The 45,555-nt window shown below is 65.3% G+C and carries 39 protein-coding genes, 1 other RNA gene and 1 pseudogene; 15 read left to right on the top strand and 26 right to left on the bottom strand.

Annotation, left to right across the window (positions count from 1 at the left end; translation table 11 throughout):
- Nucleotides 1–248: 248 nt before the first annotated feature.
- From HMPREF2924_RS26685 to puuE, 5 genes are read right to left on the bottom strand one after another with little or no spacing between them, the layout of a single operon-like run.
- Nucleotides 249–1,526: a urate hydroxylase PuuD gene (locus tag HMPREF2924_RS26685; protein WP_003083321.1), complete on the bottom strand. Its 1,278-nt coding sequence runs from the start codon at nt 1,524–1,526 to the stop codon at nt 249–251.
- Between the two features lie 48 nt (nt 1,527–1,574).
- Nucleotides 1,575–2,084: an ureidoglycolate lyase gene (locus HMPREF2924_RS26680; RefSeq protein WP_003083329.1), complete on the bottom strand. Its 510-nt coding sequence runs from the start codon at nt 2,082–2,084 to the stop codon at nt 1,575–1,577.
- A gap of 54 nt (nt 2,085–2,138) precedes the next feature.
- Nucleotides 2,139–3,137: an allantoicase gene (gene alc / locus HMPREF2924_RS26675; protein ID WP_003087203.1), complete on the bottom strand. Its 999-nt coding sequence runs from the start codon at nt 3,135–3,137 to the stop codon at nt 2,139–2,141.
- 17 nt (nt 3,138–3,154) lie between these two features.
- Entirely contained in the window at nt 3,155–3,670 is a 516-nt protein-coding gene (gene uraD / locus HMPREF2924_RS26670; RefSeq protein WP_003087205.1) for a 2-oxo-4-hydroxy-4-carboxy-5-ureidoimidazoline decarboxylase, read from the bottom strand.
- A complete protein-coding gene (gene puuE / locus HMPREF2924_RS26665) occupies nt 3,667–4,593 on the bottom strand; it encodes an allantoinase PuuE (RefSeq protein ID WP_003083336.1) in 927 nt (308 codons plus the stop codon). The genes uraD and puuE overlap by 4 nt, the downstream gene beginning before the upstream one ends.
- 372 nt (nt 4,594–4,965) lie before the next feature.
- Between puuE and uraH the strand changes: the two genes are divergently transcribed.
- The gene (gene uraH, locus HMPREF2924_RS26660) at nt 4,966–5,346 is read left to right on the top strand and encodes a hydroxyisourate hydrolase (protein WP_003133029.1); all 381 of its coding nucleotides are present in this window, start codon (nt 4,966–4,968) and stop codon (nt 5,344–5,346) included.
- A 239-nt stretch (nt 5,347–5,585) separates the two neighbouring features.
- On the opposite strand, the gene HMPREF2924_RS26655 is transcribed toward uraH, so the two are convergent.
- Nucleotides 5,586–6,935, bottom strand: coding sequence for an NCS2 family permease (locus tag HMPREF2924_RS26655; protein ID WP_003087209.1), 1,350 nt, complete (start codon nt 6,933–6,935; stop codon nt 5,586–5,588).
- A gap of 374 nt (nt 6,936–7,309) precedes the next feature.
- On the opposite strand from HMPREF2924_RS26655, the gene HMPREF2924_RS26650 reads away from it, so the two are divergent.
- Complete coding sequence (locus tag HMPREF2924_RS26650) at nt 7,310–8,089, top strand: GntR family transcriptional regulator (protein WP_003083340.1); 780 nt, start codon at nt 7,310–7,312, stop codon at nt 8,087–8,089.
- Nucleotides 8,090–8,142: 53 nt separating this feature from the next.
- On the opposite strand, the gene guaD is transcribed toward HMPREF2924_RS26650, so the two are convergent.
- From guaD to alkB2, 5 genes are all read right to left on the bottom strand, one after another.
- Nucleotides 8,143–9,447 carry a guanine deaminase gene (gene guaD / locus HMPREF2924_RS26645; protein WP_003083342.1) on the bottom strand — a complete coding sequence of 435 codons (1,305 nt, stop codon included), beginning with the start codon at nt 9,445–9,447 and terminating at the stop codon, nt 8,143–8,145.
- 69 nt (nt 9,448–9,516) lie between these two features.
- A complete protein-coding gene (xdhC, locus tag HMPREF2924_RS26640) occupies nt 9,517–10,356 on the bottom strand; it encodes a xanthine dehydrogenase accessory protein XdhC (RefSeq protein WP_003117774.1) in 840 nt (279 codons plus the stop codon).
- A gap of 26 nt (nt 10,357–10,382) precedes the next feature.
- Nucleotides 10,383–12,782, bottom strand: a complete 2,400-nt coding sequence (xdhB, locus tag HMPREF2924_RS26635) for a xanthine dehydrogenase molybdopterin binding subunit (RefSeq protein ID WP_003133024.1) — start codon at nt 12,780–12,782, stop codon at nt 10,383–10,385.
- On the bottom strand, nt 12,775–14,229 hold the full coding sequence (gene xdhA / locus HMPREF2924_RS26630; RefSeq protein WP_003133023.1) for a xanthine dehydrogenase small subunit: 1,455 nt from the start codon (nt 14,227–14,229) through the stop codon (nt 12,775–12,777). The genes xdhB and xdhA overlap by 8 nt, the downstream gene beginning before the upstream one ends.
- 219 nt (nt 14,230–14,448) lie before the next feature.
- Entirely contained in the window at nt 14,449–15,582 is a 1,134-nt protein-coding gene (gene alkB2 / locus HMPREF2924_RS26625) for an alkane 1-monooxygenase AlkB2 (RefSeq protein WP_003083349.1), read from the bottom strand.
- Between the two features lie 180 nt (nt 15,583–15,762).
- Here alkB2 and HMPREF2924_RS26620 point away from each other — a divergent pair, with 180 nt between their 5' ends.
- The 7 genes from HMPREF2924_RS26620 to HMPREF2924_RS26590 all read left to right on the top strand — a co-directional run bounded on the left by HMPREF2924_RS26620 (nt 15,763) and on the right by HMPREF2924_RS26590 (nt 25,453).
- Nucleotides 15,763–16,422 (top strand): GntR family transcriptional regulator, encoded by a 660-nt coding sequence (locus tag HMPREF2924_RS26620; protein WP_003087224.1) that lies wholly within the window; start codon nt 15,763–15,765, stop codon nt 16,420–16,422.
- Between the two features lie 25 nt (nt 16,423–16,447).
- A complete protein-coding gene (smc, locus tag HMPREF2924_RS26615) occupies nt 16,448–19,936 on the top strand; it encodes a chromosome segregation protein SMC (protein WP_003133020.1) in 3,489 nt (1,162 codons plus the stop codon).
- Nucleotides 19,937–20,100: 164 nt separating this feature from the next.
- Nucleotides 20,101–20,970, top strand: coding sequence for a cell division protein ZipA (gene zipA, locus HMPREF2924_RS26610; RefSeq protein ID WP_003087228.1), 870 nt, complete (start codon nt 20,101–20,103; stop codon nt 20,968–20,970).
- Between the two features lie 92 nt (nt 20,971–21,062).
- On the top strand, nt 21,063–23,447 hold the full coding sequence (gene ligA / locus HMPREF2924_RS26605) for an NAD-dependent DNA ligase LigA (protein WP_003133018.1): 2,385 nt from the start codon (nt 21,063–21,065) through the stop codon (nt 23,445–23,447).
- A gap of 45 nt (nt 23,448–23,492) precedes the next feature.
- Nucleotides 23,493–23,870, top strand: coding sequence for a hypothetical protein (locus HMPREF2924_RS26600; protein ID WP_003083354.1), 378 nt, complete (start codon nt 23,493–23,495; stop codon nt 23,868–23,870).
- Nucleotides 23,871–23,980: 110 nt separating this feature from the next.
- An RNA gene (gene ffs / locus HMPREF2924_RS26595) (signal recognition particle sRNA small type) lies at nt 23,981–24,077 on the top strand.
- 293 nt (nt 24,078–24,370) lie between these two features.
- On the top strand, nt 24,371–25,453 hold the full coding sequence (locus HMPREF2924_RS26590) for a type I restriction endonuclease (RefSeq protein WP_003133016.1): 1,083 nt from the start codon (nt 24,371–24,373) through the stop codon (nt 25,451–25,453).
- A gap of 178 nt (nt 25,454–25,631) precedes the next feature.
- Here HMPREF2924_RS26590 and HMPREF2924_RS26585 read toward each other — a convergent pair whose 3' ends face one another.
- Nucleotides 25,632–26,498, bottom strand: a complete 867-nt coding sequence (locus tag HMPREF2924_RS26585) for a substrate-binding periplasmic protein (RefSeq protein WP_003133014.1) — start codon at nt 26,496–26,498, stop codon at nt 25,632–25,634.
- A gap of 36 nt (nt 26,499–26,534) precedes the next feature.
- Between HMPREF2924_RS26585 and dnaX the strand changes: the two genes are divergently transcribed.
- From dnaX to HMPREF2924_RS26565, 4 genes are all read left to right on the top strand, one after another.
- Nucleotides 26,535–28,586 (top strand): DNA polymerase III subunit gamma/tau, encoded by a 2,052-nt coding sequence (dnaX, locus tag HMPREF2924_RS26580; protein WP_070700738.1) that lies wholly within the window; start codon nt 26,535–26,537, stop codon nt 28,584–28,586.
- Between the two features lie 45 nt (nt 28,587–28,631).
- Nucleotides 28,632–28,958 carry a YbaB/EbfC family nucleoid-associated protein gene (locus HMPREF2924_RS26575; protein WP_003087236.1) on the top strand — a complete coding sequence of 109 codons (327 nt, stop codon included), beginning with the start codon at nt 28,632–28,634 and terminating at the stop codon, nt 28,956–28,958.
- 78 nt (nt 28,959–29,036) lie between these two features.
- A complete protein-coding gene (recR, locus tag HMPREF2924_RS26570) occupies nt 29,037–29,633 on the top strand; it encodes a recombination mediator RecR (RefSeq protein ID WP_003111077.1) in 597 nt (198 codons plus the stop codon).
- A 122-nt stretch (nt 29,634–29,755) separates the two neighbouring features.
- Nucleotides 29,756–30,904 carry an acyl-CoA dehydrogenase family protein gene (locus HMPREF2924_RS26565; protein WP_003111078.1) on the top strand — a complete coding sequence of 383 codons (1,149 nt, stop codon included), beginning with the start codon at nt 29,756–29,758 and terminating at the stop codon, nt 30,902–30,904.
- A 12-nt stretch (nt 30,905–30,916) separates the two neighbouring features.
- Here HMPREF2924_RS26565 and HMPREF2924_RS26560 read toward each other — a convergent pair whose 3' ends face one another.
- The 3 genes from HMPREF2924_RS26560 to HMPREF2924_RS26550 all read right to left on the bottom strand — a co-directional run bounded on the left by HMPREF2924_RS26560 (nt 30,917) and on the right by HMPREF2924_RS26550 (nt 33,997).
- The gene (locus tag HMPREF2924_RS26560) at nt 30,917–31,456 is read right to left on the bottom strand and encodes a CbrC family protein (RefSeq protein ID WP_003133001.1); all 540 of its coding nucleotides are present in this window, start codon (nt 31,454–31,456) and stop codon (nt 30,917–30,919) included.
- A gap of 73 nt (nt 31,457–31,529) precedes the next feature.
- Nucleotides 31,530–32,417 (bottom strand): SDR family NAD(P)-dependent oxidoreductase, encoded by an 888-nt coding sequence (locus HMPREF2924_RS26555; protein ID WP_003132999.1) that lies wholly within the window; start codon nt 32,415–32,417, stop codon nt 31,530–31,532.
- A complete protein-coding gene (locus HMPREF2924_RS26550; protein ID WP_003121915.1) occupies nt 32,414–33,997 on the bottom strand; it encodes a flavin-containing monooxygenase in 1,584 nt (527 codons plus the stop codon). The genes HMPREF2924_RS26555 and HMPREF2924_RS26550 overlap by 4 nt, the downstream gene beginning before the upstream one ends.
- A 113-nt stretch (nt 33,998–34,110) precedes the next feature.
- Between HMPREF2924_RS26550 and HMPREF2924_RS36630 the strand changes: the two are divergent.
- A pseudogene (locus HMPREF2924_RS36630) lies at nt 34,111–34,287 on the top strand (TetR family transcriptional regulator); the annotation flags it as partial.
- 525 nt (nt 34,288–34,812) lie between these two features.
- On the opposite strand, the gene mdtI reads toward HMPREF2924_RS36630, so the two are convergent.
- The 5 genes from mdtI to anr all read right to left on the bottom strand — a co-directional run bounded on the left by mdtI (nt 34,813) and on the right by anr (nt 38,357).
- Nucleotides 34,813–35,142 carry a multidrug/spermidine efflux SMR transporter subunit MdtI gene (mdtI, locus tag HMPREF2924_RS34955; RefSeq protein WP_003103934.1) on the bottom strand — a complete coding sequence of 110 codons (330 nt, stop codon included), beginning with the start codon at nt 35,140–35,142 and terminating at the stop codon, nt 34,813–34,815.
- Nucleotides 35,136–35,504 carry a multidrug/spermidine efflux SMR transporter subunit MdtJ gene (locus HMPREF2924_RS26535; RefSeq protein ID WP_003087256.1) on the bottom strand — a complete coding sequence of 123 codons (369 nt, stop codon included), beginning with the start codon at nt 35,502–35,504 and terminating at the stop codon, nt 35,136–35,138. The genes mdtI and HMPREF2924_RS26535 overlap by 7 nt, the downstream gene beginning before the upstream one ends.
- A gap of 408 nt (nt 35,505–35,912) precedes the next feature.
- The gene (locus HMPREF2924_RS26530; protein WP_003087258.1) at nt 35,913–36,749 is read right to left on the bottom strand and encodes a metal-dependent hydrolase; all 837 of its coding nucleotides are present in this window, start codon (nt 36,747–36,749) and stop codon (nt 35,913–35,915) included.
- A gap of 239 nt (nt 36,750–36,988) precedes the next feature.
- Nucleotides 36,989–37,537: an adenine phosphoribosyltransferase gene (locus tag HMPREF2924_RS26525; RefSeq protein WP_003087259.1), complete on the bottom strand. Its 549-nt coding sequence runs from the start codon at nt 37,535–37,537 to the stop codon at nt 36,989–36,991.
- Nucleotides 37,538–37,622: 85 nt separating this feature from the next.
- Complete coding sequence (gene anr, locus HMPREF2924_RS26520) at nt 37,623–38,357, bottom strand: transcriptional regulator Anr (RefSeq protein WP_003087262.1); 735 nt, start codon at nt 38,355–38,357, stop codon at nt 37,623–37,625.
- 245 nt (nt 38,358–38,602) lie between these two features.
- Between anr and HMPREF2924_RS26515 the strand changes: the two genes are divergently transcribed.
- Nucleotides 38,603–39,070 (top strand): hypothetical protein, encoded by a 468-nt coding sequence (locus tag HMPREF2924_RS26515; protein ID WP_003087264.1) that lies wholly within the window; start codon nt 38,603–38,605, stop codon nt 39,068–39,070.
- 48 nt (nt 39,071–39,118) lie between these two features.
- Here HMPREF2924_RS26515 and hemN read toward each other — a convergent pair whose 3' ends face one another.
- From hemN to ccoG, 6 genes are all read right to left on the bottom strand, one after another.
- Nucleotides 39,119–40,501, bottom strand: coding sequence for an oxygen-independent coproporphyrinogen III oxidase (hemN, locus tag HMPREF2924_RS26510; RefSeq protein ID WP_003087267.1), 1,383 nt, complete (start codon nt 40,499–40,501; stop codon nt 39,119–39,121).
- Nucleotides 40,502–40,628: 127 nt separating this feature from the next.
- Nucleotides 40,629–41,312 carry a sulfite exporter TauE/SafE family protein gene (locus HMPREF2924_RS26505; protein WP_003087270.1) on the bottom strand — a complete coding sequence of 228 codons (684 nt, stop codon included), beginning with the start codon at nt 41,310–41,312 and terminating at the stop codon, nt 40,629–40,631.
- Nucleotides 41,305–41,514 carry a cbb3-type cytochrome oxidase assembly protein CcoS gene (ccoS, locus tag HMPREF2924_RS26500; protein WP_003087273.1) on the bottom strand — a complete coding sequence of 70 codons (210 nt, stop codon included), beginning with the start codon at nt 41,512–41,514 and terminating at the stop codon, nt 41,305–41,307. The genes HMPREF2924_RS26505 and ccoS overlap by 8 nt, the downstream gene beginning before the upstream one ends.
- Nucleotides 41,493–43,928: a heavy metal translocating P-type ATPase gene (locus HMPREF2924_RS26495; RefSeq protein ID WP_023094785.1), complete on the bottom strand. Its 2,436-nt coding sequence runs from the start codon at nt 43,926–43,928 to the stop codon at nt 41,493–41,495. Before HMPREF2924_RS26495 ends, ccoS begins: the two co-directional genes overlap by 22 nt.
- Nucleotides 43,925–44,464, bottom strand: coding sequence for a FixH family protein (locus HMPREF2924_RS26490; RefSeq protein ID WP_003103941.1), 540 nt, complete (start codon nt 44,462–44,464; stop codon nt 43,925–43,927). The genes HMPREF2924_RS26495 and HMPREF2924_RS26490 overlap by 4 nt, the downstream gene beginning before the upstream one ends.
- A gap of 11 nt (nt 44,465–44,475) precedes the next feature.
- Nucleotides 44,476–45,555 (bottom strand): cytochrome c oxidase accessory protein CcoG (ccoG, locus tag HMPREF2924_RS26485; protein ID WP_070700735.1); only part of this gene is annotated, 1,080 nt, incomplete at its 5' end.

Here is a 45,555-nt window from a genome sequence, read left to right as displayed (position 1 = left end):
ATCCACAACGTTATCAACCAAAAAGTTGCACAGTTCTTCATTGGCAAGGTAGGCGAAGATAGCGCCGCACGGTTTCGTTCCATCGGCCCAGGGTGAAGGAAAGTGAGTTATCGGAGAGGTTGGGGGGCTGAAAGATATGGCCAGTTATGGCCAAAAGCCCTCTATGGAGAGGGCTTTTGGGGTAGGGCCAGCAGGGTTGTTCTGCTGCGGGGAACCGGAGGTGCGGTTCTTCGCCTTTCGGCCAAGGCTCAGTTGATCTGTGCGCCCTTGGCGATCCAGCTGCCGATCAGGTTGCGTTCTTCCTGGGTCATCTGCGTGATGTTGCCCAGCGGCATGATCTGCGAGGCCACGGCCTGGGCCTGGATCTTCGGTGCCAGTTGCTGGATCTGCTGCGGGGTGTCGAGCATGATCCCGCCTGGCGCGGTGCTGAACAGCTGGCTGGTCGGTTTCGCCGAGTGGCAGACGGTGCAGCGCTCCTGGATCACGTGATGGACCTTGTCGAAGTCGGCTCCGCTCGCGGCCCCGGCATTGGACGCCTGGGTCGCGGCAGGCGCGGCTGGTGCGTCGCCGCCGGTCGCCGGTTGTGCCGGTGCCGCCGCCGGGGTGCTGGCCAGCGGTGCGGAAGCCTGCTGGTAGTTCGGCGTGGTGACGAAGGCCAGGGCGATCATGCCCAGCGCGCCGGCGGGCAGTGCCCAGGCGAAGCGGTTGCTTTCGTGGCGGGTATTGAAGTAGTGGCGTACCAGTACCGCGAGCACCGCGATGGCGGCCAGGATCAGCCAGTTGTACTGGCTGCCGTAGGTGCTCGGGAAGTGGTTGCTGATCATGATGAACAGCACCGGCAGGGTGAAGTAGTTGTTGTGCCGGGAGCGCAGCAGGCCCTTGGCCGGCAGCACCGGATCGGGCTCGCGGTTTTCTTCGATGGCTTTCACCAGCGCGCGCTGGGCCGGCATGATCACCCTGAACACGTTGCCGACCATGATGGTGCCGATGATCGCGCCGACGTGCAGGTAGGCGCCGCGGCCGCTGAACACCTGGGTCAGGCCGTAGGCGGCGGCGACCAGCAGGACGAACAGGACCAGGCCGAGCAGGGCAGGGGTCTTGCCCAGCGCCGAATCGCAGAGGATGGTGTAGACGAACCAGCCGCAGACCAGCGAACCGATACCGATGGCGATGGCCGCCGCCGGCGCCAGGTCGCTGCCGGGGGCGATCAGGTAGAGGGTCGGGTTCAGGTAGAACACGATGGTCAGCAACACCACCCCGGACATCCAGGTGGAGTAGGCCTCCCATTTGAACCAGTGCAGGTTCTCCGGCATTTTCGGCGGAGCCAGCTTGTACTTCTCCAGGTGGTAGATGCCGCCACCGTGGATTGCCCAGAGGTCTCCGGACAGGCCTTCACGCGGGTTGCTGCGGTTGAGGTTGTTCTCCAGCCAGACGAAATAGAACGAAGCGCCGATCCACGCGATCCCGACGATCATGTGAATCCAGCGCACCAGCAGGTTCAGCCATTCGATGAGATGTGCTTCCACAGTCTTGTACCTCTTGCCCTGGCCGGCGGACCGGCGGCAGGACCTCTCTTATTGGTTTGATTGGGGGTCGAGGAGGAGCTGTTCGTCCTCGGTGAAGAAATGCTCGTCGCAGTTGTTCCCGGAACCGCTGCGATCGACCACCAGGAAGTCATCCCGCTTTTCGATCGTCAGCACCGGATGGTGCCAGACGCCGCGGTGGTAATTGACGCCCTGCCTTCCGTTGGTCAGGAAGGCGCGGACGAGGCCCGGTACAGGTACATCGCCAAGTGGCGCGACCACGACCAGAAAGGGGTTGCCGAGCAGCGGGATGAAGGCCTGGCTGCCCAGCGGATGGCGTTCCAGCATGCGGATGCGCAACGGCATTTCCAGCTTCTCGGCGCTGAAGATGCTGATGATCGCGTTATCTTCCGGCTGCGCGGTCTCGACCGTGGCCAGCTTGTGATAACGGCGGGTGGAGCCGTTGTTGATCATGAAATAGTCGCTGCCGGCGGTTTCGATCACGTCACCGAACGGGGCGAAGGCTTCCTTGGTCAACGGCTCGATCTTGAGAGTGCGCATACTGATCCTGTCGATTCTGTTTGTTGTATTCCGGACGCACGCGGGGCCCGGGTCTCACGGTAATTGTGGCCTGCCGAACAGGCGCAGGCGGCTGACGCCGCCGTCGGGAAAGATGTTCAGGCGTACATGGGTGATCGGGCCGAGGGCGTTGAGGTGCCGCTCGAACCGATGTTCCTGGTGCATTTCCAGCTTCTGCGCTGGCAGCAGCTCGCGCCAGAAGAGGCTCTGTGCCTCGATCCGGGCCTCGTTTCCGCCTTCCACGAAGGCGGCCTGAATGCTGCAGCTTTCCGGATAGTTGCCCTTGAAGTGCAAGGTATCGACGACCGCCGCCTCGATGCTGCCGGGATGGCCGAGGGCGACGATCACCCAGTCGTGGCCCGGCGTGCGGCGGCGGCCGGTTTCCCAGCCGTCGCCCATGTTGATGGCACGTCCGGGGTTGAGCAGGTTGCCCATGCGTCCGAAATGCTGGTCGGAACAGGCCAGCGCCCGGCCGCCGTTGACCGCTGCGGCCAGGTCGAGCGCCGTTCCCGGCGGCAGGCTGCTCCAGTCGCGGTAGGGCACGCCATAGAGGCGCAGGCGGGCGATACCGCCGTCCGGGTAGATGTTCAGACGCAGGTGGGTCCAGGGACGTTCGTCGTCTATCGGGTGGTAGTGATGGCTATCGCCCTGCAGCCCCACCGCCGGCAGCACTTCGCTCCAGGACGTGCTGTCGTCCGGGTCGCCTTCGGTGCAGAAGCAGCCATCCAGGGAAGCCGCCGGCGGATGGTTGCCGGTGAAGAAGCGGGTGTCGATGTCGACGCCCTTCAGCACGCCCGGCACACCCAGGCGGATCACCGCCTGGTCATGGCCCTCGAAGCGCTTGCGGCGGGTTTCCCAGCCGTCCATCCACTTGCCGCTGTCGTCGAACACGCCTTCCTTCCACACCGGTTCGCCGGCCTGCAGCATGCGGCTGGCCGGGGCGAACCATTCGTCGCTGACGGCGACCACCTGGCTGCCCAGGCGCGCGTCGGCGAGGTCGAGGTAGTGGCGGAAGGGCGCGTGTTCGGCGTTCATGCTCGTCTCCGCAGGCCTCAGAGCTGCTGCAGGCGGAACAGGGCGATCTTGTTGATCTCGGCCAGCGCGGTAGCGAACTCCTCGTCGGCGGAGTGCTGGATGCGTTCCTCGAAGGCCGCCAGGATCTGATGGCGGTTGCTGCCCTTCACCGCCTTGATGAAGGGGAAGCCGAACCTGGCCTTGTAGGCGTCGTTGAGTTCGGTGAAGCGGGCGAACTCCTCGGCGCTGCATTCGTGAATCCCGGCGCCGGCCTGCTCGGAGGTGCTGGAGGCGGTCAGTTCGCCACGGATCGCTGCCTTGCCGGCGAGGTCCGGGTGGGCGTTGATCAGCGCCAGCTGGGCCTCGCGGCTTGCCGACAGGAGAATGTCGGCCATGCGCTGGTGCAGGCCCTCGATATCGTTGAGGCTGTCGTCGATACCCAGGTCATAGGCCTTCTCGGCGACCCAGGGGGAGTGTTCGTAGATGTCGGCGAAGGCTTCGACGAAGGCCTCGCGGGACAGCGAGGCGGGGGTCAGGGTCTGGAAACGGCTCATGCCTCGGTCTCCTGGAAAGGATGCTCACGGTGCCAATGGCGGGCGATGTCTTCGCGGCGGGCGAACCAGACCTTGTCGTGGCTCTGCGCGTACTGGATGAAGCGCTCCAGGGCGGCCATCCGCGCCGGGCGACCGATCAACCGGCAATGCAGGCCGATGGAGAGCATCTTCGGCGCCGTCGCGCCTTCTTCGTAGAGCACGTCGAAGGCGTCCTTCAGGTACTGGAAGAACTGCTCGCCATTGTTGAAGCCCTGCACCTGGGTGAAGCGCATGTCGTTGGTGTCCAGGGTATAGGGAATCACCAGGTGCGGTTTCTCCGCGGTGCTGGCCGGGTCCCAGTAGGGCAGGTCGTCGTCGTAGGTGTCGGAGTCATAGAGGAAGCCGCCTTCCTCCATCACCAGGCGCCGGGTGTTCGGGCCGGTGCGTCCGGTGTACCAGCCCACCGGGCGCTGGCCGGTGAGTTCGGTGAGGATGCGGATGGCTTCGAGCATATGCTCGCGCTCCTGGGCCTCGTCCATGTACTGGTAGTCGATCCAGCGGTAGCCGTGGCTGCAGATTTCATGGCCGTCGGCGACCATCGCCCTGATCACCTCAGGGTTGCGCTGCGCCGCCATGGCCACGGCGAACACGGTGAGCGGCACGTTGCGTCGCTTGAACAGCTTGAGCAGGCGCCAGACCCCGGCGCGGCTGCCGTATTCGTAGAGCGATTCCATGCTCATGTGGCGCACGCCCTGCAAGGGCTGGGCAGCCACCATCTCGGAAAGGAACGCCTCGGACTCCTTGTCGCCATGCAGGACGCAGCGCTCGCCACCTTCTTCGTAATTGAGCACGAAGGACAGGGCGATGCGCGCATCGCCGGGCCAGTGAGGGTGGGGAGGGTTGTTGCCGTATCCGATCAGGTCGCGTGGGTAGTCAGCGCTCACAGCAGTGTTCCTTATTGTGGATGGGGCGGCGGGCCGGACGGGCCGGGGATGCCGTGATGGATTTATTGTATACAAGTTTGCCTGCGGTCTGTAAATACAATCCTGCTTGCCGATCCCTGCCATTCATCCAGCAAAAAACCTGCCCGACTGGTCAGTTAGCGAAGAATGAGGCCCTGCGGGGTGGGGCTTGTGGAAGGAATGCTCGATTTCGGGGCGGCTGCCGCATTTTCGGTTGTGGTGGTGTTTTTTGTATACAATTCATCGAAAGATAACTTATATTGCTTCGCAAGCGGCTCCCTGGCGGGCTGCAAGCGAGCGGCGCCGGGCAGGTCCCGGAGCGATCCCCATCGAACGAAGGCAAGAGGAGGAGTGGTGTCCGCCAGCGGGCGCCCGCAACCCATGGGACGTTTGACCACGCATGTACTGGATTCCGCACACGGCTGCCCCGGCCATGGCATCAAGATCGAGCTGTACCGGGTAGAAGGCCAGCAACTGGAACTGATCGCCACCACCCTGACCAACCACGACGGCCGCTGCGACCAGCCGGTGCTGCAAGGCGAGGACTTCCGTCCCGGGGTCTATCAACTGGTGTTCAACGCCGGCGACTACTATCGCGCCCGCGGCGTGCAATTGCCGGAGCCGGCATTCCTCGACCAGGTGGTGCTGCGTTTCGGCATCGCCTCCACCGACGATCACTACCATGTGCCGCTGCTGATCTCGCCCTACAGCTATTCGACCTATCGCGGCAGCTAGGTGCGTGCCACGAAACATTGACTCCCTGAGTCCTTTTCCCTGGCCCGCCGTCGAGCGGGCCTTTTTTCGTTCGCGGGGAAGGCGCCGAGGGTTGCCGGTTATCCGCCATCTGCGGGGGGCAGGACGATGCGGCGCAAGGTGTGAATGGGCGACGGATGAGGCTGTGCGTCGCGAGCCCTGCGGGGCAACGACAGGTTCGAGGCGGATAGCCGCGTGCGGCCATCCGCCATCCGGGCGGGTCAGAGGAAGATGAACTTGGCGACGAAGATCACGAACAAGGCATAGAGGCTGGCCGAGACTTCGCGGTGCTTGCCGGTGAGGACCTTCATCGCGACGTAGGTGATGAAGCCCAGGGCGATACCGTCGGCCACCGAGAAGGTCAGCGGCATCATGATCACCGTGACGATCGCCGGGATGGTTTCGGTGTGCTCGTCCCAGTCGATGTGCGCCATCCCGCCCATCATCAGCATGGCCACGTAGATCAGCGCGCCGGCGGTGGCGAAGGCGGGGATCATCCCGGCCAGCGGGGCAAAGAACATCGCGGCGACGAACAGCACGCCGACCACCACCGCGGTGAGCCCGGTACGTCCGCCGGCGGCCACGCCCGCGGCGCTCTCCACGTAACTGGTCACCGGCGGGACACCGAGCATGCCGCCGAACACGCTGGAGGCGCTGTCGGCCTTCATCGCCTTCGACAGGTTCTCGATGCGCCCGTCCTCCTTCACCAGGTGCGCGCGCTGGGCGACGCCCATGAGAGTGCCGGCGGTATCGAACATGTGCACGAAGAGGAAGGCCAGGATCACGCTGATCATGGTGACGTTGAACGCGCCGGCGATGTCCATCGCCAGGAAGGTCGGCGCCAGGCTCGGCGGCGCCGAGAACACCCCGCCGTACTGCACCAGGCCGAGGGCCCAGCCGACCAGGGTGACGCTGAGGATGCTGATGAGGATGCCGCCGAACACCCGGCGGTACTCGAGCACGGCGATCATCAGGAAGCACAGTGCCGCCAGCAGCGGGCCGGGCGAGGTGAGGTGGCCGAGCTTGATCAGGGTCGCCGGGCTGGCCACCACGATGCCGGCGGTCTTCAGGCCGATCAGGCCGAGGAACAGGCCGACACCCGCGCCCATGGCGAACCTGAGGCTGCGGGGGATGCTGTTGAGCAGCCATTCGCGGACCCGGGAGAAGGTCAGCAGCATGAACATCACCCCGGAGATGAACACCGCGCCGAGGGCGATCTGCCAGCTGTAGCCCATGGTGCCGACCACGGTGTAGGTGAAGAAGGCGTTCAGCCCCATTCCCGGCGCCAGGCCCACCGGCCAGTTGGCGTACAAGCCCATCAGGAAGCAGCCGAGGGCGGCCGCCAGGCACGTGGCGACGAACGCCGCGCCGTGGTCGATGCCGGCGTCGGCCATGATGTTGGGATTGACGAAGATGATGTAGGCCATGGTGATGAAGGTGGTCAGCCCGGCCGCCAGCTCGGTCCTGACCGTCGTACCATGCTGGCGGAGCTTGAACAGGCGTTCGAGCAGGCCGGTGGCGGGCGGTGTCGCAGCGTAGATCCCTTGTTCTTCTTGTTTGGTGCTTTCCACAGCAGGTACTCCTCATCGCTCTTGTTGTTAGGTCCTGCGGGCCGGTTGGTTACCAGGTCCCTGACGCGGCTCGAAGGTGATGTGAGGGCACGATTTTCTGACCTTTGGGTCAAGAACTCGTGCGAGCGATTATGCCTTTGTATACAAAAAGGTCAAAGAATGTTTGAGGGTGTTTCGCCACATTTTTATCAGCTTTCCGTCACGCGTCCTTCCGGGCGGTGCCGCGCGCTCGGAACGAGGGGCGGAAAGGGGTGGTGCGCCGGATGCCGCTGCTTGTGTACACTATTTCGCTATCAGCCGCCGGCGTGCCTCACCCACGCCCGTGAGCGAGGATCAGCCCAGGCCACAAGCCGGACGCACAAGGTTCGAGACCGATGACCGATCAGTTGCAACACATCAGGAAGCCGCCGCGCACCGGCAAGGCTGCCCGCAGCGGTACCCAGGACGAGATCGTCTACGCCCACATCTTCGACGCCATCCTCGAACAACGCCTGGCCCCCGGCACCAAGCTGAGCGAGGAAGCGCTCGGCGAGATATTCGGCGTCAGCCGCACCATCATTCGCCGCGCCCTCTCGCGCCTGGCCCACGAGCAGGTGGTGCTGTTACGGCCGAACCGCGGCGCGGTGGTCGCCAGCCCGAGCATCGACGAGGCCCGGCAGATCCTTTTCGCCCGCCGCACCGTCGAGCGCGCCATCACCGAACTGGCCACCGACAACGCCACCGCCGAGCGCCTGGCCGAGTTGCGCGAGATGGTGGTGCAGGAACAATCCAGCTTCGCCCGTGGCGACCGGGGCGCCGGCATCCGCCTGTCCGGCGAGTTCCACCTGAAGCTCGCCGAGATGGCGCGCAACGCTCCTCTGGTGAGTTTCCAGCGCAGCCTGGTGTCGCAGACCTCGCTGATCATCGCCCAGTACGAAAGCGGCGGTCGCTCGCACTGCTCGTTCGACGAGCACAACGAGATCCTCGACGCCATCGAGAAAGGCGACAAGGAGCGCGCGGTGACCCTGATGATGCACCACATGGAGCATATCGACAGCAAGCTCAACCTGGAGAGCGACAACGCTTCCGGCGACCTGCACGCGGTGTTCTCGCACCTCCTCGGCGGCAAGAAGAAGCCTCGCCGGGCCAAGGCCGACAGCGACTCGGCGGCCTGATCCGAAGCATGAAAAAGCCCCGCGATGCGGGGCTTTTTCGTTTCCGCCGGGAGTCAGTCGCGGCGATGCACCGAGCGACCGGCGGCGAAGGTTTCCTTCACCGTGCGGTCGTCGCCGAGGATGGTCAGCGCGAACAGCCGTTCGGCCAGGCTGCCGGCCTGGCTCAGGCGGTAGGAGAGCAGCGGGGTGGCGTGGTAGTCGAGGACCACGAAGTCCGCCTCGTTGCCGGTGGCGAAGCTGCCGATCCGGTCGTCCAGCTCCAGCGCGCGGGCGCCGCCGAGGGTGGCGAGATAGAGCGACTTGAACGGATCGAGGCGGGCGCCCTGCAACTGCATGACCTTGTACGCCTCGTTCAGGGACTGCAGCTGGGAGAAGCTGGTGCCGGCGCCGACATCGGTGCCGAGGCCGACCTTGACCTTGTAGCGCTCCAGCTTCGGCAGGTCGAACAGACCGCTGCCGAGGAATAGGTTGGAGGTCGGGCAGAACGCCACTGCCGAGCCAGTCTCCGCCAGGCGCTGGCATTCGCCGTCGCACAGGTGCACGCCATGGGCGAACACCGAGCGCGGCCCGAGCAGGCCGTGGTGGTCGTAGACGTCCAGGTAGCCGCTGCGCTCGGGGAACAGCTCCTTCACCCACTCGATTTCCTTGAGGTTCTCCGACAGGTGGGTGTGCAGGTATACGCCGGGATGCTCGCGCAGCAGCCGCGCCGCCATGTCCAGCTGTTCCGCGGTGCTGGTCGGGGCGAAGCGCGGGGTCACTGCGTAGAGCAGACGGCCCTGGCCGTGCCAGCGCTCGATCAGCGCCTTGCTGTCGCGGTAGCTGCTCTCGGCGGTGTCGGTCAGGTAGTCCGGCGCGTTGCGGTCCATCATCACCTTGCCGGCGATCAGGCGCAGGTCCAGGCGCCGGGCGGCCTCGAACAGCGATTCCACCGATTGCCGGTGCACGCTGCCGAAGACCAGCGCGGTGGTGGTGCCGTTGCGCAGCAGTTCCTGCAGGAAGATCTCGGCGACCTGGTCGGCATGGGCCTGGTCACCGAATTGGCGCTCGGTGGGGAAGGTATAGGTGTTCAGCCAGTCCAGCAGTTGTTCGCCGTAGGAGGCGATCATCCCGGTCTGCGGGAAATGGATGTGGGTATCGATGAAGCCGGGGGTGATCAGCGCGTCGCGGTACTCGAAGACCTCGACCTCGCCGATCTCGCCGAGCAGGGTTTCGGCGTCACCGAGGCGAGCGACCTTGCCGTCCTCCACCAGCAACAGGCCGTCCTCGAAGTATTCGTAGGAGCGTTCGACGCCGACCTCCGCGGGGTCGGCGATGCTGTGCAGGATGGCGGCGCGGTAGGCTTTGGCGTTGCGGGTCATGGCAGTCTCGAAAAAAGGTGCGTGGGAGGTCCGCCGCCTGGCGGCGGACGCGGGGGAGCGGGGGGCCGCTCAGGATTCATGGGCGCGGCGCGACTCCGGGGTCAGCCGGGTGACGCTCGACGGCCCCTGCTTGCGTTCCAGGCCGAAGGCGGCGTTGTAGGTGGCGATCACCTCGCCGGCGATGGAGATGGCGATCTCCGCCGGCAGCTTGCCTTTCACCTGATCCAGGCCCATCGGGCAGCGCATCCGTTGCAAGCGTTCGGCGTCGACGCCACGTTCGCGCAGGCGGTGCTCGAACTTGACACGCTTGGTCTTCGAGCCGATCAGGCCGAAGTAGGCGAAGTCGTTGCGCGCCAGGATCGCCGCGGTAAGCTCCAGGTCCAGCGGGTGGTTGTGGGTCATGACGATGAAGTGGCTGCCGGGCGGCATCCGCTCGACCTCGTCGAGCACTTCGTCGTTCACCACTTTCTCCACGCCGTCGGGCAGGGTCGCGGGAAATTCGTGTTCCCGCGAATCGATCCAGCGCACCCGGCAGGGCAGGCTGGCGAGCAAGGGTACCAGGGCGCGACCGACGTGGCCCGCGCCGAACACGGCGATGTGTGCCTGCGGCTGGCCCATCGGCTCGAACAGCAGCACCGTGGCGCCGCCGCAGCACTGGCCGAGACTGGCGCCCAGGCTGAAGCGCTCCAGACGGGTGTCCTGGGTCCGCGCGGCGAGCATTTCCCGGGCAATGGCCTGGGCCCTGTATTCCAGGTGGCCGCCGCCGATGGTGTCGTAGAGCCGCTCGGCGCTGACCACCATCTTCGAGCCGGCGTTGCGCGGGGTCGAGCCGCGCTCCTCGATGATGGTCACCAGGACGCAAGGTTCGCCGCTACGCTGCAACTCGGCCAGGGCGCTGATCCAGTTCATCTCGTCATCCTCCCGATCGCGGCGGTTCAGGCCGGCTCGACCGCGGCGTCCGCCGCTTGCGCCTGGGCGGTCTTCAACCGGCGCATCTGTTCCACGCCCCAGAGCACCCGCTCGGGCGTCGCCGGCGCGTCGATGGCGGGTTGCGCGCGGTAGTCGGCGAGGCTGGCCACGGCGTCCTTGATCGCGCACCAGACCGAGATGCCGAGCATGAACGGCGGCTCGCCCACGGCCTTGGAATGGAACACGGTCTGCTCCGGATTCTTGCGGTTCTCCAGCAGTTTCACCCGCAGGTCCAGCGGCATGTCGGCGACGGCGGGAATCTTGTAGCTGGCCGGGCCGCTGGTCATCAGCTTGCCCTTGGCGTTCCAGACCAGTTCCTCCATGGTCAGCCAGCCCATGCCCTGGACGAAGCCGCCTTCGACCTGGCCGATGTCGATGGCCGGGTTCAGCGAGTCGCCGACGTCATGCAGGATGTCGGTGCGCAGCATGCGGTATTCGCCGGTGAGGGTATCGACTACCACCTCCGAGCAGGCGGCGCCGTAGGCGAAATAGTAGAAGGGCCGGCCACGGGCCTGCTCGCGGTCGTAGAAGATCTTCGGCGTGCGGTAGAAGCCGGTGCTGGACAACGAGACCTGGCCGAAGTAGGCCTGCTGGATCAGTTCCTCGAACGGCAGGATCAGCTCGCGGATACGCACCTGGTTGTTGCGGAACTCGACGTCTTCCTCGCTGACCTTCCAGTGCCGCGCGGCGAACTCCACCAGGCGCCGCTTGATGGTTTCGGCGGCATTCTGCGCGGCCTTGCCGTTCAGGTCGGTGCCCGAGGAGGCGGCGGTGGGCGAGGTGTTGGGCACCTTGTCGGTATTGGTGGCGGTGATCTGGATGCGCTCCACGTCGACCTGGAAGACCTCGGCGACCACCTGGGCGACCTTGGTGTTGAGGCCCTGGCCCATTTCGGTGCCGCCATGGTTCAGGTGGATGCTGCCGTCGGTATAGATGTGGATCAGCGCACCTGCCTGGTTGAGGAAGGTCGCGGTGAACGAAATGCCGAACTTCACCGGGGTCAGCGCCAGTCCTTTCTTCAGGACCGGGCTGGCGGCATTGAACGCACGGATTTCCTCGCGGCGGCGGGCGTACTCGCTGCTCGCTTCCAGCTCGGCAGTCATCTCCGCCAGCAGGTTGTGCTCGACGGTCTGGTGGTAATGGGTGACGTTGCGTTCGTCCTTGCCGTAGTAGTTGAGCTTGCGCACCTCCAGCGGATCCTTGCCCAGGCTGCGGGCCACGGCGTCCATGATCTCCTCGATGGCGACCATTCCCTGGGGCCCGCCGAAACCGCGGTAGGCGGTGTTCGAGGCGGTGTTGGTCTTGCAACGATGGCCGTTGATGGTGGCGTTGCCGAGGAAGTAGGCGTTGTCCGAGTGGAACATGGCGCGGTCGACGATCGAGCCGGAGAGGTCCGGCGAATAGCCGCAATTGCCGGCCAGGTCGATCTGGATGCCGTGCAGGCGGCCATCGTCGTCGAAGCCGACGTCGTATTCGACGTAGAACGGGTGACGCTTGCCGGTGATCTGCATGTCCTCCATGCGCGGCAGGCGCATCTTCGCCGGACGCCCGGTGTGGTAGGCGACCACCGCGCACAGGCAGGCCGGCGCCGCGGCCTGGGTTTCCTTGCCGCCGAAGCCGCCGCCCATGCGGCGCATGTCGATGACGATGCGGTTGAAGGAAACCCCGAGGACCTCGGCCACCAGCTTCTGCACTTCGGTGGGGTTCTGCGTCGAGCAATAGACGATCATGCCGCCGTCTTCGCTGGGCATTACCGAGGAAATCTGCGTCTCCAGGTAGAAATGCTCCTGGCCGCCGATGTGCAGCGTGCCTTGCAGGCGATGCGGCGCGCCGGCCAGCGCGGCGGCGGAATCGCCGATGCGGTGCTGGTGGCTGTCGAGGACGAAATGGCGCTTGCGCAGGGCCTCGACCACGTCGAGCACCGGTTCCAGGTCTTCGTACTCGACGATCGCCGCCATGGCCGCCTTGCGCGCGGTTTCCAGGCTGTCGGCGGCGACCGCCAGGACCATCTGTCCGACATACTCCACCTTGCCATCGGCCAGCAGCGGGTCGCCGGCCACCACCGGGCCGATGTCCAGCTGGCCGGGAACGTCGGCGGCGGTGAGGGCGATGGCGACGCCGGGGAACTGGTAGCAGGGCGTCACGTCGAGGCGGGTGATGCGGGCGTGGGCGCGCTCGCTCAGGCGCGCATAGACGTGCAACTGGTTGGGAAACTCCAGGCGATCGTCGATGTAGATCGCCTCGCCGCTGACGTGCTTGGGGGCGCTTTCGTGCTTGACGTTGCGGCCGACTCCGGTGGTCAGCTCGGCGCGGAACAGGTCGGCCAGCTCTTCCTGGCTCTTGTGCGGCTTGCGATGGTTAGACATAGGCGGTCACCCGGGTTTCGACGGCGGGAGCGTGCAGCTCCAGGAAGCATTTGCGCAGCAGGTTCTGCGCGGTCAGCAGGCGATATTCCTTGCTCGCGCGGAAGTCGCTGAGCGGGGTGAAGTCGTTCGCCAGGGCGGCGGCGGCGCGTTCGAAGCTGGCGGCTTCCAGGCGCGCGCCTTGCAGCGCCGCTTCGCAGGCGGCGGCGCGCTTGGGAGTCGCCGCCATGCCGCCGAAGGCGACCCTGGCGCGGGCGATCCGGCCATCTTCCAGGTCGAGGCTGATGGCGGCGCAGACCGCGGAAATATCGTCGTCGATGCGCTTGGAGACCTTGTAGGCCTTGAACGCCTGGCCGGGCCGGGCACGCGGGACGAGGATCTTCTCGATGAACTCGCCTTCTTCGCGGGCGGTGACCTTGTAGTCGAGGAAGTACTCCTCCAGCGGCAGCTCGCGGCGCCGTTCGCCGCGGCGCAGGACGATCTTCGCGCCGAGGGCGATCAGCAGCGGCGGGGCGTCGCCGATCGGCGAGGCGTTGCCGATATTGCCGCCGAGGGTGCCCTGGTTGCGGATCTGCAGGGACGCGAAACGCTGCAGCAACTCGCCGAAGTCCGGGTAGTCCGCGGCCAGCGCCTGGTAGCAGTCGGTCAGCGGGGTGGCGGCGCCGATTTCCAGGCAGTTGGCGCCCACTTCGATGCGTTTCATTTCGCGGATGTGGCCGACATAGATCATCACCGGCAGTTCGCGATGGAACTGGGTGACCTCCAGCGCCAGGTCGGTGCCGCCGGCCAGCAGGCGTGCCTGCGGATTGGCGCCGTAGAGGTCGGCCAGGTCGGCGACGGTGAGCGGCAGCAGGCAGCGCCGGTCACCGCTGTTCAGCTCGGCGGTTTCGCGCGGAGCGATGGCGCGCAATTGCTCGATGGTGGCGGCTTCCCGGGCGTCGAACTGGTCTGTGCGCTTGTGGCAGCAGGCCTGCTCGGCGGCGTCGAGGATCGGCCGGTAGCCGGTGCAGCGGCAGAGGTTGCCGGCGAGCGCCTCGTGGGCCTTGGCCGGATCGGCGCCGGCGCTGTTCTTCTGCAGGGCGAACAGCGACATGACGAAGCCCGGCGTGCAGAACCCGCACTGCGAGCCATGGCAGTCGACCATCGCCTGCTGCACGTCGTGCAGGCGGTCCTGGTGCTTGAGGTCCTCGACGGTGATCAATTGCTTGCCGTGAAGGGCGGAAACGAAGGTCAGGCAGGAGTTCAGGCTGCGATAGCGGATGCGTTCGGCACCATCCTCGCCGGTGACCAGTTCGCCGACCACCACGGTGCAGGCGCCGCAATCGCCGGAGGCGCAGCCTTCCTTGGTGCCGGTCTTGCCGAGGTGCCGGCGTAGGTAGTCGAGGACGGTGAGGTTGGGGTCCAGGCGTTCTTCGACGCGGATCTCCCGATTGAGCAGGAACCTGATCAAGGCGTGCCTCCAGGCGGTTCTTGTTATTGAATTCTAGGCCTTGCAGGAGAACCGGCCGGAGTGGGGCGGTTTCCGCACAGGGCTCCACGGTAGGAGCTATGGAGGCGAATCTAGAAAAAACTGACTTTTGAGTCAAATAATTTTTTGACCTGTAGGTCAGTCAGTTTGCCCATAAACGAAAACGGCACCCGAAGGTGCCGTTTCCCAAGGGCGGGACGCTCAGATGCGCTGGGTGTCGGTAAGCTGGTATTCCTCGCCGGCATAGTAGGCGCGCACCTTCGGGTCCATCACCGCGCGCCAGAGCGGTGGGAACAGGGCGAGGACGATCATCCCGGCGTAGCCGTTGGGCAGTTGCGGGCTGCTGTCGTAGTGGCGCAGCACCTGGTAGCGGCGCTTGGCGTAGGCATGGTGGTCGGAATGGCGCTGCAGGTGGAAAAGGAACAGGTTGGTCAGGAGGAAATTGCTGTTCCACGAGTGTTCCGGCGTGGTGCGTTCGTAGCGGCCGTTGTCCAGACGCCGCCGATGCAGGCCGTAGTGCTCGACGTAGTTGACGATCTCCAGCAGGGTGAAGGCCATCACCGACTGGCCGAGGAAGAAGATCGCTCCCAGCCAGCCGAAGGCCAGGCTGAAGCCGAGCAGGAAGAGGGCGCTGATGGCGTACCACCAGATCAGCTCGTTGCGCCAGTGCAGGGCCGGCAGGCCCTTGCGCTTCAGGCGCTCGGCCTCCAGGCGCCAGGCGTTGAGGAAGTTGTGCTTGTAGGCGTGCGGGAGGAACGAGTAGAGGCTCTGGCCGTAGCGCGAGGACGAGGCATCTTCCGGGGTCGAGACGTGTACATGGTGGCCGCGCACGTGTTCGACCTTGAAGCCGGCATAGCACACCGCTGCCAGCAGCAGGCCGCCGGCGTTCTGTTCCAGTTGCGGGTCCTTGTGGATCAGTTCGTGGGAGACGGTGATGCCGATGGCGCCCATCACGGTGCCCACCGACAGGATCCAGCCCAGTTGGCCGACCCAGTCCCAGCGGGTCTCGTGGGCGAGGATCCAGCCGGACCAGACGAGCATGCCCAGCAACAGCGGGACGGTGGCCAGGGACAGTACGCGGTAGTAGCCCTGTGCTTCCATCTCCGGCACTTCGCTGGCTTCCTCGGGGTTGGCCGGGTCGCGGCCGACGATGGCATCGAGGATCGGGATCAGCCCGAACACCACGCTGATCACCAGCCAGGGCCAGGCGTTGGGATAGTCGCTACCGAGCGACCACCAGTAGCTGAGCGGGATGCCGAGCACCGCGATCAGCCAGATCCAGTAGCCGTACTTTTTCAGACGCAGCATCCAGGCAGAGGAAAGCGAGGCAAACATGGGAAGTCCTCGTATTTATCTTGTTAGATTGTCTGACAATTGTCCTCCCTTGGCCGGCCTGCCCCATCCCAACCTTCGTTCTGTCCGCCGCTTCGCCGGGAAGCCGGCGGGGTAACGCCCTGTGTTACACTACCCATCCATATACCCCCGGAAAACGCGCCCCTGGATAAAAGGATCACCATGACGTTCAAGGCCCCGGACAGCCTGGCAGAGCAGATCGCCCACCACCTCGCGGAACGCATCATCCGGGGAGAACTCAAGGAACGGGAACGTATCCAGGAGCAGAAGGTCACCCAGACCCTCAACGTCAGTCGCGGCTCGGTCCGCGAGGCGCTGCTGATTCTCGAACGCCGCCACCTGGTGAACATCCTGCCGCGCCGCGGCGCCCAGGTGTCCGAACTGTCCCCGCAACATGTGGAAAGCCTCTACGCGCTGATCGTGCAGCTCTACATCCTGCTGGCGGAAAGCGTCGCCCGGCGCTGGCGCAGCGAAGCCGAGCTGGCACCGTTCCTGGCCATCCAGCAGCGCCTGCTGAACAACCTGGCGCAAAGCGATATCGACGGCTTCGTCGAGGCCAGTTTCGACATCATGCGCGCGGCCTTTCCTTTCGCGAACAATCCCTACCTGCAGGAGACCGTCGAAAACCTGCTGCCAGCGGTGAGTCGCGCCTACCACCTGGCGCTGGAGCGGCGCAAGGCGGAAATGAACCAGTTCCTCGGCAGTTTCGCCCAGCTCCTGCAAGCGGTGATCGCCCGTGACGAGGCGAGGATCCGCGAGGTCCTGCTGGAATACGGCCGCCACAACTGCCAGCTGGTGCTGGCCGCGCTCGCCGAACGCTGATGGCGACCCTGGCGGGAGCGCACGCATGCGCCTGAAGAGCATCAAGCTGGCGGGGTTCAAGTCCTTCGTCGATCCGACCACGGTGAACTTCCCCAGCAACATGGCGGCAGTGGTAGGGCCGAACGGCTGCGGCAAGTCGAACATCATCGACGCGGTGCGCTGGGTGATGGGCGAAAGCTCGGCGAAGAACCTGCGCGGCGAGTCGATGACCGATGTCATCTTCAACGGCTCGAATACCCGCAAGCCGGTGAGCCAGGCGAGCATCGAGCTGATCTTCGACAACGCCGAGACCACCCTGGTGGGCGAATACGCCCAGTACGCCGAGATATCCATTCGCCGACGGGTCTCGCGGGATGGGCAGAACACCTATTTCCTCAACGGCACCAAGTGCCGGCGGCGCGACATTACCGACATCTTCCTCGGCACCGGCCTGGGGCCGCGCAGCTACTCGATCATCGAACAGGGCATGATCTCCAAGCTGATCGAGGCGCGTCCGGAAGACCTGCGCAACTTCATCGAGGAAGCCGCGGGTATTTCCAAGTACAAGGAGCGCCGCCGCGAAACCGAAAGCCGCATCCGTCGGACCCAGGAAAACCTGGCACGCCTCACCGACCTGCGCGAAGAGCTGGGGCGGCAACTGGAACGCCTGCACCGGCAGGCCCAGTCGGCGGAAAAATACCAGGAACACAAGGCCGAGGAGCGCCAGCTCAAGGCCCAGCTGGGTGCCGTGCGCTGGCGCGACCTGAACGAGCAGGTCGGTCAGCGCGAGCGGGTCATCGGCGACCAGGAGATCGCCTTCGAGGCCCTGGTGGCCGAGCAGCGTGGTGCCGATGCCGGCATCGAACGGCTGCGCGACGGCCATCACGAGTTGTCCGAACGCTTCAACCAGGTGCAGGCGCGCTTCTATTCGGTCGGCGGCGACATCGCCCGGGTCGAGCAGAGCATCCAGCATGGCCAGCAGCGCCAGCGCCAGTTGCAGGACGACTTGCGCGAAGCCGAACGGACCCGCCAGGAAACCGAATCGCACCTCGGGCACGACCGTACCTTGCTCGCGACCCTGGCCGAGGAAATGGCCATGCTCGCACCGGAACAGGAACTCAGCGCGGCCGCCGCGGAAGAAGCGGGCATCGCCCTGGAACAGGCCGAGCAGGGCATGCAGGCCTGGCAGCAGCAGTGGGATGCCTTCAACCAGCAGAGCGCCGAACCCCGCCGCCAGGCCGAGGTGCAGCAGTCGCGCATCCAGCACCTGGAGCAGAGCCTGGAGCGCCTGCAGGATCGCGAGCGGCGCCTGCAGGAGGAGCGTGGCCAGTTGGCGGCCGACCCCGAGGACGCGGCGATCCTCGAACTCAACGAACAGGTGGCGATCGCCGAACTGGCCCTGGAAGAACTGCAATTGCAGGAGCAGGGCCAAGCCGAGCGACTCGAACAATTGCGCCAGGAATTGCAGCAGCTGGCCGCCGAACAGCACCAGGCGCAGGGCGAGTTGCAGCGCCTGAACGGGCGCATCGCTTCGCTGGAGGCCCTGCAGCAGGCCGCTCTCGACCCCGGACAGGGCGCCTTGGAGTGGTTGCGCGAGCAGGGCCTGGAACAACGTCCGCGCCTCGCCGAAGGCTTGCGTGTCGAGCCGGGTTGGGAGCTGGCGGTGGAGACCGTGCTCGGCGCGGATCTGCAGGCGGTCTTGCTGGACGGCTTCGACGGGCTCGCCCTGGCCGGCTTCGGCAAGGGCGAGCTGCGCCTGCTCAGCCCCGCTCGCGGAGCCGCGACGGCGGCCGGTTCGCTGCTGGACAAGGTCCGCGCCGACGCCGACCTGAGTCCCTGGTTGGCCCGGGTGAAACCGGTGGAGACCCTGGAACAGGCGCTCGCCCAGCGCGGCGCCCTGGACGACGGCGAGAGCCTGATCAGTCGCGATGGCTACTGGGTCGGCCGGCACTTCCTGCGGGTCCGGCGCAGCGACGAGGCCCAAGGCGGCATGCTCGCCCGCGCCCAGGAACTGGAGGCGTTGCAGGAACGGCGCGAGGTCCTGGAAACCCGCGTCGCCGAGGGCGAGGAGCGTCTGGCTGCGGCCCGCGACGAGCAGCGCGAGCTGGAAGGCGCGCGCGAGCAGGTGCGGCGCCAGGTCCAGGAGGAGGGGCGCCGGCACGGCGAGCTGAAGGCGCAGTTGTCCGCGCAGCAGGCCAAGGTCGAGCAACTGGTACTGCGTCGCCGCCGTCTCGACGAAGAAGTGGCGGAACTGGCCGAGCAGCGCGCGCTGGAACAGGAGCAACTGAGCGAGGCGCGCCTGACCCTGCAGGAAGCGCTGGATAGCATGGCGCTGGACACCGAGCGCCGGGAAACCCTGCTGGCGGAGCGTGACGCCCTGCGCGAACGGCTCGACCGGATTCGCCAGGATGCCCGTACCCACAAGGACCATGCGCACCAACTGGCGGTGCGGGTCGGCTCGCTGAGGGCGCAGCACAATTCCACCCAGCAGGCTCTGGAGCGCCTCGACCAGCAGTCGGCGCGCCTCAACGAGCGTTGCGAACAGCTCAACCTCAATCTGGAGGAGGGTGCGGCGCCGCTGGAAGAGCTGCGCATGAAGCTCGAGGAGTTGCTGGAGCGACGGATGGCCGTCGAGGACGAACTCAAGCAGGCGCGGCTGGCCCTGGAAGACGCCGATCGCGAACTGCGCGAGGTGGAGAAGCGCCGCGGCCAGGCCGAGCAGCAATCGCAACTGCTGCGTGGCCAGCTGGAGCAGCAGCGCCTGGAGTGGCAGGGGCTGGTGGTGCGGCGCAAGGCCTTGCAGGAGCAGCTCGCCGAAGACGGCTACGACCTGCACACGGTACTGGCCAACCTGCCCCTGGATGCCAGCGAACGCGAATGGGAGGAGCGTCTCGAGAGTCTCGCGGCGCGCATCCAGCGTCTGGGGCCGATCAACCTGGCGGCGATCGAGGAGTACCAGCAGCAGTCCGAGCGCAAGCGCTACCTGGACTCGCAGAACGACGACCTGGCCGAAGCGCTGGAGACGCTGGAAAACGTCATCCGCAAGATCGACCGGGAAACCCGCAATCGTTTCAAGGAAACCTTCGACCAGATCAATGCTGGCCTTCAGGCATTGTTCCCGAAGGTATTCGGCGGCGGTACGGCATATCTGGAACTTACCGGCGAAGATCTACTCGATACCGGTGTGGCGATCATGGCGCGCCCGCCGGGCAAGAAGAACAGCACCATCCACTTGTTGTCCGGCGGGGAAAAGGCGCTGACCGCGCTGGCGCTGGTATTCGCCATCTTCCAGTTGAACCCGGCGCCGTTCTGCATGCTCGACGAAGTCGATGCGCCATTGGACGATGCCAACGTCGGACGTTATGCGCGATTGGTGAAGGAGATGTCGGAAAAGGTGCAGTTCATCTATATCACCCACAACAAGATCGCCATGGAAATGGCCGATCAGTTGATGGGCGTGACCATGCATGAGCCGGGCTGTTCACGGCTTGTTGCAGTTGACGTGGAAGAGGCGGTCGCATTGGCTGAAGCCTGAGTGTCAGGCAGTGTAAACTTGTGCATGGGCATGTTAGTTTAATGGCCACTTTTTGTATCGCGTGGGAAAGTTCTGTCAGAACAAGGTTGGCTCCACGTTTCAAGGGACAGGACGTCCTTTTTTCATTTTTTATTCACCATTTTCACTAGGGGCTACGGAATTACATGGATATCGGTCTGCGCGAATGGCTTATCGTTATCGGGCTTATCGTGATCGCCGGCATTCTCTTCGACGGTTGGCGGCGGATGCGGGGCGGCAAGGGCAAGTTGAAGTTCAAGCTCGACCGCAGTTTCGCCAATCTGCCGGACGACGACGGCGACTCGGCTGAACTGCTGGGGCCGGCGCGCGTGGTCGAGCATCGCGAGCCATCCTTCGACGAACAGGACCTGCCCAGCGTCAGCGCCCGCGAAGCCAAGGAGCGCAAGGGCGGCAAGCGCCAGGAAGAGCCGCGCCAGGGCGATCTGGACCTCGACGAGGGGCTGGCCCTGGAGGCGGACCCGAGCGATGCCGCCGAGCCGGTGGAGCCACGCAAGGGCAAGTCGAAGGGGCGCAAGGAGAAAGAGCGGGAGAAAGCCCCTGCGGTCGCTGCCGAACCTGCTCCGGTCGACGAGGTGCTGATCATCAACGTCATCGCCCGCGACGAAAGCGGCTTCAAGGGGCCGGCCTTGCTGCAGAACATCCTCGAGAGCGGCCTGCGCTTCGGCGACATGGACATCTTCCATCGCCACGAAAGCATGGCCGGCAATGGCGAGATCCTGTTCTCCATGGCCAATGCGGTGAAACCGGGCACTTTCGACCTGGACGACATCGACAACTTCAGCACCCGCGCCGTGAGCTTCTTCCTCGGCCTGCCGGGGCCGCGCCATCCGAAGCAGGCCTTCGACGTGATGGTCGCCGCCGCGCGCAAGCTGGCCCACGAGCTGAACGGCGAGCTGAAGGACGAGCAGCGCAGCGTGCTGACCGCCCAGACCATCGAGCACTACCGCCAGCGCATCATCGACCATGAGCGCCGCAGCTTGATGCAGAAGCGCTGATCCGGCCACAGCCCCTTTCTTCGTGCGGGAGAGGGGGCGAACTACTCTATAGAGCAGCCGAGGCTGCTCTTTTCGTTTCACGGACTCCCACCATGACCGACACCCAGGCTGCCGCCGAACGCATCGCGCAACTGCGAACCGAACTGGACACCCACAACTACCGTTACTACGTGCTCGACGAACCGAGCATTCCCGACGCCGAATACGATCGCCTGTTCCGCGAGTTGCAGGCGCTGGAGACCGAGTACCCGCAACTGCTGACGCCCGACTCGCCGACCCAGCGGGTCAGCGGCACGCCGGCCTCGGCGTTCGGCGAAGTGCGCCATGAGATCCCCATGCTCAGCCTCGGCAACGCTTTCGAGGAGCAGGACCTGCTGGACTTCGACCGCCGCGTACGCGAAGGACTGGCCGACCTGTTGCCTGGCGGCGACCTGCTCGGCGGTGGCGCGGAGGTCGAGTACAGTTGCGAGCCGAAGCTGGACGGCCTGGCCGTCAGCCTGCTCTACGAACGCGGCCAACTGGTGCGCGGCGCCACCCGCGGCGATGGCAGCACCGGCGAGGACATCACCAGCAACGTACGCACCATTCGCAACGTACCGCTGAAGCTGCACGGCGAAGGCTGGCCGGAGATCCTCGAAGTGCGCGGCGAGGTGTTCATGTCCAAGGCCGGTTTCGAGGCGCTCAACGCCAAGGCCGTGGAAACCGGCGGCAAGACCTTCGCCAACCCGCGCAACGCGGCGGCCGGCAGCCTGCGCCAGCTGGATTCGAAGATCACCGCCAGTCGCCCGCTGGAGTTCTGTGCCTACGGCTTCGGCCAGGTCAGCGGGACGCTGCCGGACACCCAGGTGGGCATCCTCGAGGCGTTCCGCGGCTGGGGTATCCCCATCAGTCGCGAGCTGCGCCTGGTCAAGGGCGCCCAGGCCTGCCGCGACTACTACGACGACATCGGTCGCCGACGCGATGCGCTGGCCTACGAGATCGACGGCGTGGTGTTCAAGGTCAACCGCATCGCCTTCCAGCGCGAACTGGGCTTCCGCGCGCGCGAGCCGCGTTGGGCGATCGCCCACAAGTTCCCCGCGCGCGAGGAGCTGACCGAGCTGCTGGGTGTCGAGTTCCAGGTCGGCCGCACCGGCGCCGTGACCCCGGTGGCACGCCTCAAGCCGGTGCAGGTGGCCGGCGTCACGGTGTCCAATGCGACCCTGCACAACATGGATGAAGTCGCCCGCCTGGGCCTGCGCATCGGCGATACGGTGGTGATCCGCCGTGCTGGCGATGTGATTCCGCAGGTCATGCAGGTGGTGCTCGAGCGCCGCCCGGCGGATGCGCAGGCTATCGAGGTGCCCGAGCATTGCCCGGTCTGCGGCTCGGCCGTGGAGCGGACCCAGTTGGTCAAGCGCAGCAAGGGCAAGGAGTCGATCAGCGAGGGCGCCATCTATCGCTGCGTCGGCCGCCTCTCCTGTCAGGCGCAGTTGAAGCAGGCGATCATCCATTTCGTATCGCGCCGGGCAATGGACATCGACGGTCTTGGCGACAAGATCGTCGAGCAACTGGTGGATCGCGGGCTGGTCGCCTCGCCGGCGGATCTCTATACCCTGACCTATGAACAGGTGTTCGAGCTGGAAGGGTTCGCCGAGCTGTCCACCAACAACCTGCTGGCGGCCATCGCCGATAGCCGCAAGCCTTCGCTGGCGCGCTTCATCTTCGCTCTGGGGATTCCCGACGTCGGCGAGGAAACCGCCAAGCTGCTGGCGCGTTCGCTGGGTTCGCTCGAGCGGATCGGCAAGGCGCTCCCGGAAGTGTTGACCTACCTGCCGGACGTCGGCGCCGAGGTAGCCTACGAGATCCACAACTTCTTCGCCGACGAGCACAACCGCCAGGTGATCGCCCAGTTGCGCGATGCCGAACATGGCGTGCAGTTGCAGGAAGAGGGCGAGGTCGCCGCGGAGTTCGCCGCCTGTGCCTCGCTGGCCGGTTTCATCGACAAGCTGAACATTCCCTTCATCGCCGCCACCGGCGCGGAAAAGCTGGCCAGCCGCTTCGGTTCGCTCGACGGCATCATCCGTGCCGACTGGCTCGATCTGCGCCAGGTGGAGCGTCTGCCCGAGCGAGCGGCGAAAAGCCTGCGCGATTTCTTCGACGAGCCGGCCAACGTGCAGCGTGCCCTGGCCATCGAGGCGCAGTTGCGTGAGTTCGGTATGCATTGGCAGAGCGAGCGCAAGGCGGTCGAAGGCCTGCCTCTGGCCGGGCAGACCTGGGTGCTGACCGGCACCTTGGAGGCGATGAGCCGGGACGTGGCCAAGGACAAGCTGGAAGGGCTCGGCGCCAAGGTGGCCGGCTCGGTGTCGGCCAAGACCCACTGCGTGGTCGCCGGGCCCGGCGCCGGCTCGAAGCTGACCAAGGCCAACGAGCTGGGCGTGAAGGTGCTCGACGAAGACGGCCTGCTGAAACTGTTCGACGAGCACGGCGTCGCCCGCTGAAGCGGCGGCGCTGCTGCGAAAGATTTCCGAAGACTGGAGTGAACGATGGACAAGGCAAGAAAGCAGCGGTTGCTGGGCGTGCTCGCATTGGTGGTGCTGTTCGGCGCCTACGTGGGTTGGAGCGAGCGGCCGCGCATCCTGCTGCATTACAGTGGCCAGGCTTCGGCGCCGATCGCCTACAGCTACAAGGAGCAGGGCGTGGAAACCTTCTCCGGGGAGATCCGGCCCGGCCAGGTCCGCGAGTTTCCGGTGAAGCTGTTCGGCGGCAGCGATTACCGGATCGCCTTCTCCTTCCATCGCGGTGAGGAGAAGTATGCGTCGTTCAGCACCAAGCCGGGCTGGGGCACCCTGGACCTGTATGTCGATACCGAGCTGAGCGTATCGACCCAGCCGCCGCCGGAGGGTCTGATCCAGCAGCAATGAACCGCTTTCGCGAAATGGATTGCAAACGTAAGTGCTTGAAGTGGTTGTAACTTACGCGCAAGCCGGTAGAATGGCGCGGCCTACCCGAGGGTAGGCTGCAATGGTGGCCCTGTCGGTCCCCCCGCAACGATTACCCGTCAACCTGGTCAGGTCCGGAAGGAAGCAGCCACAGCGGGAACATCGTGTGCCGGGGTGTGGCTGGCGGGGCCGCCTCCATTTCGTAGGTCCTTAATTCTAAAGGACTTCCTCTCCTGAAAAACTCTGAGTGTGACAGCGCCCTGGTACACCTGTGTGGTGCGCCGTAAGGGCGATTCTAGCCGTCCGCTTTTCTCTGATGTAGGCCGTCATACCGCTGAATCGCTGTAGAGCTGATGCTCTGCTGTCCGTACCGAAGCCTTCGCTGCTGCCTTTGAGCTGGGTCAACTGGCGGGCTGTGCTTGCCAATTGCCAGTATCGACGCCTGTTACTACGATGAATGTGTTCTCAACAAGGAGCGTGACATGGAATTCGTAGAGCGACTGAATGCACTCTCAGCCAAGGTTCGACAGCAAGGCGGGGCGATCCAGACGGAGGAAGGCACCAAGACTGCCTTGGTGATGCCCTTCATAAACTCTGTGCTCGGCTACGATGTGTTCGACCCGTCCGAGGTGACGCCTGAATACATCTGCGACATCGGTACCAAGAAAGGCGAGAAGATCGACTACGCCATTCTGAAGGATGGCCAGATTCAGATTCTGATTGAGTGCAAGAAGATCGGTGAGCCTTTGCACATCAATCATGCCAGCCAGCTTTTCCGCTACTTCCACGTCACGAGTGCCCGAATCTCCATCCTCACTAACGGGCAGGTCTACAAGTTCTTCACGGACCTAGACGCTCCCAACAAGATGGACGAAAAGCCGTTCCTGGAGCTTGATCTGCTGGATGTTGATGAGCACGTATTGCCCGAGCTCCAGAAGCTAACCAAGGCTGCATTCGATGTTGATTCGATCATCAATGCGGCTGGGGAGCTGAAGTACGTGAGTCAGATCAAGCGGGAAATGGCCAATCAGTTCAATCAGCCTGACGACGATTTCGTGAGGTTTTTCGCTGCGCGCGTATACGACGGAATCATCACGCAGAAGGTGCGAGAGCAGTTTGGTGTTCTAACCCGAAAGGCTGCGTCTCAATTTCTAGGAGATCAGGTCAACGACCGCTTGAAGTCGGCCATGAGCGGTGCAATTCAGCCGGCGATCACGATGGCGCCCGCAGAGCCTTCCATGGCATCTCAGGCTGAAAGCAATACTGACGATGACCGAGTCCACACCACGCTGGAGGAGCTGGAGGGGTTTCATATCGTTAAGGCTATTGTTCGGGCTGTCGTTGATGCGAAGCGGATTGTGCATCGCGATACGCAGAGCTACTTCGGCGTGTTGCTGGACGATAACAACCGGAAGCCGATTTGCAGGCTTCACTTTAATCGTAGTCAGAAGTACATTGGCCTGTTCGACCAAGAGAAGAACGAAACTCGTCATCCTATCTCCTCCCTGGATGACATCTACACATTCGCAGATCAGCTCAAGGGCTCCATTGCTTACTACGAATGAGCTGCGTGCTGCTAATAGGAGCCCGCTGACTAGCGGGCTTTTTCATTTCCTGTATTACTTCGCCCCGTTCCTGAGGCGATACCAGTTGGCGTCGGGTGATGCCTTGCCGGCGTTAGGAAGCTACTGGCGGGGCCGCCTCCATTTCAGGCCCGCCATTTTTCGCAGGCCGTCGACGCTCTCATCGGTAGCGCTGCAGTATCTCCTCGATCTCTCCGCTGCGCTTCATTTCCTCGAACGTCTTCAGTATCGCTTCCACCGGAACCTCCGCGGAATCCCGCACCAGGCAGCCCACCGCCGTTTCCTCGAGCTGCGCGGCTTCCTGGAGTGGCGGCTGCCCCGGCGCCTGGCGGTTGCTCCAGTGCAGCGACAGTTGATGGCTGACCGCGTAGCGGTAGCGGCCGGCGCGCAGCTTTTCCAGCACCAGATCCTGGGTGCGCGCATCGTCGCGGCGCAGTCGGCCGATGTCGAACAGCGCTTGCAAGCGGGGATAGCTGTAGCCGAGGACGGTACCGATACGCTGGGCCGGCAGCGCCTCGGGAATCGGCGCGAAGCCTTCGCGGGCGACCAGGATGTCGCGTTGCACCAGCAGCGCGACGCTCCAGCGATAGCCGGGGAAGTCGTGGCTGAGCCAGGCGGGGCTGATGTAGCAGCGGACATCGATTTCGCCAGCCGTCATCGCCTGCTCGATGCGCCCGCGCGGGTAGGGGTGGTAAAGCGCCTTGCGGCCGACCTGCCGGGCCAGGGAGCGGGTGATGTCGTAGACGATGCCGTCGATCGGCTGGCCCCGTTGCAGGCGGATCAACGGCATGCTCCAGCTTTCCATCACCGAGAAGCGCAATGGCGACGCGTCGGTCTCCGCGGCCGTCGCTGGCAGGGCCGCGAGCAACTGCAGCAGGAGCAGCGCCGGTGCGCCGAAATGAGGCATGAACGATGTCAGGGAAGGTAGAGTCATTGCCACCGACGAGGGCTGCTGAAGGGCCAGGGGAATTCTTAGCACGCAGTTTGCCAAGTCGGCGAGCGCAGAAGGGGTAAATTGCGCTAGCATTGGCCGACTTGTGCTTCCCTTCTGCGACGGTTTTCGATGAGTTATCAAGTTCTTGCGCGTAAATGGCGTCCCCGTTCCTTCCGTGAAATGGTCGGCCAGACCCATGTGCTCAAGGCTCTGATCAACGCCCTGGACAACCAGCGGCTGCACCATGCCTACCTGTTCACCGGTACCCGCGGGGTCGGCAAGACCACCATCGCGCGGATCCTGGCCAAGTGCCTGAACTGCGAGACCGGGGTCAGCTCCACGCCGTGCGGCGAATGCTCGGTCTGTCGCGAAATCGACGAAGGCCGCTTCGTCGACCTGATCGAAGTGGACGCCGCGAGCCGGACCAAGGTCGAGGATACCCGCGAGCTGCTCGACAACGTGCAGTACTCGCCGACCCGCGGACGCTACAAGGTCTACCTGATCGACGAAGTGCACATGCTTTCGTCGCACAGTTTCAATGCGCTGCTCAAGACCCTCGAGGAGCCGCCACCGCACGTCAAGTTCCTGCTGGCCACCACCGACCCGCAGAAGTTGCCGGTGACCATCCTCTCGCGCTGTCTGCAGTTCTCCCTGAAGAACATGCCGCCGGAGCGGGTGGTCGAGCACCTGACCCACGTGCTCGGAGCCGAGAACGTGCCCTTCGAGGATGACGCCCTGTGGTTGCTCGGGCGCGCCGCCGACGGCTCGATGCGTGACGCCATGAGCCTGACCGACCAGGCCATCGCCTTCGGCGAGGGCAAGGTGCTGGCCGCAGACGTGCGGGCGATGCTCGGTACCCTCGATCACGGCCAGGTCTATGGCGTGCTCCAGGCCTTGCTGGAGGGCGATGCGCGCGCTCTGCTCGAAGCGGTGCGCCACCTGGCCGAGCAGGGGCCGGACTGGGGCGGCGTGCTTGCCGAAATACTCAACGTGCTGCACCGCGTCGCGATCGCCCAGGCCCTGCCGGAAGCGATCGACAATGGCCAGGGCGACCGCGAGCGGGTGCTGGGCCTGGCCCAGGCGTTGCCGGCGGAAGACGTACAGTTCTATTACCAGATGGGCCTGATCGGCCGCCGCGACCTGCCGCTGGCGCCCGATCCGCGTAGCGGCTTCGAGATGGTGTTGCTGCGGATGCTCGCGTTCCGCCCGGCGGACGCCGACGGCGCGCCGAGGACGCCGCTAAAGGACCTGGGGATCAGCAAGGCCACGACTGATCCCGCCAACTCCCCCGTGGCCGGCGCGGCCTCGCCTGCGCCGGTCGCTGCCGTTGCTGCCGCGCCTGTCGTGGCTGCGCCCGTCGAAGCCCCGGCTGCCCCGCCGGCAGCGCCATCCGCGCCGCCGGCGGCGATCGAGGCGCGCGTCGCGGAAGCGGTTGTCGAAGAGCCCGCCGCCGCGGCAGAGGTCGTCGACTTGCCCTGGGAAGAGCCGGCGCCGAGCCTCGCTGCCGAGCCCGAGCCCGAGCCCGAGCCCGAGCCCGAGCCGCTAGCCGTGGAGGCTCCCTCGGCCCCTCCGGCAGTGGCGGTCGAGGCGGTGGTGGAAACCGTTCTGGAAGCCCTGCCGGCTGCGTTGCCGGTAGCACCTGACGAGCAGGACGAGCAGGACGACGAGCCACCGCCCGCGGACGACTACTACGAAGTCGACATGGATACCCTGGCCTACCTGGATGCCGCGCCCGAGCCTGACGTGGTCGTGGTGGAGGAGCCGCTGCCGGCGGCGAAGCCGGCCACCGGCCTGGCCGCGGAGTGGCTGGAGCTGTTCCCGCGGCTCGGCCTCGGCGGCCTGACCGCCAGCATCGCTGCCAACTGTACGCTGGTAGCTGCCGACGGCGACCACTGGCATCTGCATCTCGATCCGGGCCAGAGCGCGCTGTTCAACGCCACCCAGCAGCGGCGGCTGAACGATGCGCTGAACCAGCACCTGGGGCGCACCCTCAAACTGGAGGTGACCCTGCAGAAGCCTGAGCAGGAGACCCCGGCCCAGGCAGCGGCACGCCGGCGTGCCGAGCGCCAGCGGGCGGCCGAAGCATCGATCGATGCCGACCCGTTGGTCCGGCAGTTGCGCGAGCAGTTCGCCGCGGTGGTCCGTGACGGTACCATCGAACCTTTGGAAGCCAAGGCCTGACCGGCGCTTGGCGCACGCAACAAGACGACATTCGAGGTGAAGAACATGATGAAAGGTGGCATGGCCGGCCTGATGAAGCAGGCGCAGCAGATGCAGGAAAAGATGCAGAAGATGCAGGAAGAGCTGGCCAACGCGGAAGTGACCGGGCAATCCGGCGCCGGTCTGGTCAGCGTGGTGATGACCGGGCGCCACGACGTCAAGCGCGTCAGCCTGGACGACAGCCTGATGCAGGAAGACAAGGAAATCCTCGAAGACCTGATCGCCGCCGCGGTCAACGATGCGGTGCGCAAGATCGAGCAGAACAACCAGGAAAAGATGTCCGGCTTCACCTCGGGTATGCAACTGCCGCCCGGCTTCAAGATGCCCTTCTGATTCTGCGTTCGTGCCGGGTCCGCCTTCTTCGGACGGCGCCCGGCAGCCATTCCCCTCCCTCTATCCGACGAGTCCTGCATGAGTTTCAGCCCGCTGATCCGCCAACTGATCGAGTCCCTGCGCATTCTTCCCGGTGTCGGGCAGAAGTCGGCCCAGCGCATGGCGCTGATGCTGCTGGAGCGCGATCGCAGCGGCGGCCTGAAGCTGGCCCAGGCGTTGACCGCCGCGATGGAAGGGGTCGGTCATTGCCGGCGGTGCCGTACCCTCAGCGAGGAGGAGCTGTGCCCGCAGTGCGCCGACCCGCGACGCGACGACTCGCTGCTCTGCGTGGTGGAAGGCCCGCTGGACGTATTCGCGGTGGAGCAGACCGGCTACCGCGGCCGCTATTTCGTGCTCAAGGGACACCTGTCGCCGCTCGACGGCCTGGGGCCGGAGGCGATCGGCATTCCCGAACTGGAAGCGCGGATCAGGGACGGAGCCTTCAGCGAGGTGATCCTCGCCACCAACCCCACCGTGGAAGGCGAGGCCACCGCCCACTATATCGCCCAGCTACTGGCCGGCCGCGGCCTGACCTTGTCGCGTATCGCCCATGGCGTGCCGCTGGGTGGCGAGCTGGAGCTGGTCGATGGCGGCACCTTGGCCCACGCCCTGGCCGGACGGCGGCCGATCTCCTGAGCCCTGTGCCTTCCGTGTCCGTAGGAAGGGCGGCCTATACGCCCTCGCCGATGGCCAGTTTCCCGTATTGAAAACCAAGCAAGCGCTAGGTAAGTTCTGAGGCTCCCATCAGGAGCCCGGCCATGACTGACTTCCAGCAGTACTTCGACGAGTCCCATCAACTGATCCGGGATTCGGTGCGCCGTTTCGTCGAGCGCGAGGTGTTGCCGCACATCGATGAATGGGAGGAGGCCGAGGAATTTCCCCGTGAACTCTATCTCAAGGCTGGCGCGGCCGGGATCCTCGGCATCGGCTACCCGGAAGCCTACGGCGGCAGTTGCGAAGGCGATCTGTTCGCCAAGGTGGCGGCCAGCGAAGAACTCATGCGCTGCGGTTCCGGCGGCCTGGTCGCCGGGTTGGGATCGCTGGATATCGGCTTGCCCCCGGTGGTCAAGTGGGCCCGTCCCGAGGTGCGCGAGCGGGTGGTGCCGGCGGTGCTGCGCGGCGAGAAGATCATGGCCCTGGCGGTCACCGAGCCCTCCGGCGGCTCCGACGTGGCCAACCTGAAGACCCGTGCGGTGCGCGATGGCGATCACTATCGCGTCAGCGGCAGCAAGACCTTCATCACCAGCGGCGTGCGCGCGGACTACTACACGGTCGCGGTGCGTACCGGCGGCGAGGGTTTCGCCGGCATCAGCCTGCTGCTGGTGGAGAAGGGCACTGCCGGGTTCAGTGTCGGACGCAAGCTGAAGAAGATGGGCTGGTGGGCGTCGGATACCGCCGAACTGTTCTTCGACGACTGCCGGGTGCCTGCGGAAAACCTGATCGGCGTGGAGAACGCTGGCTTCGCCTGCATCATGGCCAATTTCCAGAGCGAGCGCCTGGCCCTGGCGGTGATGGCCAACATGACCGCGCAACTGGCTCTGGAGGAGTCGCTGCGCTGGGCGCGCGAGCGAGAAGCGTTCGGCAAGCCGATCGGCAAGTTCCAGGTGCTGCGCCATCGTCTCGCGGAAATGGCCACGCAACTGGAGGTTTCCCGCGAGTTCACCTATCGCCAGGCAGCGAAGATGGCTGCCGGCAAGAGCGTGATCAAGGAGATCTCGATGGCCAAGAACTTCGCCACCGATGTCGCCGATCGCCTGACCTATGATGCCGTGCAGGTGCTCGGCGGCATGGGCTACATGCGCGAAAGCCTAGTGGAGCGGCTGTATCGCGACAACCGGATTCTCTCCATCGGCGGCGGTTCGCGGGAAATCATGAACGAGATCATCGGCAAGCAGATGGGGTTGTAGGGCCGCGTTCTATCAGGTGAAGTCCAGGTCGTAATGCGCCTGGCCACAGTGCAGGCAGTCGAAGCGGTAGATGGCCGGATTGCCGCCGGGCGTATAGGCGTCGACGAGGCGTTGCCAGGTGATAGCCGGCCAGGCGAAATCGGCGAAGCGCTGCGCCAGGCCCTCGGCTCCCAGTTGCCCGATTTCCTCACGCCCCGCGTCGCCGCGAAAGGCGCAGGCATCCTCGCAGCAAACCAGCCAGCGCTCCTGCTGCCAGGAGGTGTAGCCGGGCGTGCGCTCGCAGACTTCGGTGACGATATCCGCGGCGACGCCGGCGTCGAGCAGCGGATAGTCGTCGGAAAAGCTCGCTTCGTAGCGCGCGGCCGCGCTGCCGTCGGCTATGCACCAGGGGCAAAGGCTGCCGGGCGGCAACTCGTGGCGGGAATAGGGCGAACCGGTGTAGACGTAGCCACAAGCCTTGCCACAGCACTGGCAGGTGGCGGCGGAAGCCTCGATGCTGCCGCTGGCGAGCGGTTCGGGATGGTAGCGGAAGTGAGGATGGGGAGGGTTCATGACGGCCGTGCCCTGGAGACTGGCCGTCGAGTATGACGTGCCGGGCAGCCTAGCGGCTACCCGGCGGGCCTGTTCACTTGCTGGCTTCGCGGGCGCCCTGGGGGCTCTTCGGGCGCGGCGCGAAGCGCGCTGCCAGGCGCATGCTGGCGGTGACCACGCGCTGGTAGAGCACTGGCGCCAGGCGCAGCATCACGTCGATCGCGTGGGCGTCGGCGCCGATCAGGATGCGCCGGCTGTCGCGCTGCACGCCGCGCAGGATGACCTGGGCGGCCTTCTCCGGGGTGGTCCGCAGCAACTGGTCGTTGAATTGCTGGCGAGCCTTGTCGGCAGCTTGGCCGGTGACCTTGGCCATGCTCTCGTTCATTCGCGCGGTCTTGGCGATGTTGGTCTTGATCCCGCCGGGATGCACGCAACTGGCGGAGACGCCGGAGTCCTCCATGTCCAGTTCCTGGCGCAACGACTCGGTGAAGCCGCGCACCGCGTACTTGGTGGCGTTGTAGGCGCTCATGCCGGGCTGGGCGAACAGCCCGAAGACGCTGGAGACATTGACCACGTGGCCGTTGCCGGAGGCCTTCAGGTGCGGAAGGAACGCCTTGGTACCGTTCACCACGCCCCAGAAGTTGATGTTCATGATCCACTCGTATTCCGAGTAGTCGCTGCCTTCCACGGTACCGGCGTGGGCGACGCCCGCGTTGTTGAAGATCAGGTTCACCCGGCCATGTTCGCTGGCCGCCTTGTCGGCCCAGGCCTGCACCTGCTCGCGGTCGGCCACGTCGACGACCGCGGTGGAGACGCGTACCCCGCTGCTGGCGAGCAATTGGCGGGTTTCCTCGAGAGCTGCGGCATTGACGTCGGCCAGGGCCAGATGGCAACCCTGCCTGCCCAGCTCCACGGCCAGGGCGCGACCGATGCCCGAGCCTGCGCCGGTGATGGCGGCGACTTTGTTTTCGAACGACTTCATGCGGGTACCCCTTCGGCCTGTTGGCGGGCTTCGTTGCTCAGGGCGGCGAGCGGTGTCGTGGTGAGGTGGTAGGCGGAGGCGTCGAACTGCCGGGTCAGGGCACGGAAGCGCCAGGTGAATCCCGGCCACAGGGTGCAGTTGCGGCCGCTGACTGGATGCAGGTACCAGCTCTTGCAACCGCCCACGCTCCAGACGCTGCGGTCCAGCTTGCGCTGGAGGTATTCGTTGTAGCGTTCCTGCACCGGGGCCTTGACCTCGAGACTGAGCAGTTCGCGGCGCTTCATCAGCTTCAGCGCATCGAGGACGTAGGCGATCTGCGACTCGATCATGTAGACCATCGAGTTGTGGCCGAGGCCGGTGTTCGGTCCCATCAGGAAGAACAGGTTGGGGAAGCCGGCGGTGGTAGTGCCCTTGTAGGCTTCCGGGCCCTTGGTCCAGCTGTCCAGCAGGTCGCGGCCGTCGCGACCGAAGACCACTCCGCGGGGGATAGGGTCGTTGGCGGTGAAGCCGGTACCGAAGATGATCGCGTCGACCTCGCGTTCCCGGCCGTTGCCGTCGACGATTCCGTTGGCGGTGACGGCGCGGATGCCTTCGGTGATCACCGTGGAATTGGCGGCAGCCAGGGCCGGATAGTAGTTGTGCGACATGAGGATGCGCTTGCAGCCGATGGTGTAGTCCGGCGTGACCTTGCGGCGCAGTTCCGGATCCTTGATCTGCTTGTGGATGTGGCGGATCGCCAGGCGCTGCACCAGCTTCATCACCTGCGGGGCGAAGGTGAAGCCCAGCACCCGCCCTTCGAGCAGGCTGTAGAGGCCGCCGCGCCAGAGCTTCTGCACCAGCGGGAAGCGCCGGAAGCGGCGGCGCTCGGTTTCGCTGATTGCCCGGTCGGGTTTGGGCAGGATCCATGGCGGAGTGCGCTGGTAGAGATCGAGCGCGGCCACCAGCGGCTGGATCTCCGGGACGAACTGGATCGCCGAGGCGCCGGTGCCGATCACCGCCACGCGCTTGCCCTTGAGGTCGTAGTCATGGTCCCACTGCTGGGAATGGAAGACCTTGCCCTGGAAGTTCTCCAGGCCATCGAGGCGTGGATAGGCCGGGGTGGACAGGCCGCCCATGCCGGAAACCACGGCGTTCGCGGTGTAATGGTTGCCCTGGGCGTCATGCAGGTGCCAGAGGCTTTGCCGCTCGTCCCAGGCCAGCTTGCCGATCTCGGTGTTCAGCAGGGTCTTTTCCTGCAAGCGGTATTTTTCCCAGCACTTCTCCAGATAGGCGCGGATTTCCGGCTGGCGGGCGAACATCCGCGTCCACTCCGGGTTCGCTTCGAAGGAGAAGGAATAGACGTGGGATTGCACGTCGCAGGCGCAGCCAGGGTAGTTGTTGACTCTCCAGGTGCCGCCGACGCCGGCGTCCTTTTCGAAGATCAGGAAGTCGTCCTCGCCTTCCTGGCGGAGACGGATCGCCATCCCCAGCCCGGAGAAACCGGTGCCGATGATGGCGACCTTGCAGTGCCGGGCGGCGGCAGGGGTGGGTTGGGTACTCATGGCCAAGCTCCTGTTATGATTGTTTGCTGGCGTATACACTCGTCTACCTGCGAATGTAGACATCTGTATACTTCAGGGTCAAGCCAACCTTAGGTAGGGTCGGCGCGGCGCAACGGCCGAATTTGTGGCGCATGGAAACAACCAGGTGAAACATGAGCGATATGAACGAAACGAAGGACAGGGTTGCCGACGCTCCCGGCAAACGCGCCTTGCTGGAGGCGGCCTTGCGCCTGGGCAGCAGCAGCCGCAGCCTGGGGGCCATCGGCTTGCGCGAGCTGGCGCGCGAGGCGGGCCTGAATCCGAACACCTTCTATCGGCATTTCCGCGATATCGACGATCTTGGCCTGACCATGATCCGCGACATCTCTACCCAGCTGCGCCAGCCGCTGCGCCAGCTTCGCCGCGAGGCCGCGACTCGTGCGGCGCCCAGCGCCCGAGCGCAGACGACGCCGTTCGGGCTGGACCTGGAAAGGGGGCGGCGGGTCTGCCGGGAGACGGTGCGGCTGTTCTTCGACTTCGTGGAGAGCAATCCCGCCGCGTTCATCGTCGGCGTGCGCGAACTGCATGGGGCTTCGCCGGTGCTGCGTGGTGCCCTGCGTCAGATCATGGATGAGTTCGCCGAGGACATGTCGGAGGACATCATCGAATTCAGGTTGTTGCCGGCGGTGAGCGAGGCGACCATCCGCCGCCTCTCCAGCCTGATCGGCCGCCAGCTGTTTCAGTTGTCGCTGGACTATATCGGCCAGCCGGAGCGGCGTCGGGAAATCTGCGCCCTGGGTGAGGAACAGATACTGCTGTTGTTCACCGGCGCCGCGGTCCTGCAGATGATGGGCGTTTCGTTGGACGCCGAGGCGTCAGGCCAGCTTGAGCAGGCTCATGCCGGCCAGCAGCAGCAACAGGCCGAGCCAGCCGCGCCAGGCCAGGCGCTGGCCGAACAGCGCCCAGCCCATGGCGACGGTGGCGAGGATGCCGAAGCCGCCCCAGATCGCATAGGCGAGTGACAGCTCGATGTCCTTCACCGCCTGCGCCAGCGCGGTGAAGGCGGCCATCACGCAGAGGATCGAGGCGATCCCGAGGCCGCGCCTGCGGAAACCGTCGGAGTATTTCAACAGCAGGTTGGCGACGACCTCGAGGGCGATCGCCAGGCCGAGCCAGGCGAAGGGAATCCAGTTCAGGGTCAGCATGTGACGGCCTCCCCACGGGGCTGCGCCGGCGTGCCGCTGGCGTTGCGGGTGCCGGACTTGATCAGCAGGATGCCGGCGATCATCACGCCGAGGCCGACGGCCTTGTACAGGCCGATGCTTTCGCCCAGCCAGGCGACGCTGACCGCCGTGATCAGGACGATGCCAATGCCTTCCCAAAGGGCGTAGGCGACTCCGACGGGGACACGCTTGACCGCCAGGGCGAGGAAGAAATAGGACAGGCCGATCATCCCGTACATCAGCAGCATGCCTGCGACAGGGGCGTGGGTGGCGGCCAGTTTCATCGAGGTGGTGCCGATCACTTCGGCGCCGATAGCCAGTAACAGATAGATCCAGGAACGCATGTTGCCCTCCCATGGGCACCGCGGAATGGAGGCCGCGGCCAAAGATGACGAAGAGCGGTGGCGAGGGGCGGGAAAGACCCCGAAGCGCAGGGGCGGTCGCCACCGACAGCAGGTGTTGAGGGAGGGAGCTAGAGGTCGCCGGTCCAGTGACGCTCGCGGGAGACCAGACGGGAAGTGGGGAGAGGTAATGCCTTAGTGTTCAACATAATGAACATGATATTACCTCAGGGCATCGTAAAAAGCCAATCGATAGGAATTGACTAATTATTTCCTCCGTAAAATGGCGGATTCAGGAACGGTAGTCGAAACGGAGGCTTTTCCGTGTGCAATATCCTGTTCTTCTCTCGAATAAGAAACGCCAGGCGGGGCCTGGCGTCGGGGGCGGAGCGGCACTGGCGGAGGCGGGCTTCAATCGGCGAAGGCCAGTTTGTCCTTCCAGTATTTCTCCAGTTTCGCGGTGTCGTGGTCGCTGGGGTGGAAGCCCGGCCGGTAGTAGTCCAGGTAGGGCAGCAGCAGGCGGGTGAAGAAGCCCTTGCGCAGGCCGAACAGGGTGCCCAGGCCATGCTTCCAGGAGCGCCAGTTGAACAATTGGCCGTCCTTGCGTAGCAGGTCGAGCTGGAACCAGCCGATGACGCCGAAGAACATCAGGGTGGTCAGCATCATCACCAGAACCCGGGTGAAGTAGCCGCCGTAGACTTTCTGGTACACATCGTAGGCGACATTCTTGTGTTCGTTCTCCTCGATGGCATGCCACATCCACAGCTTGTACATCTTCGGCGACTGCATCTGGATGGTCAGGTCTTCGCGCTTGAGCAGCTGCGCGGCCATGGTCGCGGTGAAATGCTCGAGGGCGCAGGTGATCGCCAACTGGTGTTTCCTGGTGGTGACCTTGCTGACGTTTTCCAGCAGGACCTTGATCCGCAGTTCGAGGCACTCCAGGTCGACCCCGTGCTCCTCGGCATATTCGTTGTAGGCGGCATGCTCCTTGGAGTGCATCGCCTCCTGGCCGATGAAGGCGCTGACGTCCTTCTTCAGTTGCGGATCCTCCAGGCGGTCGCGCACCGCGCGCACGCTATCGACGAAGAATTTTTCGCCGTAGGGGAAGAGCGAGGACAGGTTGTTCATGAACTGGGTCATGAAGGGTTGGCCGTCCCACCAGTACTTCGGGGTTTCGCTGAAGCTGAAATCCATCCGCCGCACGGGGAAATTGGCGCGAACCGGGGAGGCGGTGCCAGTGGCAGTCATGGCTAACTCCTTTTGTTGTTCTGGGGAGGGGAAACGCGCAGGTTTCCTCGGGTTCCCTATGGCGAGCTCGCTATAACACCTCTGAATGTGTCATTAGCTGATGTAATTATTGCAGGATTGTCCAACAGCGGGAGGTCATTCCTGGCCATTTCGAAGTCATTAATGGCCAGGTCGGCTCGACCAGACGGAAGATGGGGCGCAAGGAGCGAACGCGGGGCGCCAGGGCGCGCCCCGGCGTATCAACGCTCGTCGAGAGCGAACGCGGTGAGACTGAAGGTGGAGATGCCGGCGTCCTGCAGGCGAGTGGAGCCGCCGAGTTCCGGCAGGTCGATGATCGCCGCGGCCTCGAAGACCCTGGCCCCGAGGCGTCGTACCAGGCTCGCGGCCGCCAGCAGGGTCCCGCCGGTGGCGATGAGGTCGTCGAAGATCAGTACGCTGTCGCCTTCGCAGAGGCTGTCGGCATGTACTTCGAGGAAGGCCTCGCCGTATTCGGTCTGGTAGCCCTCGGCGAGTACGTCGGCGGGTAGCTTGCCCTGCTTGCGGAACAGGACCAGCGGCTTGTTCAGCGCATAGGCCACCGCCGAGCCGATGAGGAAGCCGCGGGCATCCATGGCGCCGATGTGGCTGAAATCGGCCTCGATGTAGCGCTGGACGAAGCTGTCCACGGTCATGCGCAGCGCGCGTGGCGACTGGAACAGCGGGGTGATGTCGCGGAACACCACGCCGGGCTTGGGAAAGTCCGGCACGGCGCGGATCTGCGACTTGAGGGTGAACTCGTCGAAAATCATGGAAGATCCTGGGCTGGGCGTTTTTCGGGGCCCATCATACAACGGGCCCGCGCTGAGGCGGGCCCGTCGGCGGTTCGCAGGCGCTTCAGCCTTCCAGCTGGCCGCCGGCGAGGGCGCACAGCTCGATGGAGTCGAGGATGTGCACTTCCTTGCCTTCCGCGCTGATCAGGCCGTTCTGCTGGAAGCGGGTGAAGACCCGCGACACGGTTTCCACGGCCAGGCCGAGATAGTTGCCGATCTCGTTGCGCGACATGGCCAGGCGGAACTGCTGGGCGGAGAAGCCACGGGCACGGAAGCGCGCCGACAGGTTGACCAGGAAGGTGGCGATGCGCTCGTCGGCAGTCTTCTTCGACAGCAGCAGCATCATCTGCTGGTCATCGCGGATTTCCCGGCTCATCAGGCGCATCAGTTGGCGGCGCAGTTGCGGCAGCTGCTCGGACAGTTCGTCCAGGCGCTCGAAGGGAATCTCGCAGACCGAGGTGGTTTCCAGGGCCTGGGCGGATACCGGATAGGTCTCGGTATCCATCCCGGACAGGCCGACCAGCTCGCTGGGCAGGTGGAAGCCGGTGATCTGCTCTTCGCCGGCATCGGTGATGCTGAAGGTTTTCAGGGCGCCGGAGCGCACGGCAAAGACCGAGCCGAAAGGATCGCCCTGGCGGAACAGGAATTCGCCTTTCTTCAGGGGACGACCGCGCTTGACGATCTCGTCCAGCGAATCCATGTCTTCCACGGTCAGCGACAGGGGGAGGCACAGCGGGGCCAGACTGCAATCCTTGCAGTGTGCTTGGGGCAGTGCGCGCACCTTGATGGTTTCGGCCATTGAGGGGTCCTTGCTAGGTTAAAGGCACAACAGGAGTAAGGGTAACGCAGCCGCGATGCGGGTGCCAGCCATAGGTCTGGCAACGACCATTTCTGACAGGCCGATGGCGTTTCCAATCAGTGACTTGCGTCAAACAACTGCGACTACCTGTCGCACCCTGTCAAGGGGCGATGAAAAGGGGGCTCAAGTTCGCGACGCGTGGGCCGATCCAATGGAAGAATTCCATTTTTCCCGGAGTGACTGGAATGTTGACCCTCAGTGGCTGGATCACCACCCAGGTGCCGCCCTCGTCGCGCGCCGCCGCGGACGCCAAGGCCGCGCGGACCGGCACCGCCGAGCAGGCGGAAGACCCGGCCGCCGGTACCGACGCCGCCGATCAGCATGTACGGCTTTCCCAGGCAGGGCGCGAGCTGGCCGCCACCATGGGGGTGCCGGTGGAGGAGGAGGACGAGGATATCCCGCAGGAGTTGCGGCCGATGGTGAAGATGATCCGCGAGTTGAAGAAGAAGATCGAGGAGAAGCTCAGGGAGCTGCAGGAGGCCATGAGGTCGTCCGATCCGGGGGCGAAGGAGGCTCGCGTGCCTGAGTTGCAGAAGGAGTTGCAACAACTCAACTCCGCCCTGCAGACGGCAACGGCAGCGATGGCATCGGCCATCAAGGAGATGGGTATCAGCGACCCGGCGCTGATCATGAAGGTCATGGGCAGCCGGTAGAAGGGGCGGGGATTCACCGCCCTGTCGTGCGGGCAGGGCGGTGCGCTTTCAGATCACCCGGGAGAAGCGCTGCCGGTTGAGGCTGGGCAGGTAGCGGTCGAACAGCATGCAGATCGAACGCACCAGCAGACGCCCGGAGGAGGTGATGTCGATGCCCTTGGCGTCCAGGCGGATCAGGCCGTCGGCGGCGAAGCGTTCGAGATCGGGCCACAGCTCGGCGAAGTAACTGCGGAAGTCGATGCCGAACTCTGTCTCGATATCCTCGAAGGCCAGTTCGAAGTGGCAGATCAGTTGCTGGATCACCGCGCGCCGCACCCGGTCGTCGCTGTTGCAGTGCAGGCCGCGACGGATCGCCAACTGGCCGTTGTCGAGGCTGGTCTGGTAGTCGTTGATGTCGCTGCTGTTCTGGCTGTAGAGGTCGCCGATCTGGCTGATCGCCGAGACCCCGAGACCTACCAGGTCGCAATGCCCGTGGGTGGTGTAGCCCTGGAAGTTGCGTTGCAGGGTGCCGTCTTCCTGGGCGCTGGCCAGCTCGTCGTCGGGCAGGGCGAAGTGATCCATGCCGATATAGCGGTAGCCCGCCGCGGCGAGTTGCTCGGTGGTGCGCTGGAGCATTTCCAGCTTCTGGCCCGGGCTCGGCAGGTCGTCGGCGTTGATCCGCCGCTGCGGCATGAAACGCTCGGGCAGGTGGGCGTAGTTGAACACCGAGAGGCGATCCGGCTGTAGCGCGATCACTTCGTCGACCGTGCGGGCGAAGCTGTCCGGCGTCTGTTTCGGCAGTCCGTAGATCAGGTCGAGGTTGATCGAGCGGTACTGCAGGGTGCGCGCGGCCTCGACGATGGTACGGGTCTCCTCCGGGGTCTGCATGCGGTTGACCGCCTTCTGCACCTCCATGTCGAAGTCCTGTACGCCGAGGCTGACGCGGTTGAAACCGAGTTCGCGGAGCAGGCCCATGGTCGACCAGTCGGCCTCGCGTGGGTCGATCTCGATGCCGTAGTCGCCCGAATCGTCGTCCAGCAGGTTGAGGTGGGTGCGCAATTGCGACATGAGTTCGCGCAACTGGCCGGGACTGAGGAAGGTCGGGGTTCCGCCACCGAAGTGCAGTTGCTCGACCACCTGCTCGCGGGAGAGGTGGCGGCTGACGATCTCGATCTCGCGGACCAGGCGCGCGAGGTACGGCGCGCTGCGCCCGCGATCCTTGGTGATCACCTTGTTGCAGGCGCAGTAGTAGCAGATGTTGGCGCAGAACGGGATGTGCACGTAGAGCGACAGGGGGTGTCCGGCCTTCCGGCTGTCGCGCAGGGCGTGCAACTGGTCGAACGGGCCGATGCCTTCGTGGAACTGCACGGCGGTCGGATAGGAGGTGTAACGCGGGCCGGAAAGGTCGTAGCGCCGAATCAGGTCAGCGTCCCAGCGAATGGTGTCGAGCATGCCAGAGATCCCCAGTTGGCGAGCTTTAGTCGGGAAGTCTAGGGATTGCGCCGGGAAGGCCTGTTGATTTGTATCAAGCGGGTGAATGTATACAGGATGTGTCACCCGATGTTGGGACGGGCGTCCGTCAATGCCCCATCAGCCAGGCCTGGTGCGGTCCTGGGAGGGTCCAGAGGCCGAAGAGGATGACCATCAGGCCGCCCACGATGCGTACGCCGCGACGGCGCAGCAGGGCGGTCACCCGTTCGGCGGCCATGCCGGTGGCCAGCAGAACCGGCCAGGTGCCGAGGCCGAACGCCAGCATCAGCAGCGCGCTGTCCAGTGCCGATCCCTGGCTGGTGGCCCAGAGCAGGGTGCTGTAGACCAGCCCGCAGGGCAGCCAGCCCCAGATCGCTCCGAGCAGCAGGGCCCGTGGCAGGCTGGATACCGGCAGCAGGCGCCGGGCGAAGGGTTCCAGGTGGCGCCAGAGACCGCGACCGAGCGCCTCGACGCGGGTCAGGCCGCTCCACCAGCCGGCCAGGTAGAGTCCCATGGCGATCAGCAGCAGCCCGGCGACCACCCGCAGCGCGCCGGCCAACGGGGTGCGCGCCACCGCCCAGCCGGCCAGGCCGAGCAGCAGGCCGGCGCAGGCGTAGCTGAGGATGCGGCCGAGGTTGTAGGCCAGCAGCAGGCGCAGACGACGGCCGCGCTGTTCGGCGGGAATGGCCAGGGTCAGCGCGCCCATCAGGCCGCCGCACATGCCCAGGCAGTGGCCTCCCCCGAGCAGGCCGAGGATCAGCGCGGAAACCAGCAACGGCGCCAGTTCAGCCACGCGGTCGGTCCTCGGGTTTCGACGGCTTCTCCGCTTCGTCGACGCCGGCCTGGTGCTTCGGGTCTTCGTCGTCGAAGAGAATGCTGTGGGCGGGGCCGTCGAGATCGTCGTACTGGCCGCTGTCCACCGCCCAGAAGAACACGTAGATGGCGATGGCGACGATGACGATCGCGACGGGGATCAGGATGTAGAGCGCGGCCATACGGACCTCGGCGAAGGGATTCGGGTCAGCCGCAGGGCGTTGACCACCACCAGCAGCGAACTGACCGACATGCCGATCGCCGCCCAGCCCGGGGTGATCCAGCCGAGCGCGGCGAAGGGCAGGACCAGGCCATTGTACAGGCTGGCCCAGGCCAGGTTCTCGATGATGATATGGCGGGTGCGGCGCGCCAGCCGGAAAGCCTGCACCAGGCTGTCCAGGCGGTTGGACAGGAGCACCGCGTCGGCGCTGGTCTTGGCCAGGTCGGTGGCGCTGCCCATGGCGACGCTGATGTCGGCACCGGCGAGCACCGGTACGTCGTTGACTCCGTCGCCGAGCATCAGCACCCGGCGGCCCTCGCCGTGCAGGCGTTCGAGCATGGCCAGCTTGTCGTCCGGGGTCAGGCCGCCGCGGGCTTCGTCGATGCCCAGTTCGGCAGCGACGCTGGCGACCATCGGCGAGGCGTCGCCGGATAGCAGGAGGGTGCGCCAGCCGCGCGCCTTGCAGGCGGCGAGCAGGGCGGGGGCGTCGCTGCGCAGGCGGTCGTCGAGACCGAACCAGGCCAGCGGTCCCTGCTCGTCGCCGAGCAGCAGCCACTGTCCGGAGTCGCCGGGCATCGCGGGCGTGGCGCTGCCGCCCAGGTCGCTGACGAAGGCGGCCTGGCCGATGCGCAGGCGGCGGCCTTCCACCAGGCCTTCGAGGCCCAGCCCCGGATGGCTTGCGACGCTGTCGGCGGCCTCCGGCGCACGGCCGAAGGCGCGGGCGATGGGGTGTTCGGAACGGTTCTCGAGGGCGGCGGCGAGGGCCAGGCAGCGATCCGCGTCGAGATCGCGCAGGGGTAGCACCTGCTTGAGCGTCAGGCGGCCTTCGGTGAGGGTGCCGGTCTTGTCGAAGATTACCGTGTCGATGTGGTTCAGCCCTTCCAGCACGTGCCCGCGCGTGATCAGCAGGCCGAGCTTGTGCAGGCTGCCGGTGGCCGCGGTGAGCGCGGTGGGCGTGGCCAGCGACAGGGCGCAGGGGCAGGTGGCGACCAGCAGCGACAGCACCACCCAGAAGGCGCGCTGGTGGTCGACCTGCCACCACAGCACGCCGACCGCTGCGGCGACCAGCAGGACGATGAGCAGGAACCACTGCGCGACCTTGTCGGCCAGTTCCGCCAGGCGCGGCTTGTCCGCCTGGGCGCGTTCCAGCAGGCGGACGATGGCCGACAGGCGGCTGTCGTCGCCAAGGGCGCCGACCTCGACGGTCAGCGGCCCCTCGACGTTCAGGGTACCGCCGGTGACGGCGTCGCCGGCCTGGCGTGGATGGGGCAGGTACTCGCCGGTGAGCAGCGACTCGTCGACGCTGGACTGGCCGTCGAGGATCACTCCGTCGGCCGGCAGCACGGCGCCTGGCGGTACCAGTACGCGGTCGCCGACGCGCAGTTCGCTGAGCAGGATGCGCTCGCCCTGGTTGGCGGCGTCCAGGCGCAGGCAGGACGCCGGCAGCAGGTTGACCAGTTGCGCGGTGGAGGCGGCGGTGCGCTCCCGCGCGCGGCGTTCGAGGTAGCGGCCGGCGAGGAGGAACAGGGCGAACATGCCGACCGCGTCGAAATACAGCTCGCCCTGGCCGGTGATCGTCGACCAGATGCCGGCGACGTAGGCGCCGCCGATCGCCAGCGACACCGAGACGTCCATGGTCAGGTGGCGGGTGCGCAGGTCGCGCAGGGCGCCACGGAAGAACTGGCCGCAGCAGTAGAAGACGATCGGCGTGGTGAGGATCAGGCTGACCCAGCGCAGGATGCGGTCCATGCCGGCGGAAAGGTCGAGGTTGAATTCCGGCCAGGTCGCCATCACTGCCATCATCACCTGGATCCACAGCAGCCCGGCGACACCGAGCTGGCGCAGGGCGCGGCGGTTCTCCATGGCCAGGCGCTCGGTGGCGCGGTCGGGTTGGTAGGGATGGCCGGCATAGCCGATCTGGCGCAGTTCGCCGAGCAACTGGCTGAGCGGCAGCTGGCTGTCCTGCCAGCGCACGTGCAGGCGATGGTTGGACAGGTTGAGCCGCGCCTCGGCCACGCCAGGCAACTGGCGCAGGTGCTTCTCGATCAGCCAGCCGCAGGCAGCGCAACTGATGCCTTCGATCATCAGGCTGGTTTCCGCCAACTCGCCCTCATGGCGGACGAAGCCACCCTGTACGTCCGGGCGGTCGTAGAGCAGCAACTCCTCGCTGAGCGCCTTGGGCAATGCCTCGGGATTGGCGGCGTTTTCGCTGCGGTGCCGGTAGTAGCTTTCCAGGCCGCCGGCGACGATGGCCTCGGCCACCGCCTGGCAGCCCGGACAGCACATGGCCCGCGTCTCGCCGAGCACGCGGGCCTCGAAGCGGCTGCCGGCGGGGACCGGCAAGCCGCAGTGGTAGCAGGGCAGGGGGGCGCTCATGGGCGCTTCGCTTCTGCTCCCTGGAGCGGTTCGTCACCCAGCTCCATGACCACGGTCGGCGATACCACCTCTTCCTCGAACAGGCGCCACTGGCCGCTGCCTTCCTGGCCGAGCAGTTCGACGAAGCGACGGCCCTCGACGGCGTCGGTCAGTTGCCCGACGTAGCGCTCGCGGTCGGAGTTGCTGCGCAGCAGCTCCACGCGGCGGTCCTTCTCCGGCTGGGTCGGCGAGATCAGGTTGAGGGTGAGCTGCTCCGGACGGCTGTTGCCGGTCAGGCGCACTTCGACTTCGCCGGTCAGGTCGTCGACCTTGACCTTGGCGTGGACTTGCAGGCGTACGGCCAGGTTCTCGCGTTCCAGGGAGCGGTTGATGCCCTTGCCGGCCTCGTAGTAGTTGTCGGTGACCAGGGTGTCCTGGTTGCGCACCGCGATGGTGACCAGGCTCAGCCCGAGCACCACCGAGGTCGCCAGGAGGGCCACGATGAACCAGGCCCAGAAGTGTTTGTACCAGGGTTGAGGGTGGGTCTCGGACTGCATGCTCAAGTTACTCAACGGGTGCGTGGGCCAATGAAGCGACTCTTCGCTTCTTTATGGATGCTCGGGTCGTCGGCCGACTCGATGGTGAAGACGATCTCGTTGGTGGTCGAAGGCAGCTTCTCCGGCTCGATGGACAGTTCCATCGGCAGGTTGAGGATGTCGCCCGCCGCCACCTTCAGCTCGCGCCGGCCTTCCAGGGTCAGGCCTTCGAGGCCCTTGGCGCCGAGGATGTAGGTGTGGTCCTGCTGATCCTTGTTCATGATCTTCAGGCTGTACACGTTCTCGATGCGGCCGAGTTCGTTCTCGCGGTAGAGCACGCGGTCCTTGCTGACGTCGAAGCCGACCAGCGGGCGCAGGACCACCGCGGTGATCAGGGCGGAAATCATCAGCACCAGGGCGATGGCGTAGCCGATCAGGCGCGGCCGGGCCAGGTGGGTCTTCTGGCCGTTGAGGTTGTGCTCGGTGGTGTAGCTGATCAGCCCTTTCGGGTAGTTCATCTTCTCCATGATGCTGTCGCAGGCGTCGATGCACGCGGCGCAGCCGATGCACTCGATCTGCAGGCCGTCGCGGATGTCGATGCCGGTCGGGCAGACCTGCACGCACATCGTGCAGTCGATGCAGTCGCCCAGGCCCTGGGCCTTGTAGTCGAGGGACTTCTTGCGCGGGCCGCGCTTCTCGCCACGACGCGGATCGTAGGAGACGATCAGGGTGTCCTTGTCGAACATCACGCTCTGGAAGCGCGAGTAGGGGCACATGTGGATGCACACCTGCTCGCGCAGCCAGCCGGCGTTGCCGTAGGTGGCCAGGGTGAAGAAGCCGACCCAGAAGTAGGCCCAGCCGTCGGCCTGGCCGGTGAGCAGCTCGGGAATCAGCTCGCGGATCGGCGAGAAGTAGCCGACGAAGGTCAGGCCGGTGACCAGGCCGATCAGCAGCCACAGGCTGTGCTTGGCGGTCTTGCGCAGCAGCTTGTTGCCGCTCATCGGGGCCTTGTCCAGCTTGATGCGCTGGTTGCGGTCGCCTTCGGTGACCTTCTCGCACCACATGTAGATCCAGGTCCACACGCTCTGCGGGCAGGTATAGCCGCACCAGAC

Origin of the sequence: Pseudomonas sp. HMSC063H08 (genome assembly GCF_001813645.1) — a bacterium.
Taxonomy (GTDB): Bacteria; Pseudomonadota; Gammaproteobacteria; order Pseudomonadales; family Pseudomonadaceae; genus Pseudomonas; species Pseudomonas aeruginosa.
This window is presented reverse-complemented; position numbering and strand designations above follow the sequence as displayed.

What these genes read in the sequence shown, in the direction of transcription:
- HMPREF2924_RS26575 (WP_003087236.1), top strand. Translation starts at nt 28,632, where the DNA reads ATGATGAAAGGTGGCATGGCCGGCCTGATGAAGCAGGCGCAGCAGATG.
- HMPREF2924_RS26495 (WP_023094785.1), bottom strand. Translation starts at nt 43,928, where the DNA reads ATGAGCGCCCCCCTGCCCTGCTACCACTGCGGCTTGCCGGTCCCCGCC.
- HMPREF2924_RS26620 (WP_003087224.1), top strand. Translation starts at nt 15,763, where the DNA reads ATGACGTTCAAGGCCCCGGACAGCCTGGCAGAGCAGATCGCCCACCAC.
- HMPREF2924_RS26490 (WP_003103941.1), bottom strand. Translation starts at nt 44,464, where the DNA reads ATGCAGTCCGAGACCCACCCTCAACCCTGGTACAAACACTTCTGGGCC.
- mdtI (WP_003103934.1), bottom strand. Translation starts at nt 35,142, where the DNA reads ATGCTGACCCTGAACTGGATTCCCTTCGCCTGGCTCGGCCTGGCGATC.
- uraD (WP_003087205.1), bottom strand. Translation starts at nt 3,670, where the DNA reads ATGAGCCGTTTCCAGACCCTGACCCCCGCCTCGCTGTCCCGCGAGGCC.
- anr (WP_003087262.1), bottom strand. Translation starts at nt 38,357, where the DNA reads ATGGCCGAAACCATCAAGGTGCGCGCACTGCCCCAAGCACACTGCAAG.
- HMPREF2924_RS26515 (WP_003087264.1), top strand. Translation starts at nt 38,603, where the DNA reads ATGTTGACCCTCAGTGGCTGGATCACCACCCAGGTGCCGCCCTCGTCG.
- alkB2 (WP_003083349.1), bottom strand. Translation starts at nt 15,582, where the DNA reads ATGTTTGCCTCGCTTTCCTCTGCCTGGATGCTGCGTCTGAAAAAGTAC.
- recR (WP_003111077.1), top strand. Translation starts at nt 29,037, where the DNA reads ATGAGTTTCAGCCCGCTGATCCGCCAACTGATCGAGTCCCTGCGCATT.
- dnaX (WP_070700738.1), top strand. Translation starts at nt 26,535, where the DNA reads ATGAGTTATCAAGTTCTTGCGCGTAAATGGCGTCCCCGTTCCTTCCGT.
- HMPREF2924_RS26530 (WP_003087258.1), bottom strand. Translation starts at nt 36,749, where the DNA reads ATGACTGCCACTGGCACCGCCTCCCCGGTTCGCGCCAATTTCCCCGTG.
- HMPREF2924_RS26555 (WP_003132999.1), bottom strand. Translation starts at nt 32,417, where the DNA reads ATGAAGTCGTTCGAAAACAAAGTCGCCGCCATCACCGGCGCAGGCTCG.
- HMPREF2924_RS26560 (WP_003133001.1), bottom strand. Translation starts at nt 31,456, where the DNA reads ATGAACCCTCCCCATCCTCACTTCCGCTACCATCCCGAACCGCTCGCC.
- HMPREF2924_RS26650 (WP_003083340.1), top strand. Translation starts at nt 7,310, where the DNA reads ATGACCGATCAGTTGCAACACATCAGGAAGCCGCCGCGCACCGGCAAG.
- zipA (WP_003087228.1), top strand. Translation starts at nt 20,101, where the DNA reads ATGGATATCGGTCTGCGCGAATGGCTTATCGTTATCGGGCTTATCGTG.
- xdhC (WP_003117774.1), bottom strand. Translation starts at nt 10,356, where the DNA reads ATGAACTGGATCAGCGCCCTGGCCGAGTTGCAGCGTAGCGGCGAACCT.
- ligA (WP_003133018.1), top strand. Translation starts at nt 21,063, where the DNA reads ATGACCGACACCCAGGCTGCCGCCGAACGCATCGCGCAACTGCGAACC.
- HMPREF2924_RS26585 (WP_003133014.1), bottom strand. Translation starts at nt 26,498, where the DNA reads ATGCTAGCGCAATTTACCCCTTCTGCGCTCGCCGACTTGGCAAACTGC.
- HMPREF2924_RS26600 (WP_003083354.1), top strand. Translation starts at nt 23,493, where the DNA reads ATGGACAAGGCAAGAAAGCAGCGGTTGCTGGGCGTGCTCGCATTGGTG.
- HMPREF2924_RS26680 (WP_003083329.1), bottom strand. Translation starts at nt 2,084, where the DNA reads ATGCGCACTCTCAAGATCGAGCCGTTGACCAAGGAAGCCTTCGCCCCG.
- HMPREF2924_RS26590 (WP_003133016.1), top strand. Translation starts at nt 24,371, where the DNA reads ATGGAATTCGTAGAGCGACTGAATGCACTCTCAGCCAAGGTTCGACAG.
- xdhB (WP_003133024.1), bottom strand. Translation starts at nt 12,782, where the DNA reads ATGTCTAACCATCGCAAGCCGCACAAGAGCCAGGAAGAGCTGGCCGAC.
- HMPREF2924_RS26565 (WP_003111078.1), top strand. Translation starts at nt 29,756, where the DNA reads ATGACTGACTTCCAGCAGTACTTCGACGAGTCCCATCAACTGATCCGG.
- ccoS (WP_003087273.1), bottom strand. Translation starts at nt 41,514, where the DNA reads ATGGCCGCGCTCTACATCCTGATCCCCGTCGCGATCGTCATCGTCGCC.
- smc (WP_003133020.1), top strand. Translation starts at nt 16,448, where the DNA reads ATGCGCCTGAAGAGCATCAAGCTGGCGGGGTTCAAGTCCTTCGTCGAT.
- guaD (WP_003083342.1), bottom strand. Translation starts at nt 9,447, where the DNA reads ATGACCCGCAACGCCAAAGCCTACCGCGCCGCCATCCTGCACAGCATC.
- alc (WP_003087203.1), bottom strand. Translation starts at nt 3,137, where the DNA reads ATGAACGCCGAACACGCGCCCTTCCGCCACTACCTCGACCTCGCCGAC.
- HMPREF2924_RS26525 (WP_003087259.1), bottom strand. Translation starts at nt 37,537, where the DNA reads ATGATTTTCGACGAGTTCACCCTCAAGTCGCAGATCCGCGCCGTGCCG.
- hemN (WP_003087267.1), bottom strand. Translation starts at nt 40,501, where the DNA reads ATGCTCGACACCATTCGCTGGGACGCTGACCTGATTCGGCGCTACGAC.
- HMPREF2924_RS26535 (WP_003087256.1), bottom strand. Translation starts at nt 35,504, where the DNA reads ATGCGTTCCTGGATCTATCTGTTACTGGCTATCGGCGCCGAAGTGATC.